The following is a 57,671-nucleotide window of genomic DNA, read 5'->3' as shown; positions in this document are numbered from 1 at the left end:
GCGTACTCCATGCCGATCGAGGATCTCGATCTCACGGTACGCTCGTACAACTGCCTCAAGCGCGAGGGTATCCACACCGTCGGCGAGCTGGTCTCGCGCAGCGAGGCCGACCTGCTCGACATTCGCAACTTCGGTGCGAAGTCGATCGACGAGGTCAAGATGAAGCTGGTCGGTCTGGGTCTGACCCTCAAGGACAGCCCTCCGGGATTCGATCCCTCCGCCGCTGCCGCCGAGTACCCCTCGGAAGGCTGGTCGGAGGAGCCGAGCATCTCCCAGGGGATGTCCGCCGGCGGTTTCGACACCGGTCTCGACAGCGGTTACGACACCGGCTTCGACAACGGTTATGACGACGACGGCCAGGACTACGCGGAGACTGAGCAGCTCTGACGGCTGCGCTTCGCGGACTGGTTTCCGGCCGCACCTTGAGAGGAGCAACCGATGCCCAGCCCAACGAAGGGTCCGCGTCTTGGCGGGTCGCCGTCGCATCAGCGGCTGATCCTGGCGAACCTGGCCACCGCGCTTTTCGAGCACGGGCGGATCACCACCACCGAGGCGAAGGCCAAGCGGGTCCAGCCGCTGGCGGAGCGTCTCATTACCAAGGCCACCAGGGGTGACCTGCACAATCGTCGCGAAGTGCTGAAGACGATCCGTGACAAGGACGTTGTTCACAAGCTCTTCGCGGAGATCGGACCGTTCTTCTCCGACCGCCCGGGTGGCTACACCAGGGTGGTCAAGACCATGCCCCGCAAGGGTGACAACGCTCCGATGGCCATCATCGAGCTGGTCAACGAGAAGACGGCCACCTCCGAGGCCGAAGCCGCCCGCGGCACCAAGTTCGCGAAGGACCAGCAGGCCACGGCGGAGCCCGCCCAGCGGGGCGAGGAGACCGCCGAGGCCGACGAGTCCGCGGACGTGGACGTCGCGGAGTCCGCTTCCGACGCCTCCGAGACCGAGGGCACCAGCGACGAGGACGCCGAGAACAAGGACCGGTCCTGATTTCGTCGCGTGCCGAGGTTGCAGACGAACCCGCCGCTCCCGAACGGGAGGGCGGGTTCGTTCGCGTTCGTGTCGAGCTCGCCTACGACGGCACCGATTTCTCCGGCTGGGCGCGCCAGCCCGGCTTGCGGACCGTGCAGGGACTGCTGGAGGACGCGCTGTGGAAGCAGCCGCCGGGCAGGGAGCTCGTGGGTTCGGTCGTAGTGGCCGGGCGAACCGACGCCGGGGTGCACGCCGATCGTCAGGTGGTTCACGTGGACGCGGTGCCGCTGGCGGCCGGGGATCGGCACCGGCTGGAGATCGACGAGCACGGTGTGCCCGATCTGACGCGGCTTTGTGGTCGCTGGAACCGCATTCTGCCCGGGGACGTGCGGGTGCTGCGGGCCGAGGTCGCTCCCGCGGGCTTCGACGCCCGGTTCGCCGCGATGCGGCGGCACTACCGCTACCTGGTTTCGGACGCGCCTTGGGGTGTCGACCCGTTGCGGCGACGCGACACCCTGGCCTGGAACAGGCCACTGGACGTGCGGCGGCTGAAACTGGCTTCGGACGACCTGGTGGGACTGCACGACTTCGCGGCCTTCTGCAAACAACGCGAGGGTGCGACCACCGTCCGGCAGTTGCAGTCGTTCGAGTGGGAGCGAGTCGACCGGCACCTGTTGGCGGCGACCCTCACCGCCGACGCCTTCTGCCACTCCATGGTCCGCAGTCTGGTGGGGTCGGTGCTGATGTCCGGTGATTCCAGACGCGGTACCGAGTGGCCCGCGGAGATGCTGCACGACGGCACCAAGACCAGCGCGGTGGCTCCCGCCCACGGCCTGACCCTGACCGGTGTCGACTATCCGCCCGACGACCAGCTGGCCGAGCGGATCAGGACCACCCGGGCGCGGCGTTCGCTGTGACCGTCGGTTTCGCCGGAAAACGGCGCCGCCCGGTCCGTGGGGGCTTCCCTTCCCGCACAGCGCGGCGATTTCGCGAGAAATCGACGCTCACACCCTTCCCAACGCCGCCCCGACCCGCCGCAGGAGTTCGTTCGGCGTCTCGAACAGCTCCCGCGCGGTGACCACGAGCACCTGCCAGCCGCACTCCACTATGCGCTGCCTGCGCATCCGGTCGCGGCGGTACTGTTCCGCGTCCGCGTGCCAGGCCCCTTCGTACTCCAAGGCGACCTTGGCGTCCTCGTATGCGAGATCCACTCGCGCCACGAACCTTCCCCGGTGCAGGATGTTAAGTTGCGGGGTCGGTGGCAGGCCCCGCTGCACCAGGAGCACGCGCAGCATCGATTCCGGAAGCGACTCCGCTCTGCGATCCAGCAGTTCGAAAGCGGCTCGGGCCTGGCGGATCCCGTAGTGGTTTCGTTCGCCGAGGAAGCGGCGGAGCTGGTTCTCCTCGACCATTCCCTCGTGCAACATCCGGTCGCAGTTGGCCACAGCCCACCTGAGCGGATAGCGGGCGAGCATCTCGAAGGAACTCCGGCAGGGGGAGGCAAGCCTGATTCCGCTCCAGGCGGAGTGCTCATCGGTCGAGACGCTCCGCGCCCAACACTTCAACCCCCCTCTTCGATTCACGTACTTGTCGTTGACGAGTACTTCGACCGCGTCGTTGTGGTCAGCGAGCCGTGCCCCGTGCAGCGTGGCGGCCGACCTTCCCGTGATCACCGCGTCGGACGGCAGGAGCCGTGCCGCTGCCTGGCATCTCAGTTCGTGGCTCAGCGGGACATCGGCCGGGGTGTAGAGCCCGTGGAGCACCCGGCGGTACGCCCCGGACTCCCGTAGCACGCGGTCCGTTATTCCGGCTTCCAGTGCTTCGGCGCGGGTGAGAAGTACCGCCCCCCGGGGCGCCGGTTCCGGGTGTGTCGTCGATGCGATGTCTGCCATGCCCGCCAGTATCGAAGCGACGAACCTCCCTCGGCCCGGCGTTTCCCGCGGGATGTGGACACCTGGGTGCGATGTGGACACACTTGCCGCGATTTCGCGAGAAATCGACACCCCCAAGGCGTCAATTTCTCGCGAAATCGCCGGGGAGGTGAGGTCAGTCGCCGCGCCGAATGGGGCCCAGCAGCTCCTGCTCGCGCTTGTTCGTCACGAGCCGGATCGGGCTCCAGAGCATGTTGCCCAGGGCGATGATCCCGTCGTCCTGCAGCGCGGTCAGCTGCTGCACCTGTGGCGGGTGCAGGTGCCAGATCCGTCCCGCCAGCTGGGCCTGGTTCATCGGGATCCGCTGCAGCAGCACCAGATCGGCCGTGTTCGCGGCGGTACCGTTACCCACCTGCGGGTGCAGGTAGGGCAGCACGTACATGGTGGTCTGCCACGCCGAACGCGGCGGGAACAGTTCCTGGGGCACGGCTCCGCCGTCGTGGATCACCAGCAGCGGGGCGTCCTCACTGGAGCGCGGCAGGTCGAACGGGGTGAGCCGTCGGATCTGCACCAGCGGCACCGGGGTGCCGTCGGGGGTGTGCCCGGCGGCGGTGGCCAGGTTGTCCCAGGAGTCCGGTCGCCCGGTCGCGATGATCACCCAAGCGCCGGTGGCCATGGCGCGCAGCGCGATCTGACGAGCCAGATAGAGCCCGCCCACCGTGACCATCCTGGTGGGCTGCGGACGCAGGATCGAGGTGGAGATCGGTTCGCCGTGCGGCCCGGAACCGATGATCATCCCGCCGCGGTCGCCGGAGGGACTCACCGCGTCCAGCGTTTCCGGGGGTACCAGGAACTCCGGAACCCTGTCGCGCAGGTCGTCGGGTGTGTCTATGGTCCTGCTGCGGCTCATATCGAGCCTCCCAACGGCAGAGTCGCGTTGAATCCGGCCAGCTGCACGCCCCCCAGCGGGGTCAGCGTGACCCCGAGTCGATTGCTGATACCGCGCAACTGCTCGTCCGCGGTGTCCAGCTCCTCGGGAGTTCGGGCGCTGACCCTGACCAGGCTGCGCAGCCCGACCTCACTGTTCTCCCCGGTGGGGGATATGGACATCGCCACCGTGGAGGACAGCGCACGAACCCCGGTGAGCGCGTTCAGGTTGTTGCTCATCTGCGAGGGCCAACCGGTGATCGCGTAGCTGGAGTGCCCCACTCCGCCCGCCGTGACCCCGTCCCAGCGTTCCTTGAGGCCGACCGAGCGCTGCGATCCCAGCACCGACTGCAGCTCGGCCGAGGCGATTCCCGCCTGCAGCAGTTCGTCCGGATCCAACGGCCGGGTGGGTACGGATTCCCGCTCCAGGGCGCTGCGCACTCGCGACAGCGCACCGATCAGTGCGCGGTGCGCACCCACTATGCCGCCGCCTCGTTCTCCCACGGCCTTGGCGCATCGCTTCGGATCCAACCGCACCGTCACCCACGTGGTGCGACGAGCCGCCGCCGGTAACGGCCCCAGCACCTCCAAGTAGGAGTTCAGCGCGGGCGATTTCGAGGGCAGTGCGGCACTGCCGGGGTAGCAGTGCCAGATCACCTGGATCGCGTCGAGGACCACACCGCGGTCCTCCAGGCAGTGGGTCAGCGAGCCGAGCGGGAGGTTCGGTGCCTTACCGATCTCGGTGACCAACGAGGGTGTGGGCTCGACCATGAGTACAGCGGTCCACTTGCCGTCGTTGAACGCCATCCCGACGTGGTTGCGGTCGTGGTCCTGGCCGTGTGCCACGACCAGGTCGGGAACGACCAGCCGCAGCAGTGAGACCCGGTGGTTCTCCTCCGGGCCGATCACCCCGTCGCCGTTCTCGTCCCCACCGTCCGTCAGGCCGGGAGTGACGGGTGTGACCACGCTGGTGTGGTTGCGGAACTTGTAGCCCAGCACGAGCCCGAACATCTGGGTGAACCACCGGCCGCGCCTGCGCAGCAGAGCGATGATCACGGCGAATCCGGCCACTCCCGCCGCGACCGGCCACAGTGTCCGGTCGATGCCGACGAGGACCAGCCCGGCCGCGATGCCGATCTCCATGACGACGAGGTTGGATACCGGCAGTGCCCCCAGACTGGCACCATTGGTCCGTCGCCTTGCCTGAATTCGTGCCCGCGTCGCGTTGGTGGGCCCGGTGCCGGACGATCCCGATGCTTTCGGTGGGGCCGAATGCTGTGTGGTCACGGACATCCGTTGGGTCTCTCCCCCTCGCAGGTAGATGCGTCTGCCCACTGTGGGTGCGGGCGAGTGTAGGTATCGGTAACCGATCGAAGAGAATACTGCGGTAAGTCGGTCGAACCGGACCCACGCGGCAACCTTTCCCGGCTACCCTGCTGAACGGTACCTCGCACGGGAGAGCTTTAGGCGAAGAATGGCATCAACACCCACCACCAAATCACAAGTCCAGGCGTACAGGTTCGTCATACGCCGTATGGAGTCGGCACTCGCCCGCAGGGACGCGGTGATGCTGCACGACCCGCTCGGTTCGCACAAACGCGCCACCATCGCCGGTGCGATCATCGCCTGTGTCGGGATGATCGGATTCCTGGTGTGGGGGTTGTTCGGCGGCCAGGGCACCGTCCCGAAACCGGGATCGGTGGTCATCGCGAAAGGCAGCGGCAGCGTCTACGTCGTCACTTCCGACGATCAGGCGGACAAGCGTCTGATCCCGATGCTCAACATGGCCTCGGCGAAGTTGCTCGTCATGGCCAAGGGCAACGGTCAGGGGCAGGCGATCGAGCCGACCAAGGTCGACCAGGCAGCCCTGGCGGAATTACCCCGCGGACCGAAGACGGGGATGCCCAACGCCCCGGACTTCCTGCCCGAGCCGGGGCAGGCGGCCACCCCGGCATGGGCGATCTGCGACGTGGCCGAGCTGAACAAGGCGTTGGACACCGAGGACATGCTCGCCTCCGCCGAGGTGGAGACCACCGTGTTGGGCGGGGTGACCGGCCACGGTAGGGAACTCGGGCGTGACGAGGCGCTCTACGTGCGGGATTCCTCCTCGGAGCAGCCGTATCTGATCTATCGCGTGCGATCCGACAACAGCACCGGAGCCAGGGTGGTCAAGGCCGCCCTCCCGGCCGAGGAGCCCGCGGTGACGGAGATGTTCGGGCTCGGTGACGCGGTTCCGCGCATCGTGAGCACCAACATGCTCAACGCGATTCCCGAGGTGGACTCGCTCGACGTGCCGGAACTGGCGGAAACCACCCCGGATTACGACAGCGGCGGCTACGGGGTGGGTGACGTCCTCGAGCGCAGTGTGCCGGGGGAGACCCCGCAGTTCTTCGTGCTGCGGCAGAGCGGCAAGCAGCACGTCACTCGCGGCGCGGCCGCGGTACTGCACGCTTCCAGGTACAGCTCCGAGGAGATTCCCAACGCCACGGGAATGCTCACCGACATCGGCACTGCCGATGCGGCCGACGAGCTCGACGTGGACCACTTCCCGGTAGGGGTTCCGCAGCCGCTCTCGTTCGCGGACGCCGATCGCTCCTGCCTGAGCTGGTCCGACGAGTCCGGGGAACAGCGGGTCACGGTCACCGTCGGATCGGGTACGCCCGCGCCCAAGGCGCCGGTGAAGCTGGCCCAGTTCGACGGCACGGGGCCGCGCGTGGACTACTTCTACATGCCGCCGGGCAAGGCGGCCGTGGCGCGCGGGAGCACCGGGCCCGACACGGCCGAGGGCGGTCCCGTCTACCTGGTCTCCAACCGAGGGGTCACTTACGGGATCAAGGACGTCGCCACCGCCAAGGGGCTCGGCGTCGTCAACGGCGCTGGGGACATCGGAGCGGCCCCCGCCTCGATCCTGGGAACGTTGCCCTCCGGTGACTTCCTGGATCCGGCCCAGGCCGGCTTCGTGTACGACTCCATACCCGTCGAATCGGACGCCGGGGTGAATCGGGCGCCGGCGGAGGAACAGCAGCGGGCCGACACCGGAGCAGCCGCCGACTAGCGGCCACTCGGCAGCCACCCGCCGGCAGTCACCTCGCCGGTTGGGGATCTCCTCGGGCGGCAACGCGGCCCGGAACCGAGTCGGTTCCGGGCCGCGAGTTCGTTCGTACCCATCGTCGGGAGGTTCCGCCGAGCGAGCAACCCGGCGACCCGACCGGGAAACCTCGATCAGAGGGTTTCCGGCCCCACCGGCGACTCGCCCCGGTTCCGCGCCCGTACCCGCCGTACCGCGTTGAGCAGGAACGCCGTGAACAGCACGGTGGCCAGTCCGCCGATGGTTCCTCCCATCGCCACCGCGATGGCCGCCCAGTTCCGCTGCGGGAAGACGTGCGCCTCCAGGCGCCGTGGCTCGACCGGGGCGGCAGCCGCGTCGTGCTCGGCGGGGATGACGTCGTTGAGCGCGGCCATCGGGTTGATCAAGCCGTAGCCGATGATGTCGTTACCGCCCTCGCTGCCACCGTGGTGCTGGGCGGTTTCGGTGATCCGGTGCATCACTTGGGCAGCGGAGAGTTCCGGGTTCTTCTCCTTGATCAGCGCCGCCAGCCCGGAAACGTACGGCGCGGCGAAACTGGTGCCCTGCAACGGCTGTGGTTGGCTGTTGGAGTCGCGGGTGACGCGGTTCACCAGTCCCTTGCCACCGATCCCCGGATCGAGCGAGATCAGTTCCTCGCCAGGGGCGGCGACGTCCACCCACGGCCCGGGGATGGTGAATTCGGACGGTGCGCCCTGCCGGTTCACCGAGGCCACGGTCAGCACGTAATCGTCGAACCAGGCGGGCAGCACCGCGGTGCTCGGCTCGCCGGGGTCGTTCTTCTCGCACTTGCCGCCGACGTTGCCCGCCGCGGCAACCACCACGACGTCCTGCTCGTAGGCCTGTCTGACGGCTTTGCGCAGTTCCCAGTTGGGCTCGTTGGGCGAGAGGGCGCGGGAGAGCGTCTGGCAGGAGGCCTGCGAGATGTTGATCACGTCCGCGTTCTGCGCCACGGCGCTGGCGATGGCTTGGGCCATGGTCGAGGTGTTGCCGACCGTCTCGCCGGACTGTTCCTTCTGGTAGACCGAGGACGACTGTCGGATGGACAGGATGTCGCTCTCCGGTGCGACACCGACGAATCCCGTCTCCTCCGAGTCGCTCGCGGCGATGATGCCCGCCACCACCGTGCCGTGTCCGTCGCAGTCCCGCAGCGCACCACCCGTTATCTTGGAACCGCCCGCTCGGAGCCGTGATTCGAGCCTGGGATGTTCGTTCACGCCGGTGTCGATCACGGCGACCGTCTGGCCCGCCCCGGTGAGTCCCTGCTCGTGGGCGCGGCCGAAACCGAGTACCCGTTGACTCCAGGGCTGCCGTCTGATCCGCGAGCCGTTCTCGCTGGCGGCGAGGCACGCCTGTTGCCGGGTGAAGCCGTTGTCCGGCGAGAGGGCGGCGGAGGAGACCGTCAGATTCGTGCCCTCCGGGACGGGGGGCAGCCGCAGCTCCTGCTCGCTCTCGGTTCCGGTTTCCTCCTCGTCCTGGGCGGTGGCCGGTTGTATCGGGCCACAAACCAGGAGAGTGGCGGTCGCTGCCGAGATAGCCAGCGCACGCCGAAGGTTGCCCCGGTGCACGGTTGTGGTTGAACGCATCACGCTTCCTTCGCGGCGGCTGTTCGGCGAATCGACGGAAGCTCCATCAGAACAGGCTGATGTTGAGATCGCGGATCGTCATGTACACGTCCATGACGCCCAGTGCCAGCGGGAGTACCAGTGCGATCAGCACCGCCTCGAGGATGTCCACACTGCGGCGCTGCACCGGTGAGAACCGCCGGTTGGGGAAGACGACGCCGAACACGATCGCCGCGACGCCGAGTAGCAGCAGCGGCCAGAACACCCAGGTGAGTTTCTGCTGCGAGGTGGTCACCGTGGGAAGAAGCAGCCAGACGGTCGTGCCCAGCGCGGCGTTCAGTCCGCTGAGCAGCAACGCGATCGCCTGGCTCCCGTTGGCGTAGTTGCGCCCACGCAGCATCAGCACGGCCGATACCACCCCGGCCAGCAGCAGGCCCCAGATGTTCGGTGCGGTGGCGGCGATCACCGCTCCGAGCGCGGCCGTACCGCCACATCCCACGATCAGGCCGGTCATGTACTTGTGCGCCAGGCCGGACTGCCGCTGGATCTGGTGGTAGTCCGGAAAGCCGCCGTCCTCCTTGAGGTCCTCCGCACTGCCGGGAACGTGCGGCAGCGGCAGCTTGGCCAGCTGGATCGTGATTCGGGGCAGCATCGAGATCCCCGCCAGACCCACCGCCGCGGCGCCCGAGGCGACTCCCGCTGCGGTCGCGGCGGGGACCAGCGTGGCGACGAGGAATCCGATCACGGCGAACAGCGAGATCGTCGCGGCGGCGATGAAGTGGATGATGCCCGCCCCGATCACCATGAGCGACACCGAGGCGAATATCAGCACCAGCGCGCTGGCCAGCAGCAGTTTCGGTCGCATGTCCTGGCCGGGCACGATGTTGAGACCCGCCACGAAGGCCATCGGCAGGCCGCCCGCCGCGGCCAGTACCGTCCCGGTGCTCGCGGCGCCGTAGGCGCGGGCGACTATCGCGCCTATGCCGGTGGCGAAGATCGCGACCGCGAGTCCGACCACCGCGGCGATGATGTGGAAGATGATCCCCTGCGGAAGGGCGGCCATTCCCAGGGCCACGGCGGAGGCGATCATCGCCAGCGCGCCCGCCGCGTGTCCGGTTCTGGCGGCGGTCTCCTTGGTCCAGGGGCGGTAACTTCCCGGCTCCGCCTCGGCGAGTGCGTCGACCACGTCGTCGTACAGCGGCGGTGGTGGATCGTCCGACTTGCGTCGCAGCTGGAGCATGTCGCCGTCCACGATGCCGAGTGCCGCGAGAGTCTGGCTGGTGTCCAGCGGGGCGTCCCCCAGCTTCGCCAGGCACCAGCCGCCGTGACGCGCTCCGCCGTCCGGAGTGGCCTCGTGCGCCATGTCCAGCAACATCGGCAGCAGGTCCGCCACCGAGACGTCCGCGGGTAACGCGAGGTCTATGCGCGTCTTCGGCGCGACCACCGTCACGCGGCTGAATACCGTGGTCCCGGTCGCCACTTGGGCCCCCTAATCCCTCGTCCTTCGATGTCGATCCCGTGTGGGTGCTCTACGCGCTCGGTTCGATCCAACCAAGCGGGATGTAATTCCGCGAAATCACCCCACTCGCACGCGTGGTCCTCTTAGTATGGCCGTACGAACCGGGGCGCGGGGTCGGTTTGCCAGAACTGTTCCGCGCCGGTTCCGTGACGATCACCGTGAGCGGGCTGTCCGGTGGCTACACCGTCGTTTCCGCCCCCGCGGCGGGGTGCGGTCCGGCCGGTTACAGAATGCTGCTTGCGCAGTTGACGACAGATCGCCGACAACATGGAAGGGTGCTGCTGTCCGGTGAGCACGCTGCAGTTCAAGCGACCGCCACGCATGGCCGCTCCAAAGCCGCCGGGTGGCGAGGTTCATCTCGAGTCCCCTCCCGAGATTCCGCGAGCGGTCCCCGGAAACATCGTGCAGAAACTCCTTCCGGCCGTCATGATCGTGGCATCTCTCGGAATGATGGTCTTCATGCTTCAGCGGGCCAGAAGCAACCCGATGATGATGATGATGCCGATGATGATGCTGGTTTCCACTGTGGGCATGATGGCCGGTGGTAACCAGGGCGGTGGGCAGAGCAAGGCCGAGATGAACGAGGACCGCAAGGACTACCTGCGGTATCTCGGACAGATGCGGGACCGGGCCCGACAGGCCGCGGACGAGCAGCGGCTGGCTCGTACCTGGGTTCACCCCGAACCGTCGACGCTGTGGTCGATCGCCACCAGTCGTCGGATGTGGGAGCGTCGTGCGGGCGACAGCGACTTCTGCCAGATCCGGGTGGGTCTGGGCTCGCAGCGGTTGGAGACCCGACTCGTGCCGCCGCAGACCGGTCCCGTGGATGAGCTGGAGCCGATAACCACCCTGGCGTTGCGTCGGTTCGTCCGTGCTCATTCGTTGGTGTCGGAACTGCCGGTGGCCACCTCGCTGCGCGGTTTCGCGGCCATCGGCCTGCAGGGAGAGCGCGAGACCACTCGTGCGCTGACCCGGGCGCTGCTGGCGCAGTTGGCGACTTTCCACACCCCGGACGACGTGGTCATCGCCGTCGCGAGCGGCGGGCGTTCCAGGGTCGAGTGGGACTGGGTCAAGTGGCTGCCGCACTCCCAGCACCCCGAGCTCACGGACGGAATCGGCCAGCAGCGGCTGATGGCGGGTTCGTTGCGTGCCGTCGAGGAGATGCTCGCCGACCAGCTGGACGGCAGGCCCCGGTTCAACCGCAACAACGCGCCGCCGGACGGTCCGCACGTCGTGATCGTGCTCGACGACGCCGAGATCAGCCGTGAGGAGCAGATTCTGCTCGAAGGCGGCATGACCGGGGTCACGCTGATCGATCTGTCCGATGTGCTCGGTGCGCTGACCACCAAGCGCGGGATGCGCATGGTCGTCGAACCCGAGCGCGTCGGTGCTCGTAGCGGCAACAACGTCGAGTGGTTCGGTGTGCCGGACGCCATGACCAAGGAGGAGGCCACCGCGCTGGCGCGGCAGCTGTCCCCCTACCGCATGATGTCGGCCCGTACCGGCCAGGCCGAGGCCGAGAGCAGTGGCCAGGAACCGCTGACCACGCCGCTCAACTACATCGAGCAGCTCGGCCTCAGCGGTGACCCGATCTCGTTCGACCTCAACGAGGCGTGGCGGCCCCGTCCCATACCGGAGCGCTACAAGGTCGCCATCGGCCCGGGCGAGGACGGTCAGGTCGTTTCGCTGGACATCAAGGAGACCGCCTCGGGTGGCATGGGCCCGCACGGGCTGTGCATCGGCGCCACCGGTTCCGGTAAGTCCGAGTTCCTGCGCACGATCGTGCTCGGCCTGATGGCCACCCACTCCTCGACCGCGTTGAACTTCGTGCTGGTCGACTTCAAGGGTGGTGCCACGTTCAACGGGTTCGAGGCGGCTCCGCACGTCTCGGCGACCATCACCAACCTCGCCGACGACCTCACGCAGGTAGACCGGATGCAGGACGCGCTGGCGGGCGAGCTCAACCGGCGCCAGGAGGAACTCAACAAGGCGAAGGTCAAGAACGTCTGGGACTACGAGGAGGCCCGGCAGGCCGGTTCGGATCTGCCGCCCATGCCCGCCCTGTTCGTGGTCATCGACGAGTTCTCCGAGCTGCTGTCCACCAAGCCCGAGTTCGCCGAGCTGTTCAACATGATCGGGCGGTTGGGACGTTCGCTGCAGGTGCACCTGCTGCTCGCATCGCAGCGCCTGGAGGAGGGCAAGCTGCGGGGGCTGGACTCGCACCTCTCCTACCGGATCGGGCTCAAGACCTTCAACCAGGCCGAGTCGCGTGCCGCGATCGGCGTTCCCGACGCCGGTGACCTGCCCGCGACCGGTGGGCACGGTTACCTGAAGCATCCGGGCGGTATGGAGCGGTTCCGCGCGGCCTACGTCTCCGGCCACATGCACCAGGGCGGGGGCAAGCGCCGTACGGTCGCGGCTTCGCCGGTCACGGGCGAGAAGCGTCCCCGGTTCTTCGTGCCGGACTACATCGAACCGCCCGCGGAGCCGGATCAGCCCGCGCAGCCGGAGCCGGAACCCGAGTCGGAGCAGTCGGGCATGGTCGACAACGACGGCGACGGTCTGCCGGACAGCGACTTCCAACTCGTGATCAACAAGGTGCAGGGGCAGGGGCCACCCGCGCACCAGGTGTGGCTCCCCCCGCTGGATGCCCCGCCCACACTGGACTCGGTGCTGCCGCCGCTCTCGGCGAGCGAGGACCGGGGCTACACCCCGGTCGGCAACGTCGGCAACGGGAAGCTGCAGATTCCGGTCGGCATCATCGACATGCCCTACCAGCAGCGCCAGGACCACATGGTGGTCGATCTCGGCGGTGCCAACGGGCACGGTGCCGTGGTCGGCGGGCCGCAGTCGGGCAAGTCCAACCTGATGCGGACCCTGATCTGCTCGATGGCGCTGACCCACACCCCGCAGGAAGTGCAGTTCTACTGCGTCGACCTGGGCGGCGGTTCGATGGCCGCGCTGCAGAGCCTGCCGCACATCGGCGGTTTCGGCGGTCGTCGGGACCAGGATGTGGTGCGCAGGACCATCGCCGAGATCAAGCAGCTGGTCGCCGAGCGCGAGGCGCGGTTCCAGCAGCTCGGTGTGGACTCGATGGCCGACTTCCGCAAGCGCAAGGCGGCGGGCAGCGTAACCGAGGACCCCTATGGTGACGTTTTCCTGGTCATCGACGGTTGGGGCGCGTTCCGCAACGACTTCGAGACGTTGGAGCAGGACGTGCTCGACCTGGCCGCGCAGGGGTTGACCTTCGGGGTGCACGTGGTCGTCTCGGCCAACCGCTGGGCCGAGATCCGTCCCGCGCTCAAGGACCTGATCGGTACCCGCTTCGAACTCCGGCTGGGTGACCCGAGCGAGTCCGAGGTGGATCGGAAGGTGGCCGTCAACGTCCCGTCCGGAAGGCCGGGCCGCGGACTGCACCCGAGCAAACTGCACTTCCTCACCGCCATCCCCAGGGTCGACAGCGAGAACCTCGGTGACCGGGCCGGCTGGGAGGCCTACAACCAGGATCTTTCCGAAGGTGTGGCGGACCTGGTCGCCAAGGTGCGCAATTCCTGGCAGGGCAAACCGGCGCCCAAGGTGCGGTTGCTGCCCGACGTGCTCCCGCACGAACAGCTGCCCGCACCGGAACAGCAGCCCAAACAGCGGTTGGTGCCGATCGGCATCAACGAGGACGGGCTGCAGCCGGTCTACCTGGACTTCGACGCGGAACCGCACTTCTACGCCTTCGCCGAACGGGAAGCGGGCAAGACGGCACTGCTGCGCACCATCGTGCGCGGTATCACCAACCGCTACAGCCCCAAGGAAGCGCTGATCCTGCTGGTGGACTACCGGCGAACCATGCTCGGTTTCCTGGACACGGGGCACCTGATGGAGTACGCCGTCTCCGCCGACCAGCTCAAGGGCAACATCAACGACGTCTGCAACGCGCTGAAGAAGCGGTTGCCGGGTCCGGACGTCACCCAGGAGCAGCTCAAGAACCGCTCCTGGTGGTCCGGTCCGGAACTGTTCGTGGTGGCCGACGACTACGACCTGGTGGCCCCGCAGGGCAACAACCCGATGCAGCAGCTCGCCGAGTTCGTCCCGCAGGCCAGCGACGTCGGCCTGCACGTGGTGCTGGCGCGCAACTCCGGTGGTGCCAGCAGGGCGCTGTTCGAGCCGATCATCGGCAAGATGCGCGAGTCCTCGGCACCGGGGTTGGCCATGAGCGCCAACAAGGACGACGGTCAGCTCATCGGCAACATCAAGTCGCGGCAGTTGCCGCCCGGCAGGGGAACTCTGGTCAGCCGGAGTCTCAAGGGGGGTCCGCAGTTGATCCAGACCGCCTACATCCAGCCGGAGTGAACCCTTTCCGGACCCGCCTGGGTGGCCCGTTCCCGTACGCGGTCACCCCGGCGGGTCCGGTGGCGGGCTCGGCTGCTCACGAACACCGTCGGGAACCGGCGGAGAACTTCAATAGAGTGCTGATCGTAACCGGTGGCCGCCCGGCGCCGGTCTTCGACAACCGGCGGCACCAAAGGAGATGTGCGTGAGCCTGCACGTCGCGGTGGACTTCGGCACCTCCAGCACCTGCACCGTCGCCTCGCTCGACGGTGCCGAACCACACGTGGTGGTCATCGACGGCCACCCGCTGCTTTCCTCGGCGCTGTTCGTCTCGGCCGACGGCACGCTGTTCGTCGGCCAGGAGGCGGAGCGGCAGGCCGCCGTCGACCCGGCCCGCTTCGAGCCGCATCCCAAACGCCGCATCGACGAGGTCGAGCTGTTGCTGGGCGGCACCGTGCTCGCCGTGGGCGATGCCATCCGCGCGGTGCTGACCCGGGCGGTCGACGAGGCCCGGCGCTACGCGGGCGGAATGGCCGTCGATCTGCTGGTGCTGACCCACCCCGCCGACTGGGGGACGGTGCGCACCGGCAGGCTGCGCCACGCGGCGGCCGGGCTGGCCACCGAAGTCGTGCTGCTGCCGGAGCCGGTCGGTGCGGCGGTGTTCCACGCAGCGGGCCACGGTCTGCCCGACGGCGCCGCGCTGGCCGTGCTCGATCTCGGCGGTGGGACGGTCGACGCGAGTCTGGTGCGCCGGACCGACGAGTCCTTCCGGGTGCTGGCGAGCCGTGGCAAACCCGATTTCGGTGGGGCGGACATCGACCAAGCGCTGCTGGAGCACGTCGGCGGTACGGTCGAGCCGGTCGAGCCGGCGGCCTGGCGCCGGCTCGTCGAGGGGCGCGAGATAGCCGACAGGCGACGCAGGAGAGTGCTTCGGCAGGACGTGCGCGGTGCGAAGGAAACGCTGTCCCGACACAGCTACACCGACGTCCCGCTGCCACCGCCGTTCTCGGACACCCACGTCACCAGGTCCGACCTGGAGTCGCTGATCGCGGCGCCGCTGAGCAACGTGGCCGATCTCGTCCCCGATGTGCTGGCGGACGGTGGTGTGACGGAGCGGGAACTCGCCGCCGTCTTCCTCGTCGGCGGTTCCAGCAGGGTGCCGATGGTCGCGCGGTTGCTCCACGAGCGAACCGGGATCGTGCCGACCACACTGGACCAACCCGAGACGGTGGTGGCCCGCGGCGCGCTGCGGGCCGTGCGGGAGGACCCCACGCGGGAAGCCACGCGGGCGCTGCGCGTGCCTCCCGGTTCCGGGCAGCCGACGAGCGGCCCCTCCGGTCGGGGTGGCGCACCGGCCCCACCGTACTCCGGCGGTTCCCCCGCCCCGGGGGCTCAGCCGGGAGGTGGAAACGGGCAACGCCCCACCGGCCCCGCGCCTGCGCCGTGGTCGACCGGGAGCACGACACCGGTTTCCGGTGCGACCGTCTCCGGCGCGACGAACCACGGCGGCGCCGGTATTCCGGGAGCCCCCGCTTTTCCGAGTGGCCCCGGCGGGAAGGCGGCCGCGCGGCACGCCGAACCGGCGCGGCGTGGGGGCTCCTCCCGGCGAAAACGGTTCTTCGCGGGAGCGGCGGCGCTCCTGGCGCTGGGGACGTTGGTCACGCTGGCGGTCGTGTGGTTGCTGCCCTCGGTGCGCGGTGGCGATGTGACTCGTTACGGCTACCAGTTCGAGTACCCGGCGGGGTGGGAGCAGGGCGGCGGTGCTCCCGAGCTGTGGGAGACGCGCATCCGGCCACCCGGCTCCGATGGCGACGAGCTGATCTCGGTTCGGGCGGGCAGACCGGGCTACGACGTTTCGGCGAACCGCCGACGATCCGTGCGCGAGTTGCGGGAGAAGTTCGACGGCTCCGACAGCGAACTGTCCGGTTTCGAGTCGGACGCCCGATTCGCGGGTGAACGGGTGGTTCACTATCGCGAAGGATTGTCCGGGTCCGTTGTGGACTGGTACGTGCTGCATCGTTCGAAAACCAGGATCAGCATCGGCTGCCAGTACGATCCCGAGGGGAAACGGCGTGTGACGGCGGGCTGCGAGCGGGTGGTGCGCAGCATCTCGGTGCGTTGACCTCGTTCCGGCGTCCCGCGATGTCTCCGGAACGGGTTGGGGCGGAAGCGGTTTCGACGGCGCGTTTACATGAGCAACGTGATCCGCGAAAAACCACGACACCGATGGAACCGTTCTGGCAATGTCTGCGTCGGAAGTTCGATCGATCTTTCAGCGACGGATTGAAGGGGGATTCCCAAATGGGTCAGGGATTCGGGACCGATGTAGAGCTGATGCAGCGCTCCGCTGCTCAGGTCGAGGAGGTCCGCAACAACGTCGATCAGGCGATCTCCAAGCTGCAGGGCGAGATCGACCCGGTCATCGCCTCCTGGGAGGGCACCGCGAGCCGCACCTTCCAGAAGCTGATGGACCAGTTCCGGCAGAACGCCGACGTCATCACCACGCGGCTGCAGGAGATCAGCGAGAACATCAAGTCCTCGGGTCAGGACTACGCGCAGCGCGACGAGGAGCAGGCCGCCGAGGTCTCCAAGATCGAGGGCATGCTCAACGGCTGAGCCGGCTGCCGGGGTTTCGAGTCCGATAATCTTCACAGAGGGGAACAAGTCTCATGAGTTCGATCAAGGTTGACTTCGGCCAGCTCAGCGCCGGTGCCGAGAGCCTGAACCAGGCCGCGACCAAGATCCAGGCGGAGCTCGACGAGCTGGAGCAGATGCTCAAGCCGCTGATCAGCACCTGGGAGGGCGCCGCGCAGGAGCAGTACTACGCCGCGCAGAAAGACTGGGACAACGCCGCGCAGAACATGCGTGAGATCACGGCCAAGATGGGCATGGCCATCAACGCGGCCAACGAGTCCTACCAGGCCGGTGAGCGTGCCAACGCCGCCAAGTTCGGCGGCTGAACCACGCCGTCCCGGCCACGTGCCCCCTGGATCGCAACGGGTCCAGGGGGCACGTATTCGTCGTGCCGCCCGTCCGATACCATGGCGTTGGTGCTGAAACAGGCCGAAGTTGGTTCTTGTCGCCGCCGTGACTCCCGCGTGGGGCGCGGTGGGTGTTCGGGGACCCGTTTCGACCCGCTTGTCAGCCACCGAGTACTCTCATCCGTTGTTGTGCGGTGGGTGTGTACGACCGCGAGATGACTCGGTGACCGGCCGAGGTGGAAAGCCCCGGGGGCGGCTCGCACGAGGTGACGGTCTCGATCGCTCGTGGGACGTACCGGTTCCCACGGGGTGAATCGGATCGCGATACGCCCCGACGTGATGGGCGACGGGACACGACTGCCGCACCGAGACTCCAACGCGAACGACGACGAGGTAGACCCGTGCGCACGTACAGCCCGAAGGCCGGCGAGGTGACCCACGCCTGGCATGTGATCGACGCCGAGGACGTAGTGCTCGGCCGGCTGGCCACCCAGGCCGCCACGCTGCTGCGTGGCAAGCACAAGCCGACCTATGCTCCGCACATGGACACCGGCGACTTCGTCGTCATCGTCAATGCCGAGAAGGTCGTCCTCACCGGTAAGAAGCGCGACCAGGCCTTCGTCTACCGGCACAGCGGTTATCCCGGCGGCCTGAAGAAGAACTCCTTCGGCGAGATGCTCGACAACAAGCCCGAGCGTCTGCTGGAGCAGACGATCAAGGGCATGCTGCCCAAGGGGAAGCTCGGTCGCGCGATGGCCAAGAAGCTCAGGGTCTATGCCGGGCCGGACCACCCGCACCACTCGCAGCAGCCGCAGCCCTTCGAGATCGAAACGAAGGCCAAGAAGTGACCGAGGGATACGAGGAAGAGCACGTGAGCACTCCAGAGACCGACGAAGCCCCGGCTCCCGAGGTCCTCGATTCAGAGGTCCCGGCCGACGAGCCGGCCCCTGAGGCTTTCGCTCAGGGCGTGGCGCCGTTTCCGTCCAGCAGGCCGATCCAGACCGTCGGGCGTCGCAAGAAGGCGATCGTTCGGGTTCGGTTGGTTCCCGGCACCGGCCGTTTCATCCTCAACGGCAAGCCGATGGACGAGTACATGCCCAACCGGGTGCACCAGAACATCGCCCGCGAGCCGATGGAGCTGGTGGAGCGCACCGAGGGCTTCGACGTTTTCGTGAACCTCAGTGGCGGTGGCCCTTCCGGTCAGGCCGGTGCGCTGCGCATGGCGCTCGCCCGTGCCCTGGTGGCCTACCAGCCGGAGGACCGGCCCACCCTGAAGAAGGCAGGCATGCTCACGCGTGACCCGCGGGCCAAGGAACGCAAGAAGTACGGCCTCAAGAAGGCCAGGAAGTCCCCGCAGTACAGCAAGCGGTGACTTTTCCCGGGTTCGCCCGATCCGGCGAACCCGGTTCGCCCCGCCCGCCCCTCGCGGTGGCAGGAGCGGGGCGGTGTCGACATTCTGTGGGAGCAGTCTCGGTCGTCCGTCGGGCGTCGGGGCTGCTCCCGTGGTGTTTGGTCGGCGGAGTTCGGTTGTTCGAGTACGCGGTCGCGCCGGGCCGAGAGGTTCCGGACGAGCCGAGTCGGACCTCGTAGCGAGCCACCCTCGGGTGACTCGGTTGGTCGGGTCACGCGTCCCGTGGTTTCGGCAGACGCCGCACCGGTTCGGTCGACCATCCCACCAAGAGTCGCAAACAGGCCCACGTGTGCCGTGAGCATCAGGAGGAAGCGGTTGTCCCGTCTGTTCGGCACCGACGGGGTGCGCGGTCTGGCCAATTCCGATCTCGGTCCGGAGCTGGCGATGTCCCTGGCGGGCACCGCTGCCCGGGTGCTCTACGACCGGGACGACTCACGTCGGCGGATCGCACTGGTGGGGCGGGACCCCCGGGCCAGCGGTGAGATGCTCGAGGCCGCGGTGACGGCGGGGCTGACTTCCGCCGGGGCCGACGTGGTGCGCGTCGGTGTCCTGCCGACGCCCGCGGTGGCGCGGCTGGTGGCCGACACCGGGGCCGACCTGGGCGTGATGATCTCGGCCTCGCACAACCCGATGCCGGACAACGGGATCAAGCTGTTCGCGGCGGGCGGGCACAAGCTCGCCGATGCCCTCGAGGACGAGATCGCGGAGCGGATGGCGGAGAACCCGGTCCGTCCGGTGGGGGAACACGTCGGTCGCGTGCGGGACATGCCCGACGCGCTGGACCGCTATGTGGACTACCTGCTCGCCTCGACTCCCGGTTCGCTGCACGGCCTGCGGGTGGTGGTCGACTGTGCCCACGGTGCGGCCTTCCGGGCCGCGCCCGAGGCGTACCGACGTGCCGGTGCGGAGGTCGTGGCGCTGCACGCCGAGCCGGACGGGCTCAACATCAACGCCGACGTCGGCTCGACCCGGCCGGACCGGCTGCGCGCCGCCGTGGTCGAGCACGGCGCCGATCTGGGGATCGCCCACGACGGGGACGCGGACCGCTGCGTGGCGGTCGACGCCGCCGGTGAGCTGGTGGACGGGGACCAGCTGCTGGCGATACTCGCCGTGGCGATGCGGGACTCCGGGGAGTTGACGGGGCATACCGTCGTGACCACGGTCATGAGCAATCTCGGGCTGCATCTGGCGATGCGCGAGCACGGTGTGTCACTCCGTACCACCGCCGTCGGGGACCGCTACGTGCTGGAGGAACTCCGGGACGGTGGGTTCGCCCTCGGCGGGGAGCAGTCCGGCCACATCGTGCTGCCGGACCATGCCACCACCGGGGACGGGCTGCTGACCGCGCTGCGGTTGATGTCGCGGATGGCGGCCGCCGGAGCCCCGTTGGCCGAGCTCGCGGGCACGATGACCAGGCTGCCGCAGAGCCTGGTGAACGTTTCCGTGTCGGACAAGACCACCGCGGTCAACGCTCCGGCGGTCTCCGAGGCGGTCGCCGACGCCGAGTCGGAGCTGGGTGAGCACGGCAGGGTACTGCTGCGTCCCTCCGGAACCGAGCAGCTCGTACGGGTGATGGTGGAGGCCCCCACGGCCGAGTGCGCCAAGCGAACCGCGGAGCGACTGGCCGAGGTCGTTGGCTCGATCAGATGAATATGTGATCAAAGTCTCGCGTTCGGCGCTCAGTTGTGAGAGCCTCGTCACATGGGTGCCATCGTTGTCACTATGTTGGTCGCGCTTTTCGCGATCAGCCTGGTCGCAGGTCTTGTCGTGTTGTCCGCTCTCGCCGTCGCGGGTGCCAAGGCAGCCACCTTGGCGCACGACGGCAGTAACTGGCTGGTGGAGCACTGGCCACGCCGTGCCAGGCCCTGACTCATCGTTTTCGGGCCCTGACTCACCGTTTCGGGGCCTGACTCGCCGTTTTGAGCTTTGACTCACCGTGCTGAATCCTGAGCGCCGTTTTGAGTCCTGAGTCGTGGCTTTGAGCCCTGACTCGTGGCGCGGTGAATCGACTCCCCTGTCCCACCGCTCGGTAGGCGTGATCCGTCATGCGTTATTTCGTCGGCGATCTGCTCTACGTGCTGTTCCTTCCTCTCCTCGTGATAGCCCTCGGGGCGATCGCCGTGGTGGTGCTCGTCTCACCACCGACCTGAGCAACAGTCCTGTTGGTTCCGGTCCTGCTGGTTCGACTCCCGGCGGTTCGAGCCCCGATGGTTCGAACACCGTCGGTTCCGGCGTGCCGAACCGCGGCGGCAGGCGGGCGTAGCCGCACGCCGTGGCTCGGTGAGCTGTTCCCGACGCCCCGTTGTTGGGCCCCTCGCAAGAACCCCCACAAGAACCTCCCGCAAGAGCTCATCGCTGGGGATTATCACCAGGGCCAATCGCTACGGCTCCGCACCGAGGGGCCGGGAGCTTTCCTGCTCGTCCGCTGGTTCCCGTGCGGGCGGCTTTGCGTGTGCAATGACGTCGTTGAGCCCGCACGGCGCCACCGCACGATCTGGGATGATCCACGGTGCGCCGTACGCTCACCTTCCCGGGTCCGCGTTACGGGCGCTGGACGGAACGAGCGGTTTAGGGGGACGAGGTCATGGGCCGGTCGAACGGCTCCGCCGATTACGACGGCGAGGCGATGAAGCGGGTCGCCGACAGCACGCGGAACCTGGCGGACGCCTTCAACACGGGAACGAACCTCGCGGAGTCGATCGAGTCGGGAGAGGGCACTTTCGGTCAGGTCGGCAGGGACATCGGTGTCGGCGCCGTTTTCGAGACCGCCTGCCAGGGGTTCGCCGGTTCGCTGGGCAAGGCGCGGAACCATCTGACCGGGCTGGCCGAGAATGTCGAGTCCGCCTTCAGCGACATGGAATCGCGGGATCGGGCCCAGGCCGAGAACGTTGCCAACGCCGGGGAGGGGGCGTAAACCGTGAGTGGTGCTGACAAGTCGAACTTGAGCAGGCCTCCGTCGCCGGACGACAGTTCTTCGAACGACGCCCGAACCGGCAACGGTTCCCCCTCCGGCCACGGGAACTCGGATTTCCACCTGGACAAGCTGAACGAGCTCGAAAAGGTCATGCGCGACGGCGTGTGGGGCAGGGTCTTTCGTAGATGGCGTGCCCACGAGGGCGCGGCCAAGAAGTATCCCGGCGACGAGTACGCGGTTTACGGCACCGGAGCTACCGAGACGCACGACCTGCCGAAGTTACGCGGCATCGACTGGGGAATGCTGGAGTCCGCTTCGGACAAGCTCTCCGAACTCGCCAGTAACCGAGAAGCCTGGCTGAACCACCTCGACTCGCTGGAGAAGGGGATAGACCAGGCCTGGCAGGGCTCGGCGGCCGACGCCGCGCGGCAGCGGTACACGGGGGTCAAAGGCCCGCTGAACAAGTACTGCGACGACCTGGACGCGGCCGGCAGAGCGCTGCGCGAGGCGGCGAAGGTCCCCAAGAACCGCATCGGCCCCGGCGGGCTGTCCGACTTCCAGGACAAGAGCAGTTTCTACAAGCACTACGGCGAGGACGACGAGTCCGAGGACATGATCCGGGACCTCGACGGCATGGAGAGGAAGGTCCGCGAGGGGGTCCGCTACAGCGAGTCCGCCCTGCAGGGCATGAAGGAGTTCGGCAAGGCACTGCTGCCGCGCGTCGAAGCGCAACTGCCGAAGAACACAGAAGTGGATCCCAAGGACGCCGAGAAACCAAAGAACATTGAGTACCATATCCGGATCACCTGGGACGACCTCCGGCTCCCCGGTGCGCCGGGATGCAGGGACGGCGGCGACGGTACCGTCGCCAACAAACGCATCAAGTGGCTCGACGACTTCTGCGGCTGGTACGCCCACGACGTCAAGGCGTTGCGCAGGGAGATCCACGACGCCTACAAGCACACCGAGAAGGCGTTCTCCGCGCTGCGGGACCAGCTGAGCAAGCTGGACGACGGCACCTTCGACAAGCTCGGCGAGCAAGGATCGCAGCAGGGCAGCGGGCAGCAGGGCAACGGACAGCAGGGTGAACAGCGAGGTCCCTCGAACGCCGGAGTCACCGCTCGCGCGCAGAGCACCGGCGGCGGTACCGGAGGTGCTCCCGGTGGTGGTGGCGGATCAGTCGGCACAGCGGGCGGTGCGGGCGCGCCCGGCGAGCAGCGAGCCGGGATGCCCGAGCGGCCGGAGACCCCCTCGCCGGAGGAGATTCGTTCCCAGCTGGCCGAGCAGGGCAGTGGGGCCGCTTCGGCGGGTCCGAACGGAACCGGCGGTGCCGGGGCCGAGCGAAAGCTGGATCAGGTGACCATCGGGGAGGGTTCCGAGCGAATCGCCGTTCGCGAGGCCGACTCGCAGGGCCGTAACCAGCTGACGCTGCTGGATGAGCAGGGCCAGCCCCGGAGTTACCAGATCCCGTTCGGCGACTCGGGCGGTGCGACGGGCTCGGAAGCAGTCGCACCGGAGGCAGCGGAATCCCCCCGTGCTCCCGGCCAGCAGGGTTTCCCCGCGGCTCCGGGCGAGTCGACGAACGCTACCGGCGGTTCGCACGAGCCGATGGTCGTCCGGCCGAACGAGGACGGTACCGCTGTCATCCGCGACGGTGATCGCACCATCAACGTGGCACGCGATGCCGAAGGCGGGCTGCGCGTCACGATTGACGACGGGGACGGTCAACCGAGAACCCAGACCGTCGACTTCGGCCAGGACCGAGCCGCGGCACCGGCCGATGCGGTGAGCGGAGCCGAGCGTGCCGCGGAACAGGACGCAACCGCGCGGGAAACGTTTCAGCCGCCAACTGGCCAGCAGCAGGCACCCCAACAGGACGGGGTGCCGGGGGAGGACACCCGGCGGGAAGCGCCCCGGTGGGAGAACACCGCCGAGCCGGACGGAACGCCGCGTACGAGCGCTGCGAACTTCGCCGGTGCCCCCGCAGCGGAGGGGCTGGGTTCCGAAGGGGCGCGGCAGCCCGACGACCCGTACGAGGCCGCGGCGCGAACCACTTCGCAGTGGGCGGGTGCTGGGATGCTCGGCGATTCCGAGCAGTTCTCGCCCCGTTCCACCTTCACCGCGTTCTCCGGGGACCTGTTCAGCTCTCCGGAGGAGACCGGCGGAAGCATCTGGGGCAGCGATCGTTCCGAGCGCCAACTCGGCCACGTAGCCGGTGAGGCGGGGCTGTCGACAATGGGCGGGAAATCGGACGCGACGGATTCGCAGGGAGCCACCGGGCTGGCCTCCATGGGCGAGTCGAGCGGCGCTTCCGCTCAGAGCGAGCAGGGCGGTGCCCGGGGTGGAATGATGCCCATGGGCGGTATGGGCGGTGCGGGCCAGCAGGGTGGCGGCGACGAGGAGCGCAGCAACGACAGCCCCTGGCGCACCGAGGGCGATCTGTTCGACGACGGCCTCGACGCGGACACTTTCTGGCAGTATCAGGCCGTGCTGGGGGAACCGAACGAGAAATGACCGGACGAACGACCGGTGAGTGGCCGAACGAGAGATGATCGGTCGCCGATCGTCGGATTCCCTGGATGATGGAAAAGCTTGGAAGAGGGGAATGTACGAGTCCGAGGTGTCGGTCGCGGAGATCGAGGCTGTGGTGGAGCAGTCCCGGCGCAGCAAGGACGAGTTGGACAGTGCGTACGAGCGGGAGACCGCGGCCGTGCAGTCCGAGGTGGATGAACGGGAACGCGTCTTTCGGGAGCAGGAGGAGCAGGCCCGACGCGAGGAGGAACAGCGGCTGGAGGCCGAGCGGGCGGTGCTGCGGGAACGTGCCCGCAGGGAGCAGATCAGCATCGGCGAGCGGGAGGACGAGGACCCCTTCGCCCATCAGGTGAGTTCCAGCGGTTTCCCCGCTGGTCCGGCCGATGGTCAGACCGTGGGTTCGGGCGTGGGCGGAGCGCAATCGCCGGCCCCGCAGCCGCAGCCCGCGCGGCCGGACGTGAGCTGGAACGTCGCGGCCGGGCGGTTCGGCAGGTCCACGCCCGAGGAACCTCCGCCCGAGGAGCCCCCGGTCGAGCAGCAGCCGGGTCCGGCACCGGAGCGGCCTCCGGAGCAGCGTCCCGATCCGACGCCGCGGCCTCGTCGCCGGGCCGCCGACGACTGGGATGACGACGAGGAGGACTTCTCGCAGCGCAGCTGGCTGCGCTAGTGGTCCCGTCGGTGTCAGTGACCTGGGGGCATGCCGTAGTAGTACTGCTGCGGCGGCTGTGGGACCGGTTTCCGGCGCAACGAGTGCAGCACGGAGGGCAGGAAAACCAGCATCGTCACCAGAATCGAGCAGTAGAACATTATTCCGTCCGTGGTTTCCATGTCGTAACCGACATCCAATGGTGTCCGCCAGTCGTACGCACCGAGTCCGAATTCGAACACTCGCAAGCAGACTGCGATAGCGGATACTGCCATACCGCCCACGGCGATTCCCTTCACGAGGCGCGTGCGCGTCAGCAGCATTATTCCCAGTGCGAGCAGTACGACTCCGTCCAGGACCCACATGGCTGTGACCGTTTTGACTGCGCCCCACGGTACTATCCAGTGTACCAGCTGTGTAACAGAAATCGTAAGGACGATACCGGCGATGACAATTGTGGCTGTTCCCAGGATCGTGGGAGCCGGAGATCTCCCGCTCTGCCGGGGAGTGGCCGGAGTGGGTACTGGTTGTTGTGCCTGTCCGGGGTGAGCTCCCGGATAGGGCGGTTGTTGCGGTGGTATCGCTCCTGGCTGCGGCTGCTGTCCGTGAAACGGCTGTGGTGTGTTCATGATGCTGCCCTCTGAGATTTCCCCGACTGTCGAAACCGCCGCACGATCTTCGGTATTGCTTCAGTATCCCGGCTGTTGGCCGTACACCGGTTGCCGCGGTGATTGTTGCTGCTTCGGTTTCCTGCGCAGCGTGCGGGATATTCCCGGGAGTAGCGCGAGAACGGCGGGAATCAGGTAGAAAGCGTTACCGGAAAGCCGGATCCAGCTGTAGAAGTACTCATAAAGGTGCTCTATGCGATCCGGCGTCCAGATGAAATAGAAGATTACATCCATGACGTACAGCGTCAAAGTCAGTGCTATTACCGCTGTGGCGAAGAAACGCGCCTTGGGTCGCCTGGCGAACAGTAGTATTCCCACTACGACGAGCGCCGCCGCGTCGAGCAGGGACAGGAAGTTCCACGATTCCGAGGCGATGGTCAGTGGCACGGTGGAGTAGGTGCCGTACTCCATCCAGAACTGAACCATCTCGATGGGATAGATGATCAGCGTCCGCAGCCCCGCGATGATCGCCCAGACGGCGATGATGATCGCCAGCGGCCTGCCGGTGTCGTCGACCGGGCCCGCTGCCTGTCGCTGGACTGGTGGCTGCTGGTGGGCGGCGCCGTACTGCCATCCGTATCCCGCGTTGGGCGCCGGGTAGCCGTAAGCACCGCCTTGACCCGCTCCGGCAGACTGCTGTCCCCAGTTCTGCTGTCCCCCTGGCTGCGCTCCGGGGTGCTGGTAGCCCTGGTACTGCGGAATCCGTCCCTGCTGCTGCACCGGGGATTGCTGTACGGGAGGTTGTTGCTGCACCGGGGGTTGTTGCGGGTAGGGCGCGCCGCCCGGTTGGGGCTGCTGCGGTACGCCGTGCGGCGGCTGTGGCGTGCTCATCATCCGCCATTCTGGTGGATCAAGCCGCTGCCGTGTTCCGTCCGGAGTTTTCCGTCACGCGGCGGCCAGTGCCCCCTTGCTGTGCTCGCCGTCGATCTCGGTTCCGGAGACGTCGTTGGTCAACAGCTCTTGGCCCCGCTTGTCGCCGGTCAGCGTGCGGAGGAAGAAGGCAGTGAGCAGCGCGCGCGAGAGACGTTGCGAACCGTAGTGCGACTTGCCCTGCAGCAGCAGCTCGCTCCAGTGCCTGCCCTCGGTGAACGCGAGGTGGCTCGCCTTGCGCACGGTTCGCAGCTGTGCCGGACCACCCCAGGCGCGGGTGATCGGTTCCGCGTTGGAGCGCGCGGCGGCCAGCAGGTCGCGTTCTCCCGCCAGCTGCAGCCCCGGCATGCTCACCCGTCCGGCGGCCGCGATCGCCGAGGGCATGGTCTCGGAGGTGCCCAGCCCCGCGACCGCGCGGATTCGGCTGTCCTCGGCGGCGGCCAGTACGGCACAGCCCCCGCCCATGCCGTGGCCCGCCACCGCCAGTCGGCCTTCGTCGACGCTGATGTCACCCTCGCCGAGTCGCACGTTGACGCAGATGTCCAGCGCGGTGCGCAGGTCGGACGCGAACATCCGGTGCGAGGCGAACGGCCCGGTGTGGGTGCTCGGGGCGGCCACCACGAATCCCCAGGAGGCCAGGTGGTGCAGCAGCCCGGTGTAACGCCGCGCGGGCTGCAGCCAGCCGTGCCCGAACGCGATGGCGGCCAGCCCTCGCCCGCCGCGCGGTGCGCAGACGATGCCGGGTAGGCCGACGAGCGCGAGGTCACCGTGCAGCACGTCGTGGGGTCCCCGTCGCGTGAGCTCCTGGAGCGCCTTCTTGGCGTTGTGGGCCATGGCTCGTCACGGTAGCGGATGCTTCCCCTCACCCGTGGCAGTGACCAGCCGGACGGTCGGGTGACACCCGGTTGGGGGACAGGTATCAGGTTCAGACCATCTCCGCTGGCTATGCTGGGTCGAGTGTGCGGCATTGTGGGTTATCTAGGACATCGCTCGGCCCTCGACGTGGTGCTCCAGGGCCTGGGGCGATTGGAGTACCGGGGTTACGACTCGGCGGGCATCGCCCTGCTGGACGGTGACGGCTCGCTGGCCGTCCAGCGTTCGGCCGGTGCGCTGTCGAACCTCGAACAGCGGGTCGCCGAGGACGGGCGCGAGCACTTCGTCGGTACGGGGGGTATGGGACACACCCGGTGGGCCACTCACGGCGCCCCCACCGACCGCAACGCCCATCCCCACCGCGACTCCACCGGCAAGGTGGCGGTGGTCCACAACGGGATCATCGAGAACTTCGCGGAGCTCCGCGCCGAGCTCGAGAACGACGGCATCGAACTGAGCAGCGACACCGACAGCGAGGTGGTCGCACACCTGGTGGGCAGGGCGTACGCCGCCGGTCCGGCCGCCGGTGATCTCACCGCGGCGCTCGGGATCGTGGCCGCCCGGCTGTCCGGCGCGTTCACGCTGGTCGTCACGCACGCCGACCAGCACGACAAGATCGTCGCCGCCCGACGCTCCTCCCCGCTGGTCGTGGGCGTGGGCGAGGGCGAGACCTTCGTCGCCTCGGACGTGGCGGCCTTCATCGAGCACACCAGGAACGCCGTCGAGCTGGGGCAGGACCAGCTGGTCACCATCACCCGCGATGGCTACCTGGTCACCGATTTCGCGGGAACCGAGGTCGAGACCAGGCCGTTCAGCGTCGACTGGGACCTGTCCGCCGCCGAGAAGGGCGGGCACGACTACTTCATGCTCAAGGAGATCGAGGAGCAGCCCGAGGCGCTGAGCAACACGCTGCGCGGGCACTTCGCCGACGGCGGTGTGGTGCTGGACGAACAGCGGATCAGCGAGCAGGACCTCCGGGACATCAACAAGGTCTTCGTGGTCGCCTGCGGTACCGCGTACCACTCCGGGCTGCTCGCCAAGTACGCCATCGAGCACTGGTGCCGCATCCCGGTCGAGGTGGAACTCGCCAGTGAGTTCCGCTACCGCGATCCGGTGCTGGGCAGGGACACGCTGGTGGTGGCGATCTCGCAGTCCGGCGAGACCGCCGACACGCTGGAGGCGGTGCGGCACGCCCGCACCCAGCACGCCAGGGTGCTGGCGATCAGCAACACCAACGGTTCGCAGATCCCGCGCGAGTCCGACGCGGTGCTCTACACCCACGCGGGTCCGGAGATCGGCGTGGCCGCCACCAAGACCTTCCTCGCCCAGATCGCGGCGAACTACCTGGTGGGTCTGGCCCTGGCGCAGGCACGCGGCACCAAGTACACCGACGAGCTGGAGCACGAGTTCGCCGAACTGGCCGCGATGCCCGATGCGGTGCGCTCCGTGCTCGAGACCGTCCCCCAGGTTCGGGAGCTGGCCACTCGGATGTGCGATGCCAAGGCGGTGCTGTTCCTGGGCAGGCACGTCGGATACCCGGTGGCGCTGGAAGGCGCGCTCAAGCTCAAGGAGCTCGCCTACATGCACGCCGAGGGCTTCGCCGCGGGCGAGCTCAAGCACGGACCGATCGCGCTGATCGAGGACGGTCTGCCGGTCGTGGTGCAGATGCCCTCGCTCAAGGGGCACTCCCAGCTGCACGCCAAACTGCTGTCCAACATCCGCGAGATCCAGGCGCGGGGTGCGCGCACCATCGTCATCGCCGAGGAGGGCGACGAGGCGGTCCGGCCGTTCGCCGACGAGCTGATCGAGATTCCCGCCGTGCCGACGCTGCTGCAGCCGCTGGTCTCCACCGTCCCGTTGCAGGTGCTCGCCGCCGAGATCGCCCGCCACCGCGGCTACGACGTGGACAAGCCGCGTAATCTCGCCAAATCGGTCACCGTGGAGTGATCCGAATCGTCCTTCCGCCGAGTCGGCACCCCGGCGGGGACGGAAACGTCGACGGTCGAACCGCCAGGAGGCTCCGACTTGCACGGTGTGTGGAAGCCCGACCAGGTGCGCGCGGCGGAACAGCGGTTGTTCCGAACGGTGCCGGAACCCGCGGTCATGCGGCGCGCGGCCAACGGGATGGCGCTGTGGGTACGCCGGTTGCTCACCGAACGCCTCGGCCGCGTGGCGGGCCGACGCGTCGCGCTGCTCGTCGGGGCGGGCAACAACGGCGGTGACGCGCTCTGGGCGGGTGCCCTGCTGCGCGACCGGGGGGTGGGGGTTACGGCGGTGCTGCTCGCCCCCGACAAGACCCATCCCGAGGGGCTGCGCGCGCTGCGTGCCGCCGGAGGCCGCGTCGTAGAGGCGGCGGATGCCGCCGTGGACTCCGGGTTGGCCGAGGTGGCCGCCGAGGAGCTGCGCCGCGCCGATGTGGTGGTCGACGGGATAGTCGGCCTCGCCGCGCACGGCCCGCTGCGTCCGCTCGCCGCTGCGGCCGTGGAGCGGGTGAGCGCCCCGGTGGTCTCGGTCGACCTTCCCAGCGGGGTGGATCCGGTCACCGGGGCCGTGGACGGCCCGGCCGTCTCGGCGACGCTGACCGTCACGTTCGGCGGACGCAAACCGTGCCACGTGCTCGGTGCGGGGCTGGTGCGCTCCGGTGGGGTGGTGGTGGTCGACATCGGGCTCGACCCGCACCTGGACGAGCCGGACTGCTCGGTTCCGGAAGCGGGCGATGTGGGGCGGGCCTGGCCGGTTCCGCATCCGGCGGACGACAAGTACAGCCAGGGGGTGCTCGGGGTCGCGGCGGGATCGGCGAACTTCCCGGGCGCGGCGATGCTCGCGGCGGGCGGAGCGGTGCACACCGCCTCGGGGATGGTGCGTTACGCGGGACCCGCCGCCGATGCGGTGCGGCAGCGTTGGCCCGAGGTGGTCGCGGTCGGCTCGGTCGGCGACGCGGGCCGGGTGCGGGCGTGGTCGGTGGGGCCTGGGATCGGCACCGGATCCGCCGGGCGCGAGGTGCTCGCGGCGGCGCTCGACGACGGCAAGCCGGTGGTGGCCGACGCGGACGCGATCACGCTGTTCGCCGACGACGAGACGCTGTGGGACGCGCGGGATCCGGACGTCCCGCTGGTGCTCACCCCGCACGAGGGCGAGTTCGCCCGACTGGCCGGGCAGCGCCCGGCGGATCGAGTGGCGGCGGTGCGCGAGGTGGCCCGGCGCTGTTCGGCCGTGGTGCTGTTGAAGGGCAACACCACCGTGATCGCCGATCCGGACGGGCGTGTCCTGGTGCACCCCTGCGAACACGCCTGGCCCGCCACGGCCGGTTCCGGTGACGTGCTCACCGGCATGATCGGCAAGCTGCTCGCCACCGGGATGGACCCGCTGTGGGCCTGCGGCAGCGCCGCGCACGTGCACGCGCGGGCCGCCGAGATCGCCGCCACGGGTGGTCGCGCCCCGGTCGATCCCCCCGAGACCGCCGGCGACCTCGAATCGGTGGGGGCACCGATCGGCGCTTCCGCCCTGCTGGACGCGCTCCCCGCGGCCGTCCGGGAGGTCCGCGCCGTGGCAGCCACGACCCCCTGAACCGAATCCGGTAGCGAGTGTTCTCCAGGGAGGTCGCTGGTGCCGCGGCATGCCCTGTTCCGCTGCCGCATCGCGGTGCCCTTCGGTGCGCGAGCACCGAAACCCCCGTGCAAGCAACCCGCCACCAGCGGGTTCTCCCGTGCGGCTCTCGCGAGTACGGCTCTGACGTTGTGTAGTACCTACCCGATGTCGGGGCACCGCAGCGAGAGCCGTGCGAGAGGTTCCGCCACGTAACCATTTCCGCCGCCCGGGCGGGGCTGACCTTGACCGTCCCTCGGGCGACGCGGTGGTTCAGGGGAGTTCCTGTGCGATTATGAGCGGGATGAACGAACCTCCCGCGTACCGAGCCGATCTGCGCATCGATCTCGCGGCCATCCGGCACAACGTGGCCGTGCTCTCCGGACACGCGAACGAGTCCGGCGCGCGGACCATGGTCGTGGTCAAGTCCGACGGCTACGGGCACGGTGCTTCGGCCGTGGCCGAGGCAGCGCTGCGTTCCGGTGCCGACTGGCTGGGCGTCGCCTCGATCCCGGAAGCGCTCGGGTTGCGGGAGCGGGGCATCTCCGCGCCGCTGCTGTGCTGGCTGTACCAGCGCGGCGACGACGTGGCGGGCGCGGTGCGCGCGGGGGTGGACCTGTCGGTGTCCTCCGAGGCGCGGCTGCACGACGTCGTGACGGCAGCCGAGTCCACCGGGCACACCGCCCGGATCCACCTCAAGATCGACACCGGGCTGCACCGCAACGGCGCCCCCGCCGAGTCGTGGGAACGGCTGGTGGCGCTGGCCGCCAAGGCCGAGGCCGAGGGCACGGTGGAGGTCTTCGCCGTGTGGTCGCACCTGGCCTGCGCCGACGAGCCGGGCCATCCCTCGATCGACACGCAGGCCGAGCGGTTCCGGCTCGCCCACGAGCAGGCCCTGGCGGCCGGGCTGCGCCCGCTGCGCCACCTCGCCAACTCGGCCGCGCTGTTGACCCGCCCCGACCTGCGGTTCGACATGGTTCGCCCCGGCATAGCCGTCTACGGGCTCGACCCGGTCCCGCAGGAGGGCGATCACGGGCTGCGCCCCGCGATGACCTTCCGCTCCTCGGTGGCGCTGACCAAGCGGATCGCCGCGGGGGAGAGCGTCTCCTACGGCCACAACTGGACGGCCCCCACCGACACCAACCTGGCGCTGGTTCCGGTCGGCTACGCCGACGGGGTGCCGCGTTCGCTGTCCGACCGGTTCTCGGTGCTGCTCGGCGGCGAGCGCCGCCCCGTGGTGGGGCGGGTGTGCATGGATCAGATCGTGGTGCGCTGCGACGACGATCAGGTCGCCGAGGGGGACGAGGTGCTGCTGTTCGGCCCCGGCGATCGCGGCGAGCCCACGGCCGCGGAGTGGGCCGACGAACTCGGCACCATCCACTACGAGATCGTGACCGGTATGTATCGTCCGCGCGTGACCCGAACCGTGGTGGCGGAGGACACGCTATGAAGCCGTGGCGCGCGATCGCCTGGTCGGCGGGGATGGTGGGCGCCGTCGTCACCGGCACGGCGGTGAGCCTCGCCTCGCACAGCTCGCGGATCGCGACGCAGCGCAGGAACGGGGCCGAAGCCGACCCGTATCAGGGCGAGGCGCTGGGCAGACTCGAACCCCACCGCAGGTCCACCGTCGCCGCCGACGACGGGGTGCCGCTGGCGGTGCAGGAGGTAGGTCCCGCCCACGGCGGTACGGCCGAGCTGACCGTGGTGCTCGTCCACGGCTACTCGCTGGACTCGCGGTGCTGGCACTTCCAGCGCAGAGATCTGGCGCGGCTGTTCGACCCGAACGTGCGGCTGGTGCTCTACGACCAGCGCAGCCACGGGCGATCCGGCCACTCCGGGCGCGCCAACTGCACCATCGAGCAGCTGGGCAGGGATCTGGACGCGGTACTGCGGGCGACGGCGCGGCGCGGGCCGGTGGTGCTGGCCGGGCACTCCATGGGCGGTATGGCCATCATGGCGCTGGCCGAGCAGCGGCCCGAACTCTTCCGCGACCGGATCGCGGGGGTGGCACTGCTGTCGACCTCGGCCGGCCAGGTGGGCGCGCGGGGGCTGCCCAAGCCGTGGTTGTCGAAGAACAATCCGCTGACCAGGACGATGGGACTGCTGGCCCAGTGGCAGCCCAACCTGGTGGAGAGCGCCCGCCGGAGCGGTTCGCACGTGGCCTGGAGCGCGGTCCGCGGTTTGGCCTTCGGTGATCGCGACGTCGACACCGCGCTGGTGGACCTCACCGACGACATGATCGCCTCCACGACCGTGGAGACCGTGACCGACTTCCTGGACACCCTCGGTACGCACGACCGCACGGCGGCGCTGGCCGGGCTGCGGCACTCCGAGGTGCTGGTCCTGGGAGGTGATTCGGACCGGCTCATCCCGTTCTCGCACTCGGAGACGATCGCGGCGCGGCTGCCCCACGCCGAGCTCGTGCGGGTGGAGGGGGCCGGTCACATGGCGATTCTGGAACGGGCCGAACTGGTGACGGAGCGGATGTGCGAGCTGGTTCGGCGAGTGGCACGGGACGAGCGGGCCGAGGGGGCCGCGGAGAAGGTGAGCGGCAGTTGAGTTCCGATGTGGTGAGCTGGACCTACGAGCTGGCGACGGTGGACGACACGTACCGGTTCGGTGCCGCGCTCGGTGCCGTGCTCGGCGCCGGGGACCTGGTGCTGCTGGACGGTCCGCTCGGCGCGGGCAAGACCGCGCTCACGCGCGGCATCGCCCGGGGGATGGGGGTGAGCGGCCGGGTCACCTCGCCCACCTTCGTGCTGGCGCGGGAGCACTACGCCTCGGACTGGCGGCGTCCGGCGCTGGTGCACGTGGACGCCTACCGGCTCACCTCGCTGGCCGAGCTCGACGACCTGGATCTGGACACCGAGCTGACCGAGGCGGCCGTGGTGGTCGAGTGGGGTGGCGGTTTCGCCGAGCGGCTGTCCGAGGACAACCTGCTGGTGCGCATCGAGCGCCGCGCCGATGAGACCCGCGAGATCACGCTGTACCCGCAGGGGCGGCGTTGGCGGGAGCGCCTGCCGCCCGACTTCGAGTGAGGGCGTTGCCGGGCCCCCGCCGTGCCTGTCCGTCGGTTTCGCTACCGAGTTCAGGGTGTTCGCGGCGGGCCGGGATGCTGTCGGTGCTGGTGTTGGTCCGTCGGGAGCGCGGGCCGAGGGAGTGAGGAGTCACGATGAGCGGTGGGAACCGTCCGAACCCGATGCTGTGGCTCTGGTACGTCTACGGTGGACGTCTGCCCGAGCGCTACCGGGAGTGGGTGCTGCACGACGTCACCTGCCGGACCTGGGCGCTGCGGCACATCGCCCGGGTGTTCGTGCAGGTCTCGCCCGGACTGCTCGTGCTGCTGCTGCCCGGGCCGCTGTGGATCACCGCGATGTGCGTCGTCGGCGGGCTGCTCATGTCGCTGCTCTACTCCACGTCGTCCATGGTGGAGAGCTGCGAGACCCGGCTCGTCAAGCACGGCTACCCGCTCGGGACCGGACGGGAGAAGCGCGCCGAGCGTCAGGCCGAGAACGATTCCGAGGCGTGGCAGCGCTACGTCGAGCGGTACCGCTCCTGATCACGTCGGGCGCCCCCGCCGCACGCATCGGGCCGGTGCGTTCCGTTGGTTGCCCGCCCCGGATGCTGTAGCTACCGATCCGCGTGGCGGTTCACTTCCACGTGCGTGGAGAGCACGACGCGCAGGTCAACACCCAGGACGACATCGATGGGCCCACCTCTACGCTCGTGGAGAGCACCGTACGTTGCGGTCACCCGTGCCCAGAACCACCGGTTCACCTCTACGCCCGTGGAGAGCACGATTTGTAGATCGCCATCCCGCCGAACACGAACGGTGCACCTCCACACCCCTGGAGAGCACCCTCTGCGAACTGCGACGTTGTGACCGCCGTTGCACGTTTTCACGCCACCGCGACAACGGAACCACCAATCTCGAACGTCGCCTCGCGTATACCAACCAGTTCCGGTCGGGCTCCTCGCAGCGTCGGCAATCGAATGTCTCGATCAGCCAGTGGAAACGGTCGATACTCAAGTGGACGGCGCCCGGCTGCTTAACCGTGGCGGTGTTCCGGCCGTCGCCGATCTGCTAGACCAGCTCCATGACGATCACCACGGCTGAGGTCGAGACTCGCGCGATGCGTCACGCGATCGCGCTGTCGGCGTGGGGACGCGGTACGACCAGTCCGAATCCCCCGGTGGGGTGCGTGGTGCTCGACGGCGACGGGCGGTTGGCCGGGCAGGGGTGGCATCGCCGGAAAGGCGAGCCGCACGCCGAGGCCCACGCCCTCGCGCAGGCGGGAAGCGCCGCTCGTGGTGGCACCGCCGTGGTCACGCTCGAACCGTGCTGCCATCACGGGCGCACCCCGCCCTGCCATCGGGCACTGATCGAGGCGGGCATCGCCCGCGTGGTCATCGCCGTCCTGGACCCGACCTCCCGAGGACGTGGCGGTGCCGCCCTGCTACGCGAGGCCGGGATCGACGTGGTTGAGGGTTTGCTCGTCGAGGAAGCCCACTTGGTGCTCGGCCCGTGGTTGGCCGCGCTGGAGCGGCAGCGCCCGGTGCTCACCTGGGGCTGTTGCCTCACTCGGCAGGGAACCCTGAAAGGCGACGGCACGGTCCTGCCGGGCGAGATCGACACGCTCGTCCACGACGACACGACCACGGCCGCTACCGAATGGCTCGCCCCCAGGTCGCTGTCCACGCTGCCGACCGATCCGCACCAGGCCCTCGCCACGCTCCATCACGAAGGCGCCCGAGCAGTCGGCCTGGTTGCGGACAGCGCGGCAGTCCGGCCGTATCTCGATGCCGGGCTGATCGACCACATCGAGGCCCACAGTCCGCGCGAGACGGCGCACCTTCCGAACCTGCCCGACGGTTACCGACTGGCCCGGATCTCACGCCTCAACGACGGACTCCGGCTGTCCCTGACCAGGAACAGTACGAACGCGCAAAACCCCAGCCCTAGTGCGCAGAGCTGAGTCGCGCGCCTCTCCACCGCATCCTGGTCAGGTTCCGCAAAACCCGGTCCACCTCCGCGCACGTGGAGAGCGCTCTGTGACCTGTGATGTTACGACCGCCGCTGCACGTATTCACGCCACCGTCATCGCACCTCGAATGTGGGCTGAGTACTTCTCGACCGGCTCCGGTCAGGAGTCGTCGTAGCGTCGGTAGCCGAACATCCCGATCTCCGCACACCACGACCATCCATCGTGGCCGGAGACGCGAAAAGTCCCGCCCGGCACACCGAGCGGGACTTCACGGCAGTGGTTCAGCCGCCGAGGCGGTCGCTTTTGATCGCGTCGAGGAAGGAGTCCCACCGCGAACGTGTGAACGCGAGGATGGGGCTGTCCTCACCCAGTTTCGTGTCGCGTACTCCAGCGGCGGAAGGCGCGATCCCCACGTCAACGCACGCGCCGGTGCCATTGCTGCGGGTGGATTTGCGCCACCGCGCCTCGGTGAGGTCGGGGGGCATGCCGTCACCCTCCAGCGCCAAGGTCGTTCATGGTCTGTCGCAGCACGGATTGGGACTCGTGCAAGCCGAGCGCGTCCATCCGTAGCCGCTCGTAGACCAGGTTATACGTATCGAGGTGGTGCGGTCGATCCAGGTAGTCCGCCACACCTGTGGAGAGCACAGGATTTCCTGACGCCGCATCCGCACGTCGAACGGTCCACCTTCACGCCCGTGGAGAGCACGACCCGATCGGCTCCCACCTGGGGCGGTCCGACGGTCCACCTCCACGCCCGTGGAGAGCGCCCTCTGCGACCTGCGATGTTATGACCGCCGTTGCACGTTTTCGCGCCACCGCGACATCGCACCTCGGATGTGGGGTCAATACTTCTCGACCGGTTTCGGCCAGGAGTCATCGTAGCGTCGGCGGCCGAACGTCTCGATCACGTTGTAGGGCCGATGGAACACCCTGATTGCCAGGGGGCATCCATACATTCCCTCGCGCTACGACGAGCCATCGTGGCCGGAGACGCGAAAAGTCCCGCCCGGCACACCGAGCGGGACTTCACGGCAGTGGTTCAGCCGTCGAGGCGGTCGCTTTTGATCGCGTCGAGGAACGAAGTCCACGTGGTGCTGCTGAACGGCAGGACGGGACTGTTTTCGCCGAGTTTGCTGTCGGCGACACCGGTGGCGGTGGGCACGTGCGCCACCATGACACAAGCGGAGCCGCCACCGTTGCTGCGGCTGCTTTTGTGCCAGCGAGCCTGACTGAAGTCTGGGGCGGTCATGTGGGTACTCCTCGCATTCATAGCTCCCCGGCAAGCTTGGTGATGAACTCTGCCGAGTCTGCTGGGGCCAGCGCCGCTTGTTCAAGAGCGCTGTAGTTCAGATTATACGACTCGACTTCGTCCTCATCCTCGATGTAGACGCAGCCGGTCAGGTAATCCGCGAAGGGCACGTCGGGGTCTTCCTGGTCGGGGAACGAGAGGATGATGAACGGCGCGCCGAGCGCGGGTACCGCACCGGCGTCGAACGGCAGTACCTGCAATGTCACATGTGGCAGCTCGCTCATCGTGACGAGATGTTCCAGCTGTTCCCGCATCACGTCGGTACCTCCGACCAACTGACGTAGGCCGGACTCGTGGATCACTGTGCTGAGTTGGACCGGTTGCTCGTCGTGAAGTCGTTGCTGTCGCTGCCTGCGCAGGTCGGCACGTTCGCGTGTGACGGTCGGACTGGCCCGGGGAATCCAGGCGTTCATCAGATCCGTGGCGTAGTTCTCGGTCTGCAGTAGTCCGGGGATCAGGTCCGAGGCGAACTCCCGCACGTGGCCTGCTTCGGATTCGAGGCCGACGTACTCCGCGAAGTTGCTTGCGAGCGTGCTCGCACCGTATCGCTGCCACCAGCCCTTCTGCCGTGCTTGGAAGGCGAGTCCGACGTAGTGTTCCCGCTCTTCTTCGGGGATGCCGAACACGGTGGCGATCGCCATGACTTCGGCGGGACCGATGGGCGTGTCCCCGGTTTCGTAGCGACCCAGTTTGCTCTTGGACCAGCCGAGCCGAGGTGCGACCTCCTCCAGGGGAAGTCCCGCTTCGCTGCGCCACTGGCGAATCCGCCTGGTCACCTTGCGCAAGCGCACTGTGGGACTGATGCGTTCCGCTTCATCCTGTCCGGACATGGTTACCTCCGTCGTCCGCCTTAACTACGTCGCGCAGTCTACGAGAAATCCTCTTGATGGGATTCCCACTATTGGGTAAAGCATCGAACTTCATTGCACCCAACCGTTGCATCATTGGGAATCCCACATGCATAGTGTCAAGCATCGCAACACTGTGGACACAAGCGTGCGAACCAACCCGCAAGAAGCCCCACTGTCCTAGGGGCGATGAACCATCGAGCTGCGGAGTAGAGGAATGACACGACAACTCGGAGCTATCACGCATCGTCCGACGACGAGCGAAGCTTTCGACACGCACGTATTACGAGTGTCGCTGAGTTTTTGACCACTCGTCCGGTGGTGGGTGCCACCGGACGAGTAGCCCTTCCCGCGTACAGCCGGCAAGCATCACGCGGGGGTGGCTCCGTCAGCCGTTTACTACTGATGTGGAGCGTTGTTGATGCTATCGCCTGGTATGAGGCGCGTCGCTACGTGTCTCGGTTCGCCGCACCACGACTGCCTGCTGGGGGTGGTGTGAGGTGGGTTCGTTGTTTCCGCGCGGTGCGGTGTTTGTGGTGTTGGCCGCGACCGAGGCCGATCACCGGCATGGCCAGGAACCCAGGCTGCACGCGATTGAGCGTCATCCGGCCGAGTACACGGCGTCGTGGGTGCTTTCGCTGTGTCACGTTTACCTGGGGTTGGGCGAGATGGCCGCGATCACTGTCCCGGAAGCCGATCCGGAGCTGTGCGCGCAGTGTTGTTCCATGATCGCGTGGTCGGGTCTGCGGGGACGGGTGGTGCGCCATGCCGTCACTCGTTGAACCGTCCGCCCCGCCGCTCCGGTTCGTCACCGGCACCGATTCCGGGACGATTCATGCCACCGCGCCCTACAAACGCGAGGCCAGCGCTGCGGCGGGCCGAGGCAGGGTGGCGTGTTTCTGCGGCCAGGCGCTCGAACTCGCCCCGCACCCGCCGGAGCGGGTGCTGGGCGGGTGGCACCACTACTGCCGGGTGTGTTTGCAGTACGTGATCGGCGGTAGCGAGGCCCATCCGCCAAGCCCGGTCAATTCCTACGATCCCTGGCTGTACGAGCTGGCCCAGCTCGACAATTCGACCACTGTGGACGAAGCGTCGGAGTGGTCGGTCGTCCCGTGCCGTCAGCAGCGCCACGGCCGAACCGTGCTGCAGCTCAAACCCACAGCTCAAGGCGTCGCCCTGTTGGCGCCCGCGCGGGGCGCGGTCTCGCTGTTCACCGTCGCCGAAGCGCGGCAGTTGCGGGACGCGCTGGATACGGCCATCGGTGCCAGAGCGGGGTGGTCCTCATGACGCTGACCCTGCTGCTACTCGCGCTGCGCCACCTGCTCACCAAACGCCGTGTTCCCGGGAGGGGCCGTGTCCGAGTCCGAGATCGCGGTGCTGCTGCTGACCCTGGTGTTGGCGCGGCTGGCCTGGGGACCGAACCGCTGAACACCAGTAGTGGGCACGCCTGGTTCTCCAGCGTGTTCGAGTCGAAGTGGCACGCCTGCCCCGCCAACACCGAAGCCCACGCCCACGGGGTGCGGGCGTTGTGCGGGCACCTGTCCCGCCGCGGCCCCTACCGCGCTCGGGCCAGCAGCAGTCCGCCCGACGAGGACGGCCGGTCGGTCTGCGACGCCTGCCTGCACGCCATCGGGCACCTACCGCCGTACCTGCCTCGGCTGCGTTCACTGCGGATCATTCACAGCGACACCGAACCGGGCTGGCCCTCCACCGAGCAGGACTGGCCCACTACCGATCCCGACGAGCCCGAGGCATCTTCCGGGGAACTCCCCAGTAGTCCTCACCCAGCAGGGGCCGGTCACCCCGGTCTCCCCGTCGTGGCCTGACCGTCCACTCCAGACCCGGGCGCGTGCCGTGAAAACCCCCGACACCTCCGGCACGCGTCCGCCCCGGCCCCGCACACCGCCGTGCGGGGCCACCCACACCGTCAATTTCTCGAGAAATCACCGCCCCAGCGCCGTCAATTTCTCGCGAAATCGTCGTGACCGAAGCAGGGCACACCCCACCCCTAGACCGGTGCCGCGCCGGAACCTTCCCTTCCCCATCCGACGCGGCACCACCCCGGCCGGGAGCAGGGGCCGCTCCCACCCCGCCCCGGCCGGGGATCTCGCACCACACCCAATCCGTCGAACCGAAGCGGACCCACCACCATGCCCGACCCTGCCCGACCACCACGATCCTGCTGCGCGAATGCACCGGTATCGGGCTGGCCGTAGCGGCTTTCGCCTACAGCGGCTGGATCACCGTCGTCCTGAACCTGTCCCTCGTCTCGACGATCACCCACCCCGACGAACCAAGCATCGAACTCCACGCGTTCTTCGGCGCACTGGCCTGCCTGCTGTGGTGGACAGGCGTGGGCGGGGTGCGCTTGGCCGGGTGGCGTCCGACATGGCCCATCCTCGTCGGTCTGCTCCTCACCGGCCTTCACACGATCGAACTCACTGTCGTGGCGGTGGTGGCTCACCACCTCGGCTGACACCGAGCATCGTCACGAATACCACTGCGAACCGGCTCTCGCGTCCCGGACGCTCGCTGTCGTGCCACCCGCGAGCGCGTTCCCGCCGAGAGCACCGATCGCGGCCGCAGCCACCCCGAGCCCCCGAAGGACCACGATGCGACCGCTACCGGCCGACGCGACGCTCGCCGAACTCCAGCGCTACGTCACCGAGATGGAAACCGAACGCGGTTTCGCCGACAGCACCGTGCTGGAGCAGTCCCTCAAACTCGGCGAGGAGTACGGCGAGCTGTGCAAGGCCGTCCGCGAGCGCTCCGGCCTCGCGATCGACCCCGGCTCGGCCACGGGCAGCGTCGGCGGTGAACTCGCCGACGTCCTGATCTACCTCTGCGCCATCGCCAACCGCTTCGACATCGACCTCGACGAAGCCCTGCGCGACAAGGAACGCCGCAACGAGGCACGAACCTGGCTCCCGACCACACCAGAACCAGCCGGCACCGAGCACCCCGTCGATTTCTCGTGAGATTCACGGGCGGCAGCGACGACCTCTTCCGCCCCAGAACCGACGAGGAACGACAACTGAACGACGACAGCTGTCCCGTACCGCACCCCGACTCGGGTTTCATCGCTCCGTCTTAAGCGGCGGTATCGGGTGGTTGGTGTGCAGCAGAGCGTCCGGGTCGTAGCGGGCCTTCAACTCCGCGAGTCGCCGGTAAGTGGCCGGGTCGAACGCGGTGCGTACCCGTTCCGGTTCGAGGGAGCCGTAGCTGAAGTTGAGCGAGTGCCCGAGCGCCCGTTCCTCGAAGGGGGTCAGGATCTCGTCGTGCGGCTTCCGGGCCTCTTCCTCATCCGAACCGGGTTCGAGCGGCGACAGCACCCCCAGCGAGAACCCGGCAGCACGGTGTCCGACCGAGTCGGGAACCTCCGGCTCCCGGGCCAGCGCGCCGCCGAGATGTCGGATCCCGGTCACGCACATCACCGGTGCCTCCGGGCCGGTGCGTTCGACCAGATCGGCCAGTTCCCGGTCGCCGAGCTCGTCGAGCAGCAGGTTCCTGCCCCGGTAGCCGTGCGGCTGGTCGGGCTCGTCGAACACCGCGCCGGACTCGGAGTACGGCAGTTCGCGCAACGTGTCACCCAGCGGTTCCCCGAGACCGCGCAACGGCTCGACCAGTCGTTCGCCGTCCTCGGCGGACCCGAGATAGCTGAACTGTAGTTGTGCCACGTGCCGCCCGCGCAGCGACTCCGGCACTCCCGGAACGTCGGGGTAGGGCAGCATCGTCACCGCCGAGGTCATCTCCTCCGGCACGGTGCCGGTCCAGTCCCGCCAGGCGCGTGGTGCCTCGGGCACCCGTGCGAGGTCGAAGAACAGCCCACCGCCGTAGATCCGCTCCACCGGCAGCAGCCCGATTTCCATACCGGTGACCACTCCGAAGTCGCCACCGCCGCCACGGAGCGCCCGGAACAGCTCCGGCTCATCGGAAGCCGTCACCCGGCGGTGCGCCCCGTCCGGGGTTATCACGTCGAGGCGGTTCACGTGGTCGGCGGCGAAGCCGTGGCGGCGGGCGAGCAGCCCCACCCCGCCACCGAGGGTGTAGGAGATCGCGCCCACCCCGGGAAAACTGCCCGAGAGCGGCGCCAAGCCGTGTGGCGCCGCCGCCTCGATCACTCCTCGCCAGTCGGCGCCCGCCTCGATCCACGCCGTGCGTTCCCCTGGATCGACCCGGACTCCCGACATCCGGTGCGTGTCGAGCAGCACCCCACCGCGCAGCGCGGCGCCGCGCCCGTGGCCGGTGGCCTGCACGGTCAACCGGCTGCCGGAGTGGGCGGCGAACTCGAACGCGGTGCGCACATCACGCTCGTCGGCGGCCTCGACCACCACATCGGGGCGGTGCGGATCGAGGAGCTGGAAGCCGGTGGTGGAACGGTCGTAACCGCTGCCTTCCGGTGTGATCACCCGCCCCAGGAGGTGGCGGCGCAGTGCGTCAACGGTCGGTTTCGGGTTCGTCGTGTCGGTCATGTCGGCACGCTACGAACCGTTGCGGACAACCGGTGTCCGCGAGCGACGGCAGACTGGAAGACGTGGAACCGGAACAGGTGCGCGCTGACCCACCGACACGCGTGCTGCGATTGCTCGCACTGCTGCAGAGCAGGCGGGAGTGGTCCGGTGCCGAGCTCGCCGAGCGGCTCGGGGTCACCGGCCGGACCGTGCGTCGCGACATCGACCGGCTGCGCGCCCTCGACTACCCGGTGGTCGGCACGACCGGCACCGCCGGTGGTTACCGACTCGCTCCCGGCGAGTCGTTCCCACCGCTGGTGCTGACCGACGACGAGGCCGTCGCCGTCGCGGTGGGACTCGTGCGGGCGAGTGGCAGCGCCGTTTCCGGTATCTCGGAGAGCTCGATGCGCGCGCTGGCCAAACTCGAACGGATGCTGCCCGCCAGGTTGCGCCCCCGGCTGGCGGCGCTGGCCGAAACGAGTACCGCTGTCGAACGCGGCGAGCAGCCTCCGGTGGATGTGAGCGTGATGGCGGTGCTGGCCGGTTGCGCCCGGGACCGGGAGATCGTCTCCTTCGACTACCGGGATCGCCACGACACGCCGAGCGGTAGACGCGTCGAGCCCTACAGCCTGGTCACCGTGCACGGGCTCTGGTACCTGCTCGCCTACGACCCCGACCGCGCCGACTGGCGCACCTTCCGGGTGGATCGCATCGAGCGGCCCACCCGCACGTACCGTTCCAGTCCCCGGCGTCGGCTACCAGCGCAGGACGCGGCGAGCTATCTGAAGAGCTCGTTCGCGACCGCCTCCTACCGCTACACCGCGCGGATGGTCGTGCGGCTGCCCGCCGATACCGTGCGCGCCGGGGTGTTCGGGCCGATACCCGGAGAGATCCGGGAGGACGGCGCGGAGCGGTGCGTGGTGCGGCTCAGCGCCGAGTCGCCGGAACTGGTCACGCAGTACGTCGCGGTGGTCGCGGGGCTGGACGGTGAGTTCACACTGGACACCTGCGCGGAGATCGCGAGTCGGCTGCGCAGGCTGGGGAACCGGTTCGCGGATTAGTCGTCCAGGTCCCGAAGCAGCTGCTCGGCGGCAGGAGCATCCCCCGCGTCAGTTTTCGTTCTGAGGAGACGCGAGGTACAGCACGGCGGGGAAGACGGCGATCGTCAGGAGCAGCGAGGAGAGAAGCAGGCTCGTTCCGACTACCCGGCCGGTCTCCGGAACGAGAAGGACCGGAACTGCCGGGTAGAGCAGGGCGGTGACGATGTAGAGCAGCTCCTCCATCGAAGGAATCGCCAGTGAGTCGTTCGACCTCCGCAGCAGACGACGTGGCCAGGTGGTGTAGGCCTCCCGCAGCGACGGGATCTTCACGCGCTCGTGCTTACGCCACCGCAGGAAGCAGAAGGTCCACACGCAGGCGAGCAGGAGTAGCGCGAGCGCCGCTGTCGCGCTGTCCCGCGAGCTCCGGAGCGCGAGGGTGGCAAGGGACAGGAGTAGCCCGGCGTAGGTGAGCACGAGTAGCCGTTTCGCCCTGGGATCCGCCCTCGGCGCTTCAGTTGTAGAGTCGGATTCTGCGGTCTCCGACGAGTCCTTGGCTTGTAGTCCTTTCCGCTGCCAGCCGATCGCGGCAAGGAAGAACAGCAAGTTCAGGCAGAGCCCGCAGAATACCCCGACGGGTAGGGCGATGATCCAGAACAGGTTTCCCTTGTGGATCTGGTCGATGAGCACGAACGTCAGGTACGCGGTCACCGCGAGCGAACCGAGGCAGTACATGGCGGCGCTTATCCGGAACTTCCGGGTGAAGTTTCCCAACGGCATGTCGGCTCCTGCAGGGTTCGTTGACGTCTCGGGTTGTTGCGATGGGTGGTCGTGGTCCGCGTGCCCCGATCATCCGTAGCGGGAGAGGCGCTCGTTGGTATCGCTGCCTCGAAGATGCGGTCGGCGCGGAACAGCTCGACCAGGGATACGAGGAGCAGAACGCTCGACACGGCCGCCAGAGCCCATTCCACCGGTGCCGGAAGCAGTGAGTCTCGGGGTGAGGTCGCGGCGAGAATCAGTGTCAAAGTGGTCAGCGTGAGCGTTGCCGAGAAAGCGATGTGCAGACCGGTCGGTGTCCGCTGCATTCCGGTCCCTCCCGTTGGGTCGGAGTGTTCGTGTGCGAGTTCCGAAACCGGTTCCGCGAGGGAACGGTGTACCCGTCGGTCACTACTACGACGTGGAAAAGGTCAGACACGAGTACGTCCGTGATCGTAGCGTTGTGGCCGCTGTGGTGGAACAGGTTGCTTCGTAGCGATTCGTCGGCTCATCTCCGGGATGGTTCGAAACCGAATGAGAGAATGACTACGGCAGCTGAACCGCTGCCCGGTAGTCGATAGCGGGAGATGGCGCCAGCATTGTTCCGACCGCACCGGTGGCCATGCCGATGAGATCACTTTGGCTGTTCACTGCTTTTCGTGCAAGGTTGGTTGTTCGTGCGTCGCTGCTCCTCGGAACTCTGCAACGAGAGACCGGTGCTTTTTCGGCCTGGCACGTTCGGGAAGAGGCGCTCCTTCCCGATGGCGGTGAGGAAAATGGGGCCGATCGGTCCGCTGTACAGGCCGATTCCCGTGGCGGGGATCGGTACCATCCACCATGGTCCGCTCTCCAGGCATACAGTGAACATCGTGTACGCCGCCAGTGTGCCTACGAACAAAACCGAGAGGCTGAATATGTAGGGTGCTTTCACGTTCCTTCGAGGGGAGCTGCTGTTTCCGCCGCTTCCTCTCTTGAATCTGATCGAAACCGCGAACAGTGCTCCGAGCAGAAGGAGTCCCAGTGTGAACAAAACGTAAGAAACGAGTGTGCTGCGGTTGGGCCAGGCGAAAGTCAGCACTGCCGAGTTGCAGAAAAGTACGCTGATCAGCATGGAGTTCTTGATAAGTTTCTCGGATGATGAAGTATGGTTTCTTAGGGGCATGACAATCTTTTCGCGGAATCAACGGAACTATGATCTTGGTCGGTGACGACGAAGTCGGATGTAATTTGCCTACCAGGGGTTTCCGAATTTGGGAGACGCTGAGTCCGGTGGGGTCGGTGTTGTTGGTGGGGTTGCATTTCGCGTAGGCGTAGCGGTTGTTTTCCTGTCTGCTGGGTCGGGTTGGGTGAAGCGTTGGGGGGTGGTGTCGTAAATGTCGGGTTGTGTCGACATTTTGAGTTCACCGAGTCGAACTTTTGGAAAGATGGTTGGGAGGGCTGGTGTTCTCCCAACCACCAAGGATTCAGCTTTCCAGTGGGGTCACGAAGTGCGGTCTACTTCTTCTTGTACCAGCCGATCGCGCCGAGAAAGAATAGAGTGCTCAGCAGTAGCGTGCACAGTATTCCCAACGAGGAAATAATGATGAGGTATACACTGCTGTTGTTTATACCCATTTGTATTCCTCTGGCCATGAGAGCTGCAGGTATTATCATTGACGCTAGGTACAGTGCTGATTTTTTGCGCCACTCGGTGCTGAGTTTGCCGCGTCCTGGCATCTGTTTTCCTTGTTGGGTGTGTTCTAGGTTTCAAGGGAACGTTATTCCTCCCGTGTTGCGGGCGGTGATTATTCCGCTGAAGCATCCGAGTGCTGTTACTGTCACCACTGCTGCGGTTGCGCCGGTTCCGACTGTCGATAGCGCGAGCAGCATGGCTGCTGTGCTGTATCCCTTGTACGCGTTGTAGGCACCTGATGCGCAGCTGATGACGTCTGAGGTGATCGTTCCCGCGGTGGAGGCTGCGCTGAGCCCGGTGGGGTCGGTGTTGTAGGTGCAATGGCGAATTTTGTGGTGTACTGATGTTCTTTGTGGAAGGCCTTCGCGGAAAGTGTCGGAGCGGGGATGGCTCGTGCCGCTCCGACACTTCGGAGGTCCTTTGATTAATCCGGATTGCTAACTATTTCTTTCTGTGCCAGCCGATCGCCGCCAGAAATGCCAGTACTGCGAATCCTAGCCCAAGAATCAATCCGATCAAGGCTGCTATTGTGCCGAAAATGTTGTTTTTGTTCAGCTGGTCGTTCAGTATGAAGGCAAACACGATGGTGGCTCCCGTGAACATTAATGTGTAAAGGGCTGCGGTTTTCCGCAAGGGGGTGGGAAGTTTTCGGGGTTCGGGCATCTTTGGTATTCACTCGAATCTGGGGATGCGCTTCAAGGGACTGTGACGCCGCTGTATACTGACGTGAATCCTCCACTGAGACAACCAAACGCAGCTATTCCCACTGTGGCAACAGTCGCGCCGGTTCCCGCTGTCGACAGTGCGAGCAACGTGGCTGCTGTGCCGAATTGTTGGTAGGCGGCGATGGCTCCGGTGACACAGCCCAGTGCTGCCGAAGCGATGGTGCTCGCGGTGGAGGCTGCGCTGAGTCCGGTGGGGTCGGTGTTGTTGGTGGGGTTGCATTTCGCGTAGGCGTAGCGGTTGTTTTCCTGTCTGCTGGGGTCGGGTTGGGTGAAGCGCTTTGTGGTGGTGTCGTAGGTGCGGTGGCCGAGGAGGTAGTCGCCGGTGTCGAGTTGGTAGGCACCGGTGTAGCGGAACGGGTTCTGCTTCGCGGCTTGTCCGGTGGCGGTGGTTTCGCCGTAGGTGTCGTAGTCGTAGCTACCGGTGATGGTGCCGTCGTTGCCGAGCAGGGCGAGGATGGTGCCGCGTTGGTCGGTGATCGCGTTTTGTCGCGTGCCGTCCGGCCCGACTTCGGTGATCAGCGTGCCGTTGGGGTCGCGGTGGTAGCCGGTGCGCTGCCCGTTGTCGGTGATGCTGGTGATACCGAGAGCGGTGTGGGTGAAGGTGTGGGTGACGGTCCGGCCGTCGGTGGTTTCGGTGATGCTACGGGGCTGGGTCTGGTTGACCGTGTCGTAGCTGGTGTTGTCGATGCTGCCGGTGGGCAGTTGTGCGCTGGTGAGTTGGTCGGTGGGGCTGTAGTTGCGGCTGGATCCGGGGTAGGTGCTGCTGGTGAGGTTGCCTGCGTCGTCGTAGCTGTAGCTGGTGTCGCCTTGTTGGGTGAGTTGGTCGGCGGCGTTGCTGCTGTAGTCGGTGCCGCTGGGGTCGCTGGTGATGTTGGAGGCGGTGTCGTAGCTGTAGGAGCCGTTGCCGGAGCCGCTGGAGGTGATGCGGTTCAGCGGGTCGTAGGTGTAGGTGTCGCCGTGCCCGTCGATGGTGCGTGACTGCAGCAGGGTGCTGTCGCTGCCTCGGGGGGTGGTGTAGGAGTAGTCGGCGGTGAACAGCTCGTCGCCCGCGGTATTGCTGACGGTGATGCCGGTTTGGCGTCCGGCGGCGTCGTAGCTGCTGGTCCGGGTGCCGGCACCGGGGAAGGTGGTTCTGGTGCGGCGGTCGGCGGCGTCGTAGCCGAACTCGGTGGTCTGACCCGCGGGGTCGGTCATCGACACCGTCCGGTTGGCGGCGTCGTAGCCGTAGGTGGTGGTGCCGTTCGGGTCGACGAGTTCTGTGAGGTTGCCCGTCGGGTCGTAGTCGTAGCGCACGGTTTCCTTGTCACCGCCGGCGTCGCGTTCCGCCCAGATGATCTGGCCTGCTCGGCGGTAGCGGTACTCGGTGCTTGCTGTGGCGGTTTCACGGTTGGCCAGGTTGCCCACCCCGTCGTAGCTCATGGTTTGCAGCACGGTGCCGTCATGGCTGATGGCCACGATGCGGTCGAGTTTGTCGTAGGAGTACTCGATCGTGGTGCCGTTGCCGTCGGTGACGCTGGTGACCCGTGACAGCGCGTCGTAGGTGTAGCTGGTCTCGCCCAGTGGCCCAGGCGGTGTGATGGTAATGAGGTTGCCGGCGTCGTCGTAGGCGTATCCGGTGGTGGCGCCGTTGCCGTTGGTGTCGGTGGCGACGGTGCCGTCGGGGTTGTAGGTGTAGGACCGCAGCGTGGTGTCGAGCTGCTGCGAGCGCACCTCGGTGAGGTTGCCCGCCTGGTCGTAGGAGCGGGTGGTGGTGTTGCCCTGGGCGTCGGTGACCGTGGTCGGCAGGTGCGGGTGCGCCGAGCTCGTGTAGCCCACACTGGTATTAGCGCCGGTGGGAAGTTTGGTCCCGATCAAATTGTTGAGCCGGTCGTACTCGGCTGTGGTGGAGTTGTCCAGCCCGTCGGTGGTGGTGGCCACGTCACTGCTGGCCGTCCATGTGGACGACTGCTGATGTCCGAGTGGATCCACAGCGGTGATCCGACGCCCCTGTTGATCATAGGTGTAGACCGACTCGTGACCGTTTGGGTCAGTCACCGTGGTCTCGTGATCACCGTAGGCGAACCGGGTGATGGCACGGGTGGAGCCGTTAGGGGCACGAACCTGGGTGAGTTGGTCGGCGGCGTTGTACCGGAACTGGTATTGGCTGTAGTCCGGCAGGGTCAGCCGCAAGAGGTTGCCCGCCTCGGTGTAGTTGAACAGATACCGATTACCACCACGCTCAGTGAACGTAGTCATCTGCCCGGCATCGTTGTAGGTGTATGTCCCGGCGGTGGTGCCAGTGGGATCGGTGATCCTGGTGATCCGGCCCGCCCCATCGTGCTCGAAATTGGTGACCCGGTCTTGCGAGTCGGTGATCGAGGACAGGTTCCCGTTATCGGTGTAGTGGTAAGTAGTGGTGTTGCCGTTGCGGCTGGTTCTACTGTTGAGCCAGCCTTCGGCTGAGAACGCCCACACCTCTCCAGAGCCGTTCCAGCTCAATTCGTAACTACCATCGGCCAGCTGGTCGAGTTCGGCGTCTACTCCAGGGGCGGGGGTGTAACCGCCCGAACCGTCGGCGGTGAAGGTCGCGCAGTAACCGGACGCACCGTGCAGCACCACGTCGGATCCGTCGAAGGTCAGCCCGATGTCGCCACCCGCGTTGATGCTGCGCCCTTGCCCATAGGAGCCTGCACCGGGAAGTTGACTGTTGTAGACGTGGTTCAGCGAGAGGTTCTGCCCCGTACCCCGGATCGTGAGGTCGCGGGAGGTGGCGACCAGATTGCCGTTGAACGTGTTGACCGCGAGCTCGACCCGATCCGAGATCTGGAATCGCTCCAGCGGGTACTGCGGCAGAATGCCGGTGGCCTGCCCCGGCTCGCAGGTCACCGCCTCGGCCGCGGTCTCTACAGCCGCACGGGAGGGAGCCTGCCGGGCGGCGTTACCCGGCGGATCCCATGACTCTGCCGGTGCCGGACCACCGTTCGGAGTGCGATCCACCTTCTCTGATGGGGTCCAGACCGAGTCCGGAAGGGACAACCCCGTAGTACCGGTCTGCTCGGTGGACACGTTGGCTGTGTCGGTGGCGTGTGCGGCCACGGGCACAGTCATGACTAGCGCGGAAATCGCCAGTGGCGCGACACGGCGCAGCAGTCCGCGTCGCGGTAAGGAATGTGAGGACATACCTCGGACAGCTCTCCCAGTATCGGTCCCGCTCGGCCTGACACCACTCGTGCCCGGGACACGGAGAGAAGTCTTAGGGCACCGATCATCCCTCAAGCCAGAACCTACAAATATTTGTAACTGGATGGTTACAAGGTGTAACCCATTTGGTTTAGGTCAAATGTGATCTGCACAATAATGGGTTTTTAGGATCCACGCCGGACTTAATGTCCGCCGTCGGCGGCGTGGTACTCGGCCCCACACCGCCGCTGTCCACTGCGGAACCTGGGGGTTCCGTTGCCTTCGCTACGGAAGGATGCCCGATGGGCCAGGCCCACATCCGCCACGGACACCGCGCAGTGGTGTCCACACTGGTCGTCGCATTAGCCGTCTTGGTTGGGCTCGCCGTGTCGAGTCCGGCACCCGCCTTCGCGGCGACGTCGGTAGAGTCCGCTCCTTCCCCGGTGACGGCCGGGGTGATGCCCACGCCGCAGACCAACGGCACGATCTTCACGGTGGAGATCGTGGGTGATACCGCCTATGCGGGCGGCATGTTCACCACAGCCCGCCCGGCCGGGGTGGCTCCCGGTGGTGCCGGTGAGGTCGCCCGGCATAACCTGCTGGCCTTCGACCTCGACACCGGCGACCTGCTGCCGTGGTCGCCCGAGGTCAGCAACAGCCACACCGTCACCACCGCCCCGGGATCTTTCTGCCGCGAACTGTCACCGCTGGAATGGACCTGTGACACGGTGTTCCAGTTGGAGTCCTCCCCGGACGGTTCCCGGCTCTACGCGGCCGGGGACTTCGACCGGGTCGACGGGCAGTGGCGCTCCCGGCTGGCGCGGTTCGACACCGCCACCGGCGAGCTCGACCCCGACTTCGCCCCCGCGCCACCGGCCGGGTACGCGGGCTGTCGGTCACCAGCGAGACCGTCTACTTCGGCGGCGCGTTCGACGCCGTCGACGGCACCACGCGGCAACGGCTGGCGGCGGTGAGCACCACCGACGGCAACCTCACCCCGTGGAACCCGACCGCCGACAACGAGGTCTTCACCGTCCAGGCCGCACCACAGCAGCAGCGCGTGCTGCTGGGCGGGGCCTTCGACACCGTCAACGGGCAGCCCCACCGCGCCATGATGGCCGTCGACGCCACCAGCGGTGACAACGTCTCCTGGCAGGCCACCGTGCCCGGCGGCAGCGAGGTCGTCTCCGACATCGCCACCGACGACACCGGCACCGCCTATTTCAGCGCCTACGACGATAGCGGCAATCAGATGCGCTTCGAGGGCCGCGCGGCCATCGACATCGCCACCGGCACGGCCGACTGGTGGGACGGCTGCTACGGCGACACCCAAGGAGTCGCTGTCGCCGACGGAGTGCTCTACAGCGCCTCGCACACCCACGACTGCCAAGCCCTCGGCGCGGCCACCGACGGCAACTACTACCGATTGCTGGCGGAAACCACCCAAGCTACCTCGACCGCGGTGACCAGCTCCAACAACGTGCAGCAGGGCGATCCCGTCCCCGAGGTACTGCCCTGGTTGCCCAACACCGACCAGGGGCCAGCTGACTCCGCGTGGCAGCACGGTCCCTGGGCGATCGACGCCACCAGTGACCACGTCCTGGTCGGCGGCGAGTTCACCACCGTCAACGGCGACGATCAGCAGAGCTTGGCCCTGTTCGGCGCGCGTGACGTCTCCGGCGCGGTGAACAACGGCCCGCAGCAAGCCCCACTGACCTCACCGGAGTTGTCCCGCGACGGTGACGGCAACGTGGTCATCACCTGGCACACCACCTGGTCGGCCCAGACCAACCGCATCCGCTACGAGATCAACCGGCAGGGCAGCGCCGAACCGATCCACACCGTCACCAAAGCCACCCGCCCCTGGCACACCCCACTGCTGAACCACACCGACAGCGCGCACACCGCGGGTACCTACCGCATCCGCGCCACCGATACCGACGGCAACGCCATCGGATCCCCCAGCACCACCATCACCGGCCGACAGTGACCACCCTCACTCGCCGGTAGTTCATCGCCGTGGACGGTCTCGGATAGGGTGAAACCGGTTGAGCAGTCAGCCGGCACGGCATCCGGACAGGATGCCGCGTTCCTAGCCGTTCACGGCACCCGGCTGCTCTCTCCGAAGATTCGTGCTCGACTCGGTCCCGCGTGGTCCTGTCCAACTTCGGAAAGGACACGACCACGTTGGGCAGACCCGGCAGCGACGCCACATCGAATCCGCAGGCACCGTACGTGTCCGGGCGGTTCACCAGCGCCGGAAACGGCCCGGTGCCGCCCCCGGTGATCCACTACTGGGACTGGCAGCTGCGTGCGGCGTGCCGTGGGGTTGACCCGAACATCTTCTTCGCCCCTGACGGCGAGACCCGCAATGATCGGGAGCGGCGGCAGCGGGTCGCCAAGTCGATCTGCCAGGACTGCCCGGTGCGCCAGCTTTGTCTGAACCACGCGCACGCCGTCGGCGAGACCTACGGAGTATGGGGCGGATACACCGAACTCGAGCGCAGTCCGCGCAACCGCCGCGGCGGTTCTCCCTGAGAGAGAACGGGCGTTTTCCACCAGCTCGAACGGTAACCACGATCGCGCGGAGAACCGGCTCGCCGCCGGAGGACTCGATGAGCTCGCGGAATTCGAGGAGGTCGCTTTCACCGCGTCGGATCGGCTGCCGCGATCCGACGCGACCCGATCCGAGCCTCCCCGGCGACGAAGCGGACCGAACCGCGGCCCGCTACGACCGAACCTCATCGAGCTCGCTTTTCGGCAGGTACGACACGCCTCGGTCACGGCAGTATGCCGACTCCGGCGTAGGCGTTGCTGCGTGCGGCGTACTTCTCGGACACCGGTTGGTCGGGGCGCCACTGCGCGCTGGGGACTACGCCGGGGTCGAGTAGTTCGTATCCCGCGAACATCTCCAGGACCTCCGCGTGGTCGCGGGTTCGCAGGGTGGGTGTGGTGGTGGTTTCGAAGACCTCCTGTGCTCCGTCGATCTCTTCCTCCGAGATGTCGAGCATCGCGGAGTTCGAGATCGCGAGCGTGCTGCCCGGTACGCAGGCATCCCGGTACCGTGCCATCCCTTTCCGCTCATGACTGCCCCGAGTTCTCGGGGATGGGCCCGAGAGGAAATTCTGTGATCGCCGCTGTAGACATGATGGGTTGGTCCTGTTAGAGTCGTTGCCAGCAGACGGAGAGCACTGAAGCGCCATCACCGATGAATCGGCGCCGTGAGTGATGAGAAGTGCAGTTGCAGGCTCCCGGTGGGCCCGTTGGTCCTCACCCGGGTTGTGAAGGTAAGTCCGTGATCCGCACGCGTATGAGAAGGGGGTCGTCGAGTCAGTTGTTTTCCGGCCGCCCCCATTTTCCCGTGTTGGTGGGTGGAGGCACGGCCTGAGCAGTGAGTAAGTATCCCTCCGCGGCCCCCGGCGCACCGTTGGTGTGCCGGGGGCCTTGTCGAGGGAACGGGGAGCGGTAGTGGATCAAAATCGGCCCGGAGCCGAGGAGAAGTTCGACGACGAGGACTATCCCGCCTACACCATGGGGCGGGCCGCGGAGATGCTGGAGGTTACCCAGCCGTTCCTGCGGTCCTTGGAGGAGGCTGGGTTGATCGCCCCGCAGCGCTCCGGCGGGGGACATCGCCGCTACTCCCGCCGCCAGCTGCGGCGGGCCACCCGCGCCCGCGAGCTCGTCGACCAGGGCACCCCGGTGACGGCGGCCTGCCGGATCATCAGCCTCGAGGACCAGCTCGCCGAGTACACCGATCGGCCGGAGTCGGGCGCGCAGGGTTAGGTCGCCCCCCCCGTCGGCGCGGGTCGTGGGTGGGGTGTGTAGGGTCTTTGGTGGTCGTTGAGTTTCTGGGTTCGTGTTGTGTGCATGCTCGCAGGATGTTGATGCGGGCGAGCTTCTTTCTTTGGTTGTAGCTGGAGCGAGTCGCCGTCTGAGATCCCCGGCCCGGGCCTCCGCACGGTGTGGTGGCTCGTCATACCCCCAGCTCCCGAAGGAGACGGACATGACTAACGGAACAGTGAAGTGGTTCAACTCGGAAAAGGGCTTCGGCTTCATCGCCCCGAACGAGGGCGGCCAGGACGTGTTCGTGCACTACTCGGCGATTGATGCCTCCGGCTTCCGTACTCTCGAAGAGGACCAGCAGGTCACCTACGACGTCAGCCAGGGCCCCAAGGGGCTGCAGGCCGACCTCGTGCGGGCGGTCTGAGTACCGCTTTTCTTCTTTCCAGTGGCTCCCTGCCCGGGATGGGTAGGGAGCCACTGGTGTTTCCGGCCCGGACGGGCGGACACATCAAGCCCGTTCGGTCACACCCTCGCGGAGCGCCCGCATCGAGCGCCCCCACCTCTTCTCACGCGCCGGAGTGACTCGACGAGCCCGAGTCCCAGGAGAGTCGCTCCTGCGGCCACCAGACCCCAGATCGCCGGGTGCGGCAGCAGGGAACCTCTCCCGGACAAGGCGTTCAGCAGCAGTGAGAGAACCGCGAGCGATCCCGATACCGAACCGAGCACGAGGATCCAGGAAGGCGCACGGGGCATGTCGGTTCCTTCTGCTCCGCATCGCCGATCATTCGGGTCCGGTTCCGGTGCTCACCGCAGTATGCCGACTCCGGCGTAGGCGTTGCTGCGTGCGGCGTACTTCTCGGAGACGGGTTGGTCGGGGCGCCACTGCGCGCTGGGGACTACGCCGGGGTCGAGTAGTTCGTATCCCGCGAACATCTCCAGGACCTCCGCGTGGTCGCGGGTTCGCAGGGTGGGTGTGGTGGTGGTTTCGAAGACCTCCTGTGCTCCGTCGATCTCTTCCTCCGAGATGTCGAGCATCGCGGAGTTCGAGATCGCGAGCGCGCTGCCCGGCACGCAGGCATCCCGGTACCGCGCCATCAGCGCCGCCGGGTCATCGAGGTCGAGGATGTCCAGGATCGCCACGGCGAGGACCGCGATCGGACGATCGAAGTCCAGCAGTTCGGTCACGCCGGGAGCGTTCAGCACGGCCTCCGGGTCGGTGATGTCGGCCTGGGTCATGCTGGAGAGCGGATCGTCGGCCAGCAGCTGCCGGGCGTGGGTGGCCGCGATGGTCTCGATGTCGACGTAGGCCACCCGTGCGGCCGGGTTCACCTGCTGGGCGATCTCGTGCACGTTCCCCTTGGTGGGAATGCCGGAGCCCAGATCGAGGAACTGGTCGATCCCAGCCTCGGCGCAGACGCGGACGGCGCGGCCCAGGAAGGCCCGGTTGATGTGGGTCCACTCCACGTTGCCCGGAAACGCCCGCAGCAGTTGTTCGGCCGCCTCGCGATCGGCGACGAAGTTCGCCGAGCCGCCCAGGAAGTAGTCGTACATGCGGGCGATGTTCGGGGTGTGCGCGTCGAGCCCACCCGCTTCCGAGTTCGCATCCGCACCAGTCTCGTCGTGTTCGCGCATCGGAAACAGCCTGCCACGCCGCGAAGCAGTTCGGCTATTCGGATGTGGAGTTTTCCGCACTCGTCGGGTTTCCCCGCACGATCACCCTCCCGATGAGGGCGGAGAGGCGGTGCAGCGCCCATTCCAGCGGCCCGCGTCCCAGGAACCGGCGCCAGAGCGCGGCGCTCAGCAGCGCGCCGGTAACCAGCAGCAGCCACAACGTGTAGGAGTGTTCGCCGATGAGGTGCGCGAGTCCCCCTGGACCGAACGCCCGCAGCACGAGCAGGTGCCCCGCGTAGCAGGTCAGTGCCAGCGCGCCCACCGCGGCGAGCGGGAACAGCACGGTGCGCGGCCGCTCCACGAACAGGCACAGCCCGATCACGGCGAGAGCGACACCGGTGGCGCCGATGATCTCGAAGGGAGTTCCGCTGTGCGCCCCGGCCGTGAGCAGGTAGGCCGGATCCTCCGTGGGAACCGTTCCCAGGTTCGAGGCCAGCAGTTCCTCGACCACTCGCGGCGGGAACTTCCCCCGGTAAAGTCCTACGAGCCGCTCGAACCCGCCGAAGGCGTACAGGGCCAGCCAGGAGACACCGTAGCCGAGCAGGGCCAACCCGATTCCGATCGCCACCAGCGGTCCCCTGTGCCCGCGCGGCCCGAGACGGCCCAGCGCCATACCCGCCAGCAGGAACGGAATCCAGGTCAACACGGGATAAGCACCGGTGAGCACGATGGCCCGGAAAGCTTCCGCCACCCCTCCGAGCGAGGTGAAGTCGGCGAGGTCGGGCGTGTAGCCGAGCCGGTTCGGGGTGGGGATGTCGCTCCGGATCAGGAACGACACCAGCGGAGTCACCACGGCGAGGACCGCTGCCAGCACCGCCAGCCAGGTGGCCCGCAGCGGCAACAGCGGGATCGCGAGCACGAACAGCACACCGTAGAAGGTCAGAATGACCATGGCGGGCACCTGCATGCTGGTCAGCACCAGGCCGAGCACGAACAGCACCACGGCACGCACCGCGATCCGCACGGCCGAGAGGGTTCTCCGCCGCCCGGTGTGCGGTTCGGTGCCGCCGCTGAGCAGCGCGATCGACACACCCGCCAGCACGGCGAACAGCGCCGCGGAGCGTCCGGACACCAGCGTGTACAGCCAGCCGCCGGACGGCACGGTGTGCGCGGCGAACATCCCCAGCACGGCCAGTCCGCGAGCCATATCGATGCCCACCAGGCGCCCGGTTCGTGCGGCGGGGGAGCGAGCGGTGGGTGGTGGCCCTGCCCCGGAGGAAGTGCTTGATTCGGTCACGTCTCGATGATGCCGGTCCGCCCGTCACCGCCGGCTCGGCCGAACGATCATGTTCGCCCACCATTCTCCGGCGGCCGCCGGTCCGCCCACGACCTCGGATCTCGCGGGGGCGAGGACCGAGGTCGTGCGGCGGCTCCCGCGCGGCGGGCGTCGATTTCTCGCGAGATCGCCGGGACTTCGTTGCGGGAGGTTCCGTCGAGTGAGCCTCCCGCCGCCCCGGCCGGAACACTTCGATCAGGAGACGCTGACGACGGGTTCGCCCGACTCCTCGCTGCTCTCCGAGAGCCGCATGGCTTCCTCGATGAGGGTTTCCACGATCTGGTTCTCCGGCACGGTCTTGATCACCTCGCCCTTGACGAAGATCTGCCCCTTGCCGTTGCCCGAGGCCACCCCGAGGTCGGCCTCGCGGGCCTCACCGGGACCGTTGACCACGCAGCCCATCACGGCCACGCGGAGGGGAACCTCCATGCCCTCCAAACCGGCGGTGACCTCGTCGGCGAGTTTGTAGACGTCGACCTGCGCCCGGCCGCAGGACGGGCAGGAGACGATCTCCAGCTTGCGCGGCCGCAGGTTCAGCGACTCCAGAATCTGGGTGCCGACCTTGACCTCCTCGACCGGCGGGGCGGACAGCGACACGCGGATCGTGTCGCCGATGCCCTGCCGCAGCAGCGAACCGAAGGCCACGGCCGACTTGACCGTGCCCTGCATCGCCGGACCGGCCTCGGTCACACCGAGGTGCAGCGGGTAGTCGCACTGCTCGGCCAGCAGTTCGTAGGCCCGCACCATCACCACGGGATCGTTGTGCTTGACCGAGATCTTGACGTCGTGGAAGTCGTGCTCGGCGAACAGCGAGGCCTCCCACAACGCCGACTCGACGAGCGCCTCCGGTGTGGCCTTGCCGTACTTCTCCAGCAGACGCTTGTCCAGCGAGCCCGCGTTGACGCCGATGCGGATCGGCGTGCCGTGGTCCTTGGCCGCCTTGGAGATCTCCTTGACCTGATCGTCGAACTTGCGGATGTTGCCCGGATTGACCCGCACGGCGGCGCAGCCCGCCTCGATGGCCGCGAAGACGTACTTCGGCTGGAAGTGGATGTCGGCGATCACCGGGATCTTCGACTTCTGGGCGATCGCGGGCAGCGCCGCCGCGTCGTCGGCGGTCGGGCACGCCACACGCACGATGTCACAGCCCGAGGCGGTCAACTCGGCGATCTGCTGCAGCGTGCCGTTGATGTCGGTGGTGTTCGTCGTGGTCATCGACTGCACCGAGACCGGGTGATCACTACCGACACCGAC

The 57,671-nt window shown here is 67.5% G+C and carries 51 protein-coding genes (1 of these 51 running past the window's edge); 33 read left to right on the top strand and 18 right to left on the bottom strand.

Translation table 11 applies throughout. From position 1 onward, the window contains the following. The 3 genes in view from BLR41_RS02775 to BLR41_RS02765 are tightly spaced (at most 51 nt apart) and all read left to right on the top strand, a layout consistent with a single transcriptional unit that may run on beyond the window. Positions 1-387, top strand: partial view of a DNA-directed RNA polymerase subunit alpha gene (locus BLR41_RS02775; protein ID WP_092626188.1) — the 3' end only. It extends 735 nt beyond the left edge of the window; only the last 387 of its 1,122 coding nucleotides appear in the window; its start codon lies beyond the left edge, outside the window; the stop codon is at positions 385-387. Between the two features lie 51 nt (positions 388-438). Beyond that, a complete protein-coding gene (rplQ, locus tag BLR41_RS02770; protein ID WP_092626186.1) occupies positions 439-996 on the top strand; it encodes a 50S ribosomal protein L17 in 558 nt (185 codons plus the stop codon). Then, complete coding sequence (locus tag BLR41_RS02765) at positions 993-1,895, top strand: tRNA pseudouridine synthase A (protein ID WP_092626184.1); 903 nt, start codon at positions 993-995, stop codon at positions 1,893-1,895. The genes rplQ and BLR41_RS02765 overlap by 4 nt, the downstream gene beginning before the upstream one ends. A gap of 87 nt (positions 1,896-1,982) precedes the next feature. Here BLR41_RS02765 and BLR41_RS02760 read toward each other — a convergent pair whose 3' ends face one another. From BLR41_RS02760 to eccE, 3 genes are all read right to left on the bottom strand, one after another. After that, on the bottom strand, positions 1,983-2,870 hold the full coding sequence (locus BLR41_RS02760) for a hypothetical protein (protein WP_092626182.1): 888 nt from the start codon (positions 2,868-2,870) through the stop codon (positions 1,983-1,985). Positions 2,871-3,024: 154 nt separating this feature from the next. Next, complete coding sequence (locus BLR41_RS02755; protein WP_092626180.1) at positions 3,025-3,759, bottom strand: hypothetical protein; 735 nt, start codon at positions 3,757-3,759, stop codon at positions 3,025-3,027. Beyond that, entirely contained in the window at positions 3,756-5,069 is a 1,314-nt protein-coding gene (eccE, locus tag BLR41_RS02750) for a type VII secretion protein EccE (RefSeq protein WP_092626178.1), read from the bottom strand. The genes BLR41_RS02755 and eccE overlap by 4 nt, the downstream gene beginning before the upstream one ends. A gap of 181 nt (positions 5,070-5,250) precedes the next feature. On the opposite strand from eccE, the gene eccB reads away from it, so the two are divergent. Next, entirely contained in the window at positions 5,251-6,831 is a 1,581-nt protein-coding gene (gene eccB / locus BLR41_RS02745; RefSeq protein ID WP_092626176.1) for a type VII secretion protein EccB, read from the top strand. Between the two features lie 167 nt (positions 6,832-6,998). Here eccB and mycP read toward each other — a convergent pair whose 3' ends face one another. Continuing rightward, a complete protein-coding gene (gene mycP, locus BLR41_RS02740) occupies positions 6,999-8,447 on the bottom strand; it encodes a type VII secretion-associated serine protease mycosin (RefSeq protein ID WP_092626174.1) in 1,449 nt (482 codons plus the stop codon). A gap of 46 nt (positions 8,448-8,493) precedes the next feature. Further along, positions 8,494-9,906, bottom strand: a complete 1,413-nt coding sequence (eccD, locus tag BLR41_RS02735) for a type VII secretion integral membrane protein EccD (RefSeq protein ID WP_092626172.1) — start codon at positions 9,904-9,906, stop codon at positions 8,494-8,496. Positions 9,907-10,233: 327 nt separating this feature from the next. Between eccD and eccCa the strand changes: the two genes are divergently transcribed. The 11 genes from eccCa (at position 10,234) to BLR41_RS02685 (ending at position 24,770) form a co-directional block, all read left to right on the top strand. Further along, positions 10,234-14,286, top strand: a complete 4,053-nt coding sequence (eccCa, locus tag BLR41_RS02730; protein WP_092626170.1) for a type VII secretion protein EccCa — start codon at positions 10,234-10,236, stop codon at positions 14,284-14,286. Between the two features lie 178 nt (positions 14,287-14,464). Continuing rightward, a complete protein-coding gene (locus BLR41_RS02725) occupies positions 14,465-16,387 on the top strand; it encodes a type VII secretion-associated protein (protein ID WP_342745318.1) in 1,923 nt (640 codons plus the stop codon). A gap of 179 nt (positions 16,388-16,566) precedes the next feature. Continuing rightward, entirely contained in the window at positions 16,567-16,881 is a 315-nt protein-coding gene (locus BLR41_RS02720) for a WXG100 family type VII secretion target (protein ID WP_092626790.1), read from the top strand. A 53-nt stretch (positions 16,882-16,934) separates the two neighbouring features. After that, entirely contained in the window at positions 16,935-17,225 is a 291-nt protein-coding gene (locus BLR41_RS02715; RefSeq protein WP_092626167.1) for a WXG100 family type VII secretion target, read from the top strand. Positions 17,226-17,647: 422 nt separating this feature from the next. After that, positions 17,648-18,094, top strand: a complete 447-nt coding sequence (rplM, locus tag BLR41_RS02710; RefSeq protein WP_092626165.1) for a 50S ribosomal protein L13 — start codon at positions 17,648-17,650, stop codon at positions 18,092-18,094. Further along, a complete protein-coding gene (rpsI, locus tag BLR41_RS02705) occupies positions 18,091-18,618 on the top strand; it encodes a 30S ribosomal protein S9 (RefSeq protein WP_092626162.1) in 528 nt (175 codons plus the stop codon). The genes rplM and rpsI overlap by 4 nt, the downstream gene beginning before the upstream one ends. Before the next feature lie 354 nt (positions 18,619-18,972). After that, positions 18,973-20,307, top strand: coding sequence for a phosphoglucosamine mutase (gene glmM / locus BLR41_RS02700; RefSeq protein ID WP_092626160.1), 1,335 nt, complete (start codon positions 18,973-18,975; stop codon positions 20,305-20,307). A 72-nt stretch (positions 20,308-20,379) separates the two neighbouring features. Then, positions 20,380-20,526 carry a hypothetical protein gene (locus tag BLR41_RS22695; RefSeq protein ID WP_176797787.1) on the top strand — a complete coding sequence of 49 codons (147 nt, stop codon included), beginning with the start codon at positions 20,380-20,382 and terminating at the stop codon, positions 20,524-20,526. 715 nt (positions 20,527-21,241) lie between these two features. Beyond that, positions 21,242-21,571 (top strand): hypothetical protein, encoded by a 330-nt coding sequence (locus BLR41_RS02695; protein ID WP_092626158.1) that lies wholly within the window; start codon positions 21,242-21,244, stop codon positions 21,569-21,571. Positions 21,572-21,598: 27 nt separating this feature from the next. Beyond that, a complete protein-coding gene (locus tag BLR41_RS02690; RefSeq protein ID WP_143012979.1) occupies positions 21,599-24,085 on the top strand; it encodes a WXG100 family type VII secretion target in 2,487 nt (828 codons plus the stop codon). Positions 24,086-24,176: 91 nt separating this feature from the next. Beyond that, on the top strand, positions 24,177-24,770 hold the full coding sequence (locus BLR41_RS02685; protein WP_092626154.1) for a hypothetical protein: 594 nt from the start codon (positions 24,177-24,179) through the stop codon (positions 24,768-24,770). 14 nt (positions 24,771-24,784) lie between these two features. Here the strand turns inward: BLR41_RS02685 and BLR41_RS02680 are convergent, their stop codons facing one another. From BLR41_RS02680 to BLR41_RS02670, 3 genes are all read right to left on the bottom strand, one after another. Beyond that, a complete protein-coding gene (locus BLR41_RS02680) occupies positions 24,785-25,114 on the bottom strand; it encodes a hypothetical protein (protein ID WP_092626152.1) in 330 nt (109 codons plus the stop codon). A 324-nt stretch (positions 25,115-25,438) separates the two neighbouring features. After that, a complete protein-coding gene (locus BLR41_RS02675; protein WP_143012978.1) occupies positions 25,439-26,248 on the bottom strand; it encodes a hypothetical protein in 810 nt (269 codons plus the stop codon). A 54-nt stretch (positions 26,249-26,302) separates the two neighbouring features. Continuing rightward, positions 26,303-27,121 carry a dienelactone hydrolase family protein gene (locus tag BLR41_RS02670; RefSeq protein ID WP_092626148.1) on the bottom strand — a complete coding sequence of 273 codons (819 nt, stop codon included), beginning with the start codon at positions 27,119-27,121 and terminating at the stop codon, positions 26,303-26,305. Between the two features lie 123 nt (positions 27,122-27,244). Between BLR41_RS02670 and glmS the strand changes: the two genes are divergently transcribed. The 7 genes from glmS to ribD all read left to right on the top strand — a co-directional run bounded on the left by glmS (position 27,245) and on the right by ribD (position 35,721). Further along, positions 27,245-29,107, top strand: a complete 1,863-nt coding sequence (gene glmS / locus BLR41_RS02665) for a glutamine--fructose-6-phosphate transaminase (isomerizing) (protein ID WP_092626789.1) — start codon at positions 27,245-27,247, stop codon at positions 29,105-29,107. 78 nt (positions 29,108-29,185) lie between these two features. After that, positions 29,186-30,727 (top strand): NAD(P)H-hydrate dehydratase, encoded by a 1,542-nt coding sequence (locus BLR41_RS02660; RefSeq protein ID WP_092626146.1) that lies wholly within the window; start codon positions 29,186-29,188, stop codon positions 30,725-30,727. A gap of 322 nt (positions 30,728-31,049) precedes the next feature. Continuing rightward, the gene (alr, locus tag BLR41_RS02655) at positions 31,050-32,195 is read left to right on the top strand and encodes an alanine racemase (RefSeq protein WP_092626144.1); all 1,146 of its coding nucleotides are present in this window, start codon (positions 31,050-31,052) and stop codon (positions 32,193-32,195) included. Next, entirely contained in the window at positions 32,192-33,304 is a 1,113-nt protein-coding gene (locus BLR41_RS02650; RefSeq protein WP_092626142.1) for an alpha/beta fold hydrolase, read from the top strand. Before alr ends, BLR41_RS02650 begins: the two co-directional genes overlap by 4 nt. Continuing rightward, positions 33,301-33,783, top strand: a complete 483-nt coding sequence (gene tsaE / locus BLR41_RS02645) for a tRNA (adenosine(37)-N6)-threonylcarbamoyltransferase complex ATPase subunit type 1 TsaE (RefSeq protein ID WP_092626140.1) — start codon at positions 33,301-33,303, stop codon at positions 33,781-33,783. The genes BLR41_RS02650 and tsaE overlap by 4 nt, the downstream gene beginning before the upstream one ends. Positions 33,784-33,917: 134 nt before the next feature. Continuing rightward, the gene (locus tag BLR41_RS02640) at positions 33,918-34,304 is read left to right on the top strand and encodes a DUF5313 family protein (protein ID WP_092626138.1); all 387 of its coding nucleotides are present in this window, start codon (positions 33,918-33,920) and stop codon (positions 34,302-34,304) included. Between the two features lie 538 nt (positions 34,305-34,842). Then, positions 34,843-35,721, top strand: coding sequence for a bifunctional diaminohydroxyphosphoribosylaminopyrimidine deaminase/5-amino-6-(5-phosphoribosylamino)uracil reductase RibD (gene ribD, locus BLR41_RS02635; protein ID WP_092626136.1), 879 nt, complete (start codon positions 34,843-34,845; stop codon positions 35,719-35,721). 290 nt (positions 35,722-36,011) lie between these two features. Here the strand turns inward: ribD and BLR41_RS02630 are convergent, their stop codons facing one another. From BLR41_RS02630 to BLR41_RS02620, 3 genes are all read right to left on the bottom strand, one after another. Next, the gene (locus BLR41_RS02630; protein WP_342745317.1) at positions 36,012-36,236 is read right to left on the bottom strand and encodes a DUF397 domain-containing protein; all 225 of its coding nucleotides are present in this window, start codon (positions 36,234-36,236) and stop codon (positions 36,012-36,014) included. Between the two features lie 533 nt (positions 36,237-36,769). Next, a complete protein-coding gene (locus BLR41_RS02625; protein WP_092626134.1) occupies positions 36,770-36,979 on the bottom strand; it encodes a DUF397 domain-containing protein in 210 nt (69 codons plus the stop codon). A gap of 17 nt (positions 36,980-36,996) precedes the next feature. After that, entirely contained in the window at positions 36,997-37,869 is an 873-nt protein-coding gene (locus BLR41_RS02620) for a helix-turn-helix domain-containing protein (protein ID WP_092626132.1), read from the bottom strand. Positions 37,870-38,387: 518 nt separating this feature from the next. Here BLR41_RS02620 and BLR41_RS02615 point away from each other — a divergent pair. The 5 genes from BLR41_RS02615 (at position 38,388) to BLR41_RS02595 (ending at position 40,865) form a co-directional block, all read left to right on the top strand. Then, entirely contained in the window at positions 38,388-38,669 is a 282-nt protein-coding gene (locus BLR41_RS02615) for a hypothetical protein (protein ID WP_092626130.1), read from the top strand. Continuing rightward, positions 38,653-39,174: a hypothetical protein gene (locus BLR41_RS22685; RefSeq protein WP_176797789.1), complete on the top strand. Its 522-nt coding sequence runs from the start codon at positions 38,653-38,655 to the stop codon at positions 39,172-39,174. The genes BLR41_RS02615 and BLR41_RS22685 overlap by 17 nt, the downstream gene beginning before the upstream one ends. Next, positions 39,171-39,713, top strand: coding sequence for a hypothetical protein (locus BLR41_RS02605; protein ID WP_092626128.1), 543 nt, complete (start codon positions 39,171-39,173; stop codon positions 39,711-39,713). The genes BLR41_RS22685 and BLR41_RS02605 overlap by 4 nt, the downstream gene beginning before the upstream one ends. A 155-nt stretch (positions 39,714-39,868) precedes the next feature. Beyond that, complete coding sequence (locus BLR41_RS23315; RefSeq protein WP_245693767.1) at positions 39,869-40,363, top strand: hypothetical protein; 495 nt, start codon at positions 39,869-39,871, stop codon at positions 40,361-40,363. Positions 40,364-40,499: 136 nt separating this feature from the next. Then, a complete protein-coding gene (locus BLR41_RS02595; protein ID WP_092626126.1) occupies positions 40,500-40,865 on the top strand; it encodes a MazG nucleotide pyrophosphohydrolase domain-containing protein in 366 nt (121 codons plus the stop codon). A 99-nt stretch (positions 40,866-40,964) separates the two neighbouring features. Here BLR41_RS02595 and BLR41_RS02590 read toward each other — a convergent pair whose 3' ends face one another. Then, on the bottom strand, positions 40,965-42,359 hold the full coding sequence (locus BLR41_RS02590; RefSeq protein WP_092626124.1) for an FAD-binding oxidoreductase: 1,395 nt from the start codon (positions 42,357-42,359) through the stop codon (positions 40,965-40,967). Positions 42,360-42,391: 32 nt separating this feature from the next. On the opposite strand from BLR41_RS02590, the gene BLR41_RS02585 reads away from it, so the two are divergent. Next, entirely contained in the window at positions 42,392-43,399 is a 1,008-nt protein-coding gene (locus BLR41_RS02585) for a helix-turn-helix transcriptional regulator (RefSeq protein ID WP_218119879.1), read from the top strand. A 48-nt stretch (positions 43,400-43,447) separates the two neighbouring features. Here BLR41_RS02585 and BLR41_RS02580 read toward each other — a convergent pair whose 3' ends face one another. Both BLR41_RS02580 and BLR41_RS23610 read right to left on the bottom strand, forming a co-directional pair. Then, complete coding sequence (locus BLR41_RS02580) at positions 43,448-44,155, bottom strand: hypothetical protein (RefSeq protein WP_143012977.1); 708 nt, start codon at positions 44,153-44,155, stop codon at positions 43,448-43,450. 2,343 nt (positions 44,156-46,498) lie between these two features. Further along, positions 46,499-49,615: an RHS repeat domain-containing protein gene (locus BLR41_RS23610; protein ID WP_143012976.1), complete on the bottom strand. Its 3,117-nt coding sequence runs from the start codon at positions 49,613-49,615 to the stop codon at positions 46,499-46,501. A 458-nt stretch (positions 49,616-50,073) separates the two neighbouring features. Between BLR41_RS23610 and BLR41_RS23010 the strand changes: the two genes are divergently transcribed. The 3 genes from BLR41_RS23010 to BLR41_RS02555 all read left to right on the top strand — a co-directional run bounded on the left by BLR41_RS23010 (position 50,074) and on the right by BLR41_RS02555 (position 52,225). Further along, positions 50,074-50,661 carry a delta-60 repeat domain-containing protein gene (locus tag BLR41_RS23010; protein ID WP_218119878.1) on the top strand — a complete coding sequence of 196 codons (588 nt, stop codon included), beginning with the start codon at positions 50,074-50,076 and terminating at the stop codon, positions 50,659-50,661. Then, positions 50,658-51,677: a hypothetical protein gene (locus tag BLR41_RS23005; RefSeq protein ID WP_218119877.1), complete on the top strand. Its 1,020-nt coding sequence runs from the start codon at positions 50,658-50,660 to the stop codon at positions 51,675-51,677. The genes BLR41_RS23010 and BLR41_RS23005 overlap by 4 nt, the downstream gene beginning before the upstream one ends. 161 nt (positions 51,678-51,838) lie before the next feature. After that, a complete protein-coding gene (locus BLR41_RS02555) occupies positions 51,839-52,225 on the top strand; it encodes a WhiB family transcriptional regulator (RefSeq protein ID WP_281240923.1) in 387 nt (128 codons plus the stop codon). Between the two features lie 242 nt (positions 52,226-52,467). Here the strand turns inward: BLR41_RS02555 and BLR41_RS22680 are convergent, their stop codons facing one another. Continuing rightward, complete coding sequence (locus BLR41_RS22680; RefSeq protein WP_176797786.1) at positions 52,468-52,758, bottom strand: SAM-dependent methyltransferase; 291 nt, start codon at positions 52,756-52,758, stop codon at positions 52,468-52,470. A 397-nt stretch (positions 52,759-53,155) separates the two neighbouring features. Here BLR41_RS22680 and BLR41_RS02550 point away from each other — a divergent pair, with 397 nt between their 5' ends. Both BLR41_RS02550 and BLR41_RS02545 read left to right on the top strand, forming a co-directional pair. Next, a complete protein-coding gene (locus BLR41_RS02550; RefSeq protein WP_245693765.1) occupies positions 53,156-53,470 on the top strand; it encodes a MerR family transcriptional regulator in 315 nt (104 codons plus the stop codon). Between the two features lie 220 nt (positions 53,471-53,690). Further along, entirely contained in the window at positions 53,691-53,894 is a 204-nt protein-coding gene (locus BLR41_RS02545) for a cold-shock protein (protein WP_092626113.1), read from the top strand. Between the two features lie 380 nt (positions 53,895-54,274). Here BLR41_RS02545 and BLR41_RS02540 read toward each other — a convergent pair whose 3' ends face one another. The 3 genes from BLR41_RS02540 to ispG form a co-directional block, all read right to left on the bottom strand. Then, on the bottom strand, positions 54,275-55,102 hold the full coding sequence (locus tag BLR41_RS02540) for an SAM-dependent methyltransferase (protein WP_092626109.1): 828 nt from the start codon (positions 55,100-55,102) through the stop codon (positions 54,275-54,277). A 34-nt stretch (positions 55,103-55,136) separates the two neighbouring features. After that, positions 55,137-56,378, bottom strand: a complete 1,242-nt coding sequence (locus BLR41_RS02535; RefSeq protein WP_092626106.1) for a DUF418 domain-containing protein — start codon at positions 56,376-56,378, stop codon at positions 55,137-55,139. 234 nt (positions 56,379-56,612) lie between these two features. Then, the coding region (ispG, locus tag BLR41_RS02530) for a flavodoxin-dependent (E)-4-hydroxy-3-methylbut-2-enyl-diphosphate synthase (protein WP_143012975.1) at positions 56,613-57,671 on the bottom strand (1,059 nt) is incomplete at its 5' end.

Origin of the sequence: Actinopolyspora mzabensis (assembly GCF_900101095.1) — a bacterium.
In the GTDB taxonomy this organism is placed as follows: domain Bacteria; phylum Actinomycetota; class Actinomycetes; order Mycobacteriales; family Pseudonocardiaceae; genus Actinopolyspora; species Actinopolyspora mzabensis.
This window is presented reverse-complemented; position numbering and strand designations above follow the sequence as displayed.

Coding starts and splice junctions, on each gene's coding strand:
- BLR41_RS02580 (WP_143012977.1), bottom strand. CDS start 44,155: ATGCCGTTGGGAAACTTCACCCGGAAGTTCCGGATAAGCGCCGCCATG.
- BLR41_RS02595 (WP_092626126.1), top strand. CDS start 40,500: ATGCGACCGCTACCGGCCGACGCGACGCTCGCCGAACTCCAGCGCTAC.
- BLR41_RS02670 (WP_092626148.1), bottom strand. CDS start 27,121: ATGGCCCACAACGCCAAGAAGGCGCTCCAGGAGCTCACGCGACGGGGA.
- BLR41_RS23610 (WP_143012976.1), bottom strand. CDS start 49,615: ATGACTGTGCCCGTGGCCGCACACGCCACCGACACAGCCAACGTGTCC.
- rplQ (WP_092626186.1), top strand. CDS start 439: ATGCCCAGCCCAACGAAGGGTCCGCGTCTTGGCGGGTCGCCGTCGCAT.
- eccB (WP_092626176.1), top strand. CDS start 5,251: ATGGCATCAACACCCACCACCAAATCACAAGTCCAGGCGTACAGGTTC.
- BLR41_RS22680 (WP_176797786.1), bottom strand. CDS start 52,758: ATGGCACGGTACCGGGATGCCTGCGTACCGGGCAGCACGCTCGCGATC.
- BLR41_RS02720 (WP_092626790.1), top strand. CDS start 16,567: ATGGGTCAGGGATTCGGGACCGATGTAGAGCTGATGCAGCGCTCCGCT.
- BLR41_RS02695 (WP_092626158.1), top strand. CDS start 21,242: ATGGGCCGGTCGAACGGCTCCGCCGATTACGACGGCGAGGCGATGAAG.
- BLR41_RS02590 (WP_092626124.1), bottom strand. CDS start 42,359: ATGACCGACACGACGAACCCGAAACCGACCGTTGACGCACTGCGCCGC.
- BLR41_RS02640 (WP_092626138.1), top strand. CDS start 33,918: ATGAGCGGTGGGAACCGTCCGAACCCGATGCTGTGGCTCTGGTACGTC.
- BLR41_RS02680 (WP_092626152.1), bottom strand. CDS start 25,114: ATGTGGGTCCTGGACGGAGTCGTACTGCTCGCACTGGGAATAATGCTG.
- ribD (WP_092626136.1), top strand. CDS start 34,843: ATGACGATCACCACGGCTGAGGTCGAGACTCGCGCGATGCGTCACGCG.
- BLR41_RS02685 (WP_092626154.1), top strand. CDS start 24,177: ATGTACGAGTCCGAGGTGTCGGTCGCGGAGATCGAGGCTGTGGTGGAG.
- mycP (WP_092626174.1), bottom strand. CDS start 8,447: ATGCGTTCAACCACAACCGTGCACCGGGGCAACCTTCGGCGTGCGCTG.
- BLR41_RS02675 (WP_143012978.1), bottom strand. CDS start 26,248: ATGAGCACGCCACAGCCGCCGCACGGCGTACCGCAGCAGCCCCAACCG.
- BLR41_RS02540 (WP_092626109.1), bottom strand. CDS start 55,102: ATGCGCGAACACGACGAGACTGGTGCGGATGCGAACTCGGAAGCGGGT.
- BLR41_RS02605 (WP_092626128.1), top strand. CDS start 39,171: ATGACGCTGACCCTGCTGCTACTCGCGCTGCGCCACCTGCTCACCAAA.
- BLR41_RS02715 (WP_092626167.1), top strand. CDS start 16,935: ATGAGTTCGATCAAGGTTGACTTCGGCCAGCTCAGCGCCGGTGCCGAG.
- BLR41_RS02725 (WP_342745318.1), top strand. CDS start 14,465: ATGTGCGTGAGCCTGCACGTCGCGGTGGACTTCGGCACCTCCAGCACC.
- BLR41_RS02625 (WP_092626134.1), bottom strand. CDS start 36,979: ATGACCGCCCCAGACTTCAGTCAGGCTCGCTGGCACAAAAGCAGCCGC.
- BLR41_RS02545 (WP_092626113.1), top strand. CDS start 53,691: ATGACTAACGGAACAGTGAAGTGGTTCAACTCGGAAAAGGGCTTCGGC.
- alr (WP_092626144.1), top strand. CDS start 31,050: ATGAACGAACCTCCCGCGTACCGAGCCGATCTGCGCATCGATCTCGCG.
- BLR41_RS02620 (WP_092626132.1), bottom strand. CDS start 37,869: ATGTCCGGACAGGATGAAGCGGAACGCATCAGTCCCACAGTGCGCTTG.
- BLR41_RS22695 (WP_176797787.1), top strand. CDS start 20,380: ATGTTGGTCGCGCTTTTCGCGATCAGCCTGGTCGCAGGTCTTGTCGTG.
- BLR41_RS22685 (WP_176797789.1), top strand. CDS start 38,653: ATGCCGTCACTCGTTGAACCGTCCGCCCCGCCGCTCCGGTTCGTCACC.
- eccE (WP_092626178.1), bottom strand. CDS start 5,069: ATGTCCGTGACCACACAGCATTCGGCCCCACCGAAAGCATCGGGATCG.
- BLR41_RS02650 (WP_092626142.1), top strand. CDS start 32,192: ATGAAGCCGTGGCGCGCGATCGCCTGGTCGGCGGGGATGGTGGGCGCC.
- BLR41_RS02755 (WP_092626180.1), bottom strand. CDS start 3,759: ATGAGCCGCAGCAGGACCATAGACACACCCGACGACCTGCGCGACAGG.
- BLR41_RS02760 (WP_092626182.1), bottom strand. CDS start 2,870: ATGGCAGACATCGCATCGACGACACACCCGGAACCGGCGCCCCGGGGG.